Below are 46,080 nucleotides of genomic sequence, written 5' to 3' on the forward strand. Positions count from 1 at the left end.
GTCGGCCAGAATCTTGCCGGGAAATCTCAGCGGTGTTGGGTCCTGACTGTAAGCCAATAGGTCGAACTGAATTGGCTTTTCGTCCAGCGAACCGTTTTCGCGATAGTAGGCCATCGCGTCGTTCAGAACCTGGCGAATATCGTCGGCTTTGAATTCTCCGCGACGCAGATAGACGACGTTCCCTTCCGGATCGATCAAGTACATCGTCGGCCAGCTATTCACCGAAAAGCTGTTCCAGATCTTCATCTGATCGTCGTTCACGACCGGGTGTTCGATCTCGTAGCGCAGAATGGCCTCGCCGATGTTCTGGGCCTCTTTTTCCGTATCAAACTTCGCTGAGTGGACCCCGATCACCACCAATTGATTGGGGAATTCCTGCTCCAGCTTTTTCAGCTCCGGGAGGATGTGAATGCAGTTGATACAGCAGTACGTCCAGAAATCGAGCAGCACGAACTTGCCACGCAGGTCCTTCAGTTCCAGCGGCCCCTTGGTGTTCATCCACTCCATATCTTTGGGGAACTCAGGCGCTGGAATCTTCACGCGGAAAGGATGCTCGGCAGCCTTCGCGGCAGGCTGCTCGGCTGCGTCACCGCTAGCAGGCTTTTCGGTCGTTTGCGGCTGTTGTTCTTCCGCCATCGCGAATGGATGCGAAGAGGAGCTACCACAACCAACCAGCAGTAAGACAGCAACAACGAGAGCTAGCTTGCGCAGGAACGGCAAGGCAGGGATTTGCATGCAATTCATTGATAAGACCTTCCATTTGCGAGGGCAGGATTCCAATAAATTGGAACGTTTTCAGGAGAGAAAGGCTGTGGTTTTTCGTACAATACGGCCAAGTCTATCCGAAAGGGTTGATCCCGAATTGTACCCCTTTTCGGATTGGTTTTCTTGTGCCACCACCACCCCACAGAGGCAAGCTGGCGGCATCTTGAAAAAATTCCTGGGGTCAGCCCCAGATTTGGCCGACAAAGTATAACGATTATAGCGATTATTCCGGAGTCGCCCGGAAGCGATATTTTCGAACGTGCACCCATGAACGTGCTATCTTTGGTGGAATGGTCCCAATGCGGGGCGAGTAAGTACGACTCGCACGGCATCCTACCCTTTCCGACCAACCCACCAAATATCGGAGGATCATACTGTGTTTCGTAAGTTATGGCTTGCTGTCTGTCTCTTACCACTGCTGGCCTCGTTTGGAATGGGCCAGGACTGGGCGAACAAAATGTTCAAAGTTCGCACCCACGACTTTGGGACAGTAGCAAAGGGCGCGAAAGTATTCTATGAATTCGAGCTCCAGAACATCTATGAGGAAACGGTTCACATCGCCAGCGTTCGATCGAGCTGTGGCTGCACCAGCCCTTCGATCAAGACCGACACGCTGAATACCTGGGAAAAGGGCGCGATCGTCGCCAAGCTGAATACTGACAGCTTCCTGGGACACAAGAGTGCCACGGTGACCGTCACCATCGACAAACCATTCTACGCAGAAGTCCAACTCAACGTTTCGACCAACATCCGTGGCGACGTTGCTTTTGAACCAGGTTCGGTTCAGTTTGGCAACGTCGAGCAAGGCGAAGGAGCCGTTGCCAAGGTGCACGTCACCCAAGCGGGTCGCAGCGACTGGATGATCACCGACGTCCGTAGCAACGACGACTTCCTCGGCGTGGAAATGACCGAGACCAATCGTGGTGGCGGTCGCGTTGGGTATGACCTGACCGTTCGCCTTAAAGAGAATGCTCCGGTTGGCTTCATCTCCACCCAGTTGGCTTTGATCACCAACGACGGCCGCAGCCCATCGGTTTCGCTGCCTGTTGAAGGCAAAGTTGATTCGCCTCTGAACGTCAGCCCAAGTGCCTTGTCGCTGGGTGAACTGAAGCCAGGCGAAAAGAAAGAAGCCAAGCTGATTGTGCGAGCGAAGAAGCCTTTCAAGATCACCGGCGTGACCTGTGACAATGAAGCCTTCCAATTCGCCGCCGTCCCGGAAGAAGCCAAGAAGCTGCACTTTATCCCACTGACTTTCACCGCGGGTGAAAAGGGTGGCACGATCGTTCAGAAGATCACCATCGAAACCGACCTGCCGGGCGACGTCAGTGGTGAATCGGTTGCGACCGTGGTCGTGGCTGGTGGTAACTCCGAAACCTAGTTTCGGATCGCCAATTCAAACGAAAAGAGCCCGGTTCGCAATCGAACCGGGCTCTTTTTTGTTCTTGCGGTAGCCTGGCCACTAGGCCTTGGCGTATTTCGGCTCGGAGTTCGCCGCGTTCTTCTCGGGTAGCGGTGGGAGGGCTTCTTCCAGCACGCCCTTTACCCGTGGCCACATCAAGATGGCCTCGAACAGCATCCAGACTTGCAGGATCAGCACGCTGATCCCCAAGATCGACAGCAGAACCTTGCGTTCCGCCAGATAGCCGTTCTCAGAGAATAAGTTGTAATACATCGCCAACGCAGGCAGGATCAACATTGCCACCATCGGAATCGCAATGAACCAGATCGGCTTGCTGCGCCGCCAGAGATAGAACGCGGTTACCATCATCGCCAGACCTGCCAGCAACTGATTCATCGCACCGAAGAGCGGCCAAAGCATGGTTCCCCCCTTCCCTGGCACCGGACCGGCGAAGATCGCAATTGCCAGGGCTGAAGCCACCGCCACACCGGTCGCGGCATACTTCCCGGCGAGGGGACGAGTCACTGGGGTCGAATCGAACAATTCTTGTAGCACGTAACGCTGCAAACGAGTCGCGGTGTCCAAAGTCGTTGCCGCAAAGTTCGCTACCAACACGGCAATAATGCTGATCCCGATTTCCAGGGGAATACCGATCGCCGAAAGGAAGTTCGCTCCCCCTTCGACGAACGCGGCCACCAGTTCTCGCAGACCGAAACCGTTCCAACCTTTAGCCATGCTGTAACGCATTTCCCAGGCCGCTTGCCCCACCAACGGAGCGCCCGTTGCGTCAGTCACGGCCGTGTACGTGAAGCCACCATTGGCGGTTGGTTCCCCTTGATAAATGCCCATCCCAACCCCAGCACAGCAAGCCAGGATCACGATCACCGCCAGACCGCCTTCCAACAGCATGGCTCCGTAGCCGATGTACTGGGCGTCCGATTCTTTCTCGACCTGTTTGCTGGAAGTCCCGCTGCTCACCAGGCAATGAAAGCCACTACAAGCACCGCACGCGATGGTAATGAACAGAAACGGGAAGATCGGCGGAGCCCCAGCCGGCAGTTCTTGCGCGACCGCAGGGGTCGAATTCCAGAGATCAGCCTGACCGGTGATACTCGCGACCATCAAACCGACAAACAGCAACGCCAACGCCACAAGCAACTGATGGCTATTCACGTAGTCGCGTGGCTGCAGCAATAACCAGACTGGCAACACCGAAGCGACAAAACAGTAAATCAGCAGAATGACCGTCCAGATCACCAGCGAGCTGAGATAAGGATTCGCCGCCAGGTCTGGCCCCAGCATACTCTGCAAGATCGCGGTCAGGTCGACCGGAAGGTAATAGACACCGACATAGATCGAAACATAGACAATCACCAAAGCCACCAGCGAAGGAAACAGCAGGTGGGCATCTTTCTTCCGGGTATAAATCCCGAGAGCGATCGCGATCGGCATGCTGATCCACACCGGCAGCACCGTTTGAGGATAGAACGCAAAGATACTGGCCACCACCAGGCCGAAGATTGCGAGCACTACCATCAAGGCCGAGGCCAGCACCAGCAGGAACAAGTACTTTGCTCGCTTGTTGATCACGCGACCGGCGATCTCGCCGACGGTCTGACCACGGTTGCGAAGCGAAACGATCAACGAACCCAAGTCGTGCACCGCTCCGACAAAGATCGAACCAAACACAACCCACAGCAAAGCCGGCAGCCACCCCCAAAACACCGCAATGGCAGGACCGACAATCGGGCCAGTTCCAGCGATGCTGGTGAAGTGATGCCCAAAGACCACCTGGCGATCCGTTGGACAGAAATCGATGTCGTCCTGCAACTGCTTGCTGGGGACCTCGCGATTGTCGTCCAGGTCGAAGATCTTCTTCGATAGCCAGCGCCCATAGGTGTTATAGGCAACAATAAAGCCGACAAATGACAGAACGGCGACAATCAGCGTGGACATAAGCGTAAAATACGTGCGACGGTGTGAGGCACCGTGCATCCAAGGAGAGAGAACAGAGGGTGGGACGTGCGGGGATAGTGGGCTCCCCTGCCGCTCTCTATAATGATGAATACTTCAAACGACGTGAATAGCTCACAATCGAACTGAGATAAAATTTTTTTGCGGCTTGGCGCCTTCACAAGGAATTGATCGATCGTGTCGGACAAGATTGAAAACGTTGTTATCGTCGGTAGTGGCCCTGCAGGATGGACTGCTGCAATCTATGCAGCCCGGGCCAATCTGAACCCTCTGCTGTACGAAGGTGCGGCTCTGCAAGAGCATTACGACCTGGGCCGCGGTCCCCTGGGACAGCTGGCCATGACGACGGAAGTCGAGAACTTCCCTGGGTTTCCATCGGGCGACTTGAGTGGTTATCTCGACAATGCCATCGATGAAAGCCTCCGCCAGTACATGGCTCCACACCAGAAGCATGGTGTGAGCGGCCCGGAACTGATGGAGCTGATGCGTCAGCAAGCCAAAAACTTCGGCACACGCGTGGTAACCGACGATATCGTCGAAGTTGATTTCTCGGTGCGACCTTTCAAATTAAAGCCCCGCGAAGGGGAAGAATGGCTCCAGGCCCGCTCGGTGATCATCGCCACCGGCGCTCGCGCCAACTACCTGGGTCTGGAATCGGAAGCCACGTTCAAGAATCGCGGTGTTAGCGCATGTGCGGTCTGCGATGGTGCTTTGCCACGTTTCCGCAACAAGCCATGTATCGTGGTGGGTGGTGGTGACTCGGCGATCGAAGAAGCAGACTACATGAGCAAGTACAGCTCGGTGGTCTACCTGGTTCACCGTCGCGATCAGTTCCGGGCCTCGCAGGCAATGGTCGACCGTGTCATGGCCAACGAAAAGGTCGAAGTGGTCTGGAACCATGTCGTCACCGAAGTGCTGGGCGACGATCAGAACGGCGTGACCGGCGCCAAGCTGGCCAGCACCGTTGATGACTCGACCAAAGACCTGGAAGCTTCCGGCTTCTTCCTGGCGATCGGGCATACGCCGAATACCGATTTCCTGAAGGGCAAGCTGGAAATGAACAATGCCGGCTACCTGAAGTGGACGGTACCGTTCCGCACCAATACCAGTGTCGAAGGTGTTTTTGCCGCTGGTGACGTGGCGGACGACCACTATCGTCAGGCAATTACCGCCGCTGGTACCGGCTGTATGTCGGCTCTCGATGCCGAACGCTGGCTTGCCTCGCAGGGCTTGCATTAAGCTCAAAAGGCAACCATCATTAGAGGCACTGAGAACCCTATCGGTTCCTTGTGTCTAGTGAAAAACCATGGCAAGGGGAACGAAGATCGTTCCCCTTTTGCTTTATTCCCCCATCACCCCGCCATCCCTTATCTACGCCAAATCTGGGCGAAGGACTCGCAATGTCTGATACCGTGAGCAAAGTCGAAACAGACCGAGAGATTCTGCAGGAAGCGCAATCCCAGGGTCCCGCCGCTACGCTGCGTGCATGGGTTCGCTTGTCAGGCCCAGGCTGGCTGCAAAGTGCGATCACGCTCGGCGGCGGTTCGTTGTCGGGTGCTTTGTTCATGGGGATCTTGGGTGGCTACAGCTTGTTGTGGCTGCAATTGGTAGCGATCATCTGTGGTGTGGTGATGCTCTCGGCCATCAGCTACGTGACCCTTTCGACCGGCAAACGCCCATTCCGCCAGATCAATGCCCACATCAACCCGGTGTTGGGTTGGGGCTGGATCATCGCAACGGTTGCGGCGAACATGATCTTCCTAATGCCACAGTTCGGCCTTTGCTACGCCGCGTTGAATAAAAACCTGGCCCCAGGCCTGGTCGGCGATTCGCTTACCGACAAAGCGGTGGTTTCTCTGCTACTGCTGATCGCGGGCGGCGTTCTCGTTTACATGAACTCTCGTCCTGGTTTAGCGACGAAGATCTTTGACTGGTTGCTCAAGGGCATGATCGGCGTCATCGTGATCTGCTTTTTCGGCGTGGTCGTGAAGCTTGGTCTTTCGGGCGAAGCGTTTTCGTGGTCGGAAGTCTTCTCGGGCTTCATTCCTGATTTCTCGGCGGCGACGACGCCAACGGGCGATCTGGACGAAATCGCCAGCACCGTCGAAGAACCTTACCGTTCGTTCTGGACCACTCGCATCGTATCCGACCAACGCGCTGCCATGATTGGTGCCGCTGCCACGGCGGTTGGTATCAACATGACCTTCCTGTTGCCATACTCGATGCTGGCTCGTGGCTGGGACAAAACGTTCCGCGGTCTGGCTCGTTTCGACTTGTCGACCGGTATGGCGATTCCTTACATCCTGGTGACAAGCTGCGTGGTGATTGCCTCGGCGGCGGCTTTCCACGGCAAAGTGGACGAAGCCTTCCTCTCGAACTCGCCAGCTACCATGAAGACCAGCCCGGTCTACGGCGGCGCCGAAAAACTGCTGGCGGCTCGGGTGCTGATGAACGAAGACTCGCTCCAGGTTCCCGAAGAATACCTGAAGGAAGCCACCAACGAAGCGGGCGAAGTCAACAAGGCTGAACTGGCCTCGATGCTGCTGAAGGCTCAGTACGAACCGCTGCTGCAAGGGATGGCCGATCTGCCTGAGAACGAAAAACGTCTGGCTGCCTCGCTGGTCAAGCGAAGCGAATTCCTGCTTTCGGAATCGCTGGCCCCGCTGCTGGGCGACAACATGGCTCGCTGGGTCTTCGGTGTCGGGATCTTCGGCATGGGTTTCTCGACGATCATCATTCTGATGATGATCAACGGTTACGCCTTTACCGAAATGCTGAACACCAAGCCCAATGGCGTCGCTCACGTCATCGGCTGTTTGGTTGCCGGTTTGTCGGGTGCTTCGTGGTTTATCGTCTGGGACGGGCCGGCCAAGACCTGGCTGGCGATCCTGGTTTCAAGCTTCGCCGTCATGTTCCTGCCGATCGCCTACGTCACGTTCTTTATGATGATGAACAGCAAGAAGATCCTTGGCGAAAACAAGCCGACCGGCACGAGTTGGCTGGTCTGGAACGTGCTTATGGTCATTGCGGTGGTCGGTGCAATCGCCGCTGCGGTGGTTTCGATCACCGATAAGGTGACTTCTGCCGGAACTCCGTTCGCACAGAAGGCTGTCGTCTTGACCGTGGTCATTGGTTATCTGATCCTGTTTGTAGGCGGATTCTTCTTCCGGTCGGGCGTCGACGACGATCCTGTCGACGCTTAGCCCTCGAATTCCGCCTTACGCGACAACACTCGCCTAGGCTCCCTCTTTTGGAAAGCAGCCGGTCGCCTGGCGAGGCTTAACCAATACAGGGACCCCAGCGATGGAAAAGCGATCGGTCTTACAGGCCCGCAGCGCGGATACGATTGGCCAGCAGGTATGTCTCGAAGGGTGGGTACGCACCCGACGAGACTCGAAAGGTGGTTTCAGCTTCATCGAGCTGAACGACGGTAGCTGCCTGGCTAATATTCAAGTCGTGGCCGACAACCAGTTGGCCAACTACGAAACCGAAGTGAAGCACCTCACGCCAGGTTCTTCGATTCGAGTGGTCGGCGAAGTCTTGCAATCCCAAGGCAAAGGTCAGTCGACTGAGGTAAAGGCGAGCGAAGTTTACCTCTACGGTACCGCCGACGCCGAGACCTATCCGCTGCAGAAGAAGCGTCATACCTTCGAGAAGCTGCGAGAATGGGCCCATCTGCGAACCCGCTCGAATACCTTCGGCAGCGTCTTCCGCGTTCGCAACCGCGTTTCGTACTCGATCCATCAGTTCTTTCAGGAACGAGGATTTCTGTACGTCCACACGCCGATCATCACGGCTTCCGACTGCGAAGGGGCAGGCGAGATGTTCCGCGTGACGACGCTCGATGTCGAGAAGCCGCCGAAGGTGAATGGTAAGGTCGACTTCAGCAAAGACTTCTTCTCGCGGCCTGCCTACCTGACGGTGAGCGGTCAGCTGGAAGGGGAAATCTTCGCAACATCGCTCGGCAAGGTTTACACCTTCGGTCCCACCTTCCGTGCCGAGAACTCCAACACAAGCCGTCACCTGGCCGAGTTCTGGATGGTTGAACCCGAGATCGCATTCGCCGATTTGGAAGAAAACATGGAGGTCGCCGAGGCCTTCCTCAAGCGAATCTTCACCGACGTGATGAACGACTGCGCCGAGGACATGGCGTTCTTCAACGAACGGATCGAACCAGGCATCCTCGATACGCTGAAGGGAATCGTTGAAAGCGAATTCCTCCGCTGCAGCTATACCGACGCGATCGAGATCCTGCAGAAGTCAGGCCACACGTTCGAGTATCCGGTGAGCTGGGGCATGGACCTCCAGTCGGAACATGAACGCTACCTGACCGAACAGCATTTCAAGCGACCGGTCATCCTGCACGACTATCCACGGACGATCAAACCGTTCTATATGCGTTGCAACGACGACGAGAAAACGGTCCGCGCGATGGACGTTCTGGTCCCGAAGGTGGGCGAGATTATCGGTGGAAGTCAGCGTGAAGAACGCCTGGATGTGCTCGAAAGCCGCATGAAAGAGCAGGGGCTCAATGCCGAAGAGTACTGGTGGTATCTAGACTTACGACGATATGGCACGGTTCCGCACTCTGGTTTTGGCCTTGGTCTGGAACGCGTCCTACAGTTTATTACGGGCATGGGGAATATCCGGGACGTGATCCCGTTCCCACGCACCCCCGGCTGGGCCGAGTTTTAAACCGGCCGGTGAACTGTCGAATATCGCCGTAAGGACCCTCGATATGCTACGTCGAACCTTGCCGATCGCCCTTTGTGTGCTGGGCATCGGCACCCTGGTCAGTGTGGCCCAGGCCATCGACCTGAAAGAGCTGAAGAAGAACGTCGAGGAAGGCAAAGCGATTTTGCTGGACGTTCGCGAAGAAGTCGAATGGAAACGGGCTCACCTGGTCGATTCCGAATCGGTTCCCTTTTCAACGATTTCCACCGACTCCATGGCTCGCCGCGCTGCAGTTCGGTTTCCGTCTGATCCCGATGTGAAGTTGTACGCTCTGTCGACCGATGGCCGTGTCTCGACGCTCGCCTCGGACATGTTCAAACGGGTGAACGTCGAGGTGATTGCGTTGAAGGACTCGTACCGCTCGCTGGTGAATGCCGGATTTAAAGAAGTCCGCGGCAACGATCCCAACTGGCAACCGCCGATCCCAGTGCTGCCTCCATAAGGTGCCAGTCCTGCGATCACAATGTTCAAAACTTCGGCCGAAGCAGTCATGCCTCGGCCGAAGTTGTTTCTTGATGTGGGTTTATTGCCTGCGAGAAATTCGGCACACATCCGGCTATAATGAAACGCAATCGAATCACCCTTCCCTCGCCGAACTTCCGATAGGATTCGTCCCGATGAAATATGCATTCCGCCATCTGCTGCTGGGCCTACTGACGATTTTTGCCTGTGCGTCGAGTGCCCTGGCCGCAGACTTGAAAGAGATCCAGCAGGAAATCGAGCAGGGCAAAGCGATCCTGATCGACGTTCGCGAAGAAGAAGAATGGAAAGAGACACACCTCGAAAAGGCGATCCTGGTGCCCGGTTCTGAAATCGCATCTGGCGACCAGAACGAGAAGATTCTGGCCAAGCTCAAGGCGGAAGCGAAGCCAGAGCAGAAGATCTATTGCCACTGTAAGTCAGGCGGGCGAGCCAAGCTGACGGCCCGCCTTCTCGGCAAACTGGGTGTGGAAGTGATTCCGATCACCGACACCTACCAAGAGATGCTCCAGGCTGGCTTCAAGCCGGCGGAACCGAAGTAGGTTCCGCCATTCCTCGCGGCAACCATTACTGGCCGCGACAAAACTCGAAGTAATAAAGCAACCCGGCGATCGTCTTACCATCGGCGATGCGACCATCGCGAACCATCGCCTTCGCCTCCTCAAGCGAAACAATGTGGTTCTCGATCTCTTCTCCTTCTTCGCGAGCCGGGGCATGCATCGTTAGCCCGGTCGCCAGGTAGGTATACATTTTCTCGTCCATCACACCAGGGGATGGGAAATAGACGGCCAGCAGTTCAACCTTCTCGGCTCGGTAGCCGGTTTCTTCTTCCAACTCGCGACCGGCGGTGATCTCGGGCGGCTCGTTCGGCTCGAGCGTTCCGGCCGGGAGTTCGTAAAGCGTTTGATCCACCGCGATGCGATAGTTCTTAATCAGGCAGACATGGTCGTCGTCGACCAGCGGCAAGATCACCGCGGCGCCGGGATGACGCATGACGTCGCGCGGGCGTTCTCCTTGCCAGACGCGTTCGATATTGAATCGGACTCCCTCGAATACCGTCTCAGGCTTCTTCATCAGACAACTCCTTCTCTGCGGGTGGCGCGGCGGACGAACAGAACCTTCATTGTGCCGTACGATTCCGGCCGTTCGAAGGTGGGTCCGTCAAGAATCAAGTTCGTCGGTTGCCAGTTCCAACGGGTTACCAGAGATCAGGGCGTTTCCTTTTCCTAAGGTATACAGCCCATGGAACAGCAGATTGAAAAGCACCACGCCCACGAGCGCCCCGATCAACGGCCAGCCAGTGACATGTTCGTGCACCAGCGTCCAGACGTATTGACCAATACATAAGACCGACACCACAACCAGCGTCGGGGTTCGACTTATCAGGTTCACGACCAAAGCCCCGAATGGCGCCCCCAACGCGACAATCGGTGCGGCCGCCAACCAGTTGGCAAAGACCTCTGGCGCAATGTGGTAGATCTCGGGCCGGAATGTCGCCAGCAATCCGTTCGAGGCAATACCGACTACCGAAGTGAACGCCATTAGAATCACCGAGGTCGGGATAGCGACTTTCAGGTCGGTCCGGTACAGCAGAACCAGCGTGGCGTAGATCATCATGTCGATCCCCACGCCGGTGATCGAAGAAGCGATACCGCCAGTGACACCGATGGCCAACCCGATCCACAAATCGAGCCGATGCCATTGCCGCGATGACTGATGGGCCGAGACCAATTCGCGCAGCTTCACCAGGTGCAAGATACCAAAGCTCGCCCAGATAACGCCGAAGATCAGCTTCACCCACAAGTCCGGCACCCACGGGGCCACCCATGCCGCTCCCAGCGGAGTGCCGATCAGTGCCCCCACCAACGCAGGCCGAAGCAGTCCCCAGTCGACGCTTCGCCCCGAAGAGAGGATGTAGATCGTCGCCGAAGTCATCCCGATCGACTGGATCGCCAGGCCGAAGTTGCGCCCCAGTGCCCCAGGAAAATCGAACAGCAGCACCAAAACGGGGAAGGCTACCGTGCCGCCTCCCATGGGAGTCGAGCCTGCCACGTACGATCCTACCGACATCGTTAGCGCGATCGGCCAGTGGTGGAGAACCGTCGAGACATGTCCCCCCACCAATACCAGCGTCAGCCAGGCTGAATAGAAAATCGTCAGCCACAACCAGAACGGCCACATGCGAGGCCACGAGCCGAAACGAAGAAACCCCATCGAGGGCAATTCCCGGAAAGCAGTTACTGGGAACAAACAGCCTTGATTGTTCGCGTTGCAACAACACTTGTCAAGACAATCGTTTGATTTGATTCGCCTGGTGGAATTCTCGATGGCGAAACCAGGTTCCCCCTGTTAGACTCGACAGCGTAAGGATTTCCATCCAGCAAATCCGATGACGTGCTGGTTCGGGAATGCCTTTCTGGTTGTGATTCGCTTGGCGGATGAGTGACAATCAGGAGGAGTCCGTACGTCTAAACATTAGGCCAACGTGGTCACGCAACACCTCGATCCCGATCATCCGCCACCCAAACGCAAAGCACCGCTGACAGGCCCTATTCGTAAGATGGCCACTGGTGGTGCTCTCTTTGTTGCGATTTGTGTCGTGGCGGTCGCTGGCTACATGTCGCATGGATGGCGAATGGACGACGCCATCTACATGGTCATCATCACCATCTTCGGCGTCGGTTATGGAGAAGTCCAACCGGTCGAGTCCCCTGCCCTGCGAGCCCTGACCATCATGGTGATCATCGCAGGCTACGGCGCAGTCATTTACACCATCGGCGGCTTCATGCAGATGCTGGTCGACGGTGAACTTCAGAAGGCACTAGGAGCGAGACGCATGTCGCTGGAAATCGATCGCCTCGAAAAACACACCATTATCTGTGGCGTCGGCCGCATGGGATCGATCCTGGCCCGCGAACTAAACGCCGCTGGCAAGCCGTTTGTCGTGATCGACACCGACGAGCGTCGTTTGAACGCCGCCCAGGAACTGGGCTATCTGTTGATCAGTGGTGACGCGACCGACGAACATGTGTTGGAACTGGCCGGAATCAAACGTGCCTCGGTCTTGGCGACCGTTCTGTCAGAAGACGCCACGAACGTGTTTGTCGCCGTCACGGCCCGGGGCATGAATCCCGACATCATGATCATTGCCCGAGGTGAAAATCCCAAGACCGAGAAAAAGCTGATCGGCTGCGGGGCGAACAAGGTCGTGCTTCCCACCGCGATCGGTGCCAAGAAACTCGCCCAGATGATCATTCGCCCCTCGGCAGAAAACATGCTAGAACAAGTCACCACGCAGGGTGACATGAACGACGAACTGGGCCGCATTGGCCTGCGGTTCGATGAGTTGATCGTGGCGGCGGGCTCGTCGCTGGTCGACAAAACGATCAGCAGCATCGAACTTCGCAGTAACCATGGTTTTCTGATCGTCGGTCTGCGGCGGAAAGATGGCTCGACGCTCCTCAATCCGCCCGCCGAGACGGTGTTGGCCACCGGTGATATCGTGATCGTTTTAGGGCACACCAACGATATCCCACAACTCGCCGAACGTTTCTGTGCGACACGCGGCAAAGTGACCTACCGCGGCGTCACCGTCGACCACTAGCCCTGACCATCAAGAGCATGGAAGTTCGCAACGCTTTGCCGGAAGAGTATCCTCAACTCTGGCAGTTGTTCTACGAGACGATTCACACCGTCAATGCCCGTGATTATTCGCCTCAGCAACTCGACGCGTGGGCTCCTGCGGAAATTGAAATGTCCCGCTGGGAAGCTCGAATGGCGAGCATCCATCCGTTTGTCGCCATCGAAGGAAACGAGATCGCTGGCTTCTGCGATGTTCAGCCGGACGGCCTGATCGACATGTTCTTCGTCCATCATCAATGGCAACGCCGCGGCGTCGGCCGAATGCTCTTCGCCGAGATCGAGCGACGCGCCGCAGCGATGAAGCTGAAATCGCTACACTCGCATGTCAGCCTTACCGCGCGTCCTTTCTTCGAGGCTCACGGCTTCTCCGTTGAGGAGCCGCAGCAAGTGACTATCAATGGCCAGACGCTGAGCAACTTCCTGATGCGACGCTCGCTTAATTCATGCTCTTAAGATACGTGCTCAGGTCGACCAGGTTCTCGGCGAAAGTCTCGCTCGAGATGAACTGATCGCCCGGCTTGAACCGCTGATCCCCGACCAGGCGTTCATTCTTGAAGGTTGTGATCCAGCGTCCTTCGCTGTCGAGCGAACGGAGGATACGATTCGCGTCGCTGGCCGACACGCTCCTTCGGCTCCCATATTGACGGGCCAGTTTAAGCACGCGATTGGTGCGTTCTTTCAGGTATGCCACCTTCGAGTTGGTCTTCCAGCCGTAGTGATCTGGCAGGTTCGAGTCGTCGTAAGTCAGCACGTAACTCTTCCCCTCGCGGTTCATGTAGAGGGGGCGATTGGTCTTCAACTCGTAGTATCGCGCCAGTTGTCCATTGGGAAGCTTTGAAGACTCCAGGTAAGCGATTCCCTTCCCGCACGGATCCAAGTATTTTCGATCACGGGTAACCTGAAAGATGCTCAACAACGCATCCATCGCATCTACTGACTCGCGGCCGGCGATCGCTGGTGGCTCGAACTTGCGAGCCCAGATCGGTTTCATGTCGTAACTATACTGTTGGGCCCAGCCTGGCTGTGGATCGGGCATCTGGGCGAGAATCAGAAAGTCGCCTAGCTTCTTCGCAGCCTCCAAGTAGCGGGGGTCTTTGTAGATCTCGCTCGCGTCAAGCAGCACTTCCGTGACACTGCCTGCCAGGCCGTCGTTGAGCGTATACATGTCCCAATAGTTCTTGACGCGACCTTCGGTCTTCCAGTCGTAGTCGGGATACGATGCCTTAACGATGGGAAGCGAGGAATCGGCCGGTCCGGTCCATACCTGAGGAAACGCTCCGTTGGGACACTGAGCCTCCAACAAGGCATCAAGCCCGGTCTTCGCGGCGGTGTGGATCGCTTCGTTTTCAAAGTTGTAGGTCTTGTCCAACCGCATGAGAAACCGCAGGGCCGATTGCGTCTGATCGTCGTCGAGCGATGAATTGTTCTTTCCCTTGCCGTGACCATTACGATAGAGCGCGACCCGCTCTCCTTGCGGATTGAAGTCGATGCAGTTTGTCCATCCGCCTGACTGCAGTTGCCCGTAGATCAGCGCCGTGGCCGCTTCGGTCGCGGCATCCAAGTAGAACGAATCGCTGGTGGCCTCATACGCATCCAGGAATGCCATACCGACGGTCGGCGTCCCAGGCGGCTGCACCCAGATCTGCTCGGGCGATGCCACCCCTTCGCCATATCGCTGCTTCAAGTCGGGACTGTAGAAGTAAACATAGCCGCCCCGAACGGCGACCTGCGACCGGTAAAACGTCGCTGCCTTCTTCATTTGTGCCAACACTCTGCTGGCGTTCGGTGACTGTTCGGTCGTTGCCGCAGCGACGGGCAGCACCCATCCAATCAGACAGAATGTAAACACGAGCAGACGGACAGCGCTAGGCATGGCAGAGGCCTTCCGGAGGGAAGTCGAGAGGGGGGTGGAAAAGTTCTCTCGAATATACCGGCCGCAGATGCGCGAAGAAAGCAACTTCTTCAGGAGGGCCAACGCAGAAGAATAGGAATGATCCCCAGCGTGAGCATCACCAACCAAACCACGATCTGCAAGATGATCCCTGGCGTCGGCTCGCCGCCGGAATGCGAAAAGCCATCGGATGATTGGCGATGCATTCGGTCTGCTTCTTCCGGCCAAAAGAGCATCCCCAGCAAAACAAGAAAACCGAAAGCAATCGCCGCCGTGCGATTCAGTTCGCCGGTCGTCACCAGGCAATCCAGCACCACAGCCGCCGAGAAAATGCAGCCAGCGATGCGATTCCAGGTCCACTCGATCCCCTCCACCGATTTGCCTCCGTAAATGAAAATGACCCTGGTTGGTTTACCCAGGGTCATTCGTTCGATCTGCAGAAATCTTGCGGCACTGGCACGCCGAAAGCTATTTTCCCTCGGCCATCTGCTGGACCGCCGCTTTGATTTCCTCCGGCGATACTTGCCGCTGCGGCGTGGCCAACGACCAATTATGGCCGAACGGATCGACCACGACGCCATACCGATCTCCCCAGAACATATCGGTAGCAGGCATGCGAACCGTCGCGCCGGCATCTTCCGCCACCTTCATAGCGGCGTCGACATCTTCGACGTAACGATGGATCGTTACCGGCGAACCACCAAGTGCCTTCGGCGACTGCAGCTTGCCATCGCAATACTCTGGAAAATCGTCCGCGATGAAGAAGTGAGCGTCACCAATGACCAGTTCACAGTGCATGATCTTTTCGCCATCGGCCGCGTGCAGACGAAACATCTCGGTCGCACCGAAGGCCTTCTTATAGAACTCGATCGCTTCCGGACAAGGATCACACACCAGATGAGGAATGAAACCAGGGCGACCAGCAGGAACAGGGGTAGACATATTGTTGTCCTTCCAAGGGAGTAGTTTTAACGTCAGGAAATTGCCCCATCAAAACGCGTGGGCATTAGGCGTCGTTATAGGCAGTTTGCAGGGCATGCAGATCGAGCTTTTCCATTTGCATCATCGCGGCCATCACCATTTGCGACTTGGCAGGGTCAGGATCGCCAAGCAAAGTTTTGAGCTTTGTCGGGACAACCTGCCACGAAACTCCGAACTTGTCTTTCAACCATCCGCAGCGGGAAGGCTCGCCACCTTCGGTAAGCTTGTCCCAGTAGTAGTCGATCTCTTCCGCCGATTCGCAGTTGACGACTAACGAGATCGCCTCGGTGAAGGTGAAGACCGGTCCGCCGTTCAAGGCGACAAAGCGTTGGCCTTGAATTTCGAACTCGATCGTCATGATCGAACCCTCTGGGCCTGGACCGACCTCGCTGTAGCGGGTTTCGGAAAGGATCTTGGCATCGTCGAAGACCGACACGTAGAACCGAGCCGCTTCTTCCGCTTGATTGTTGAACCAGAGAAATGGCGTAATGCCTTGCATGGATTTGTCTCCCGAGGTTGGAACGAATCGCCTGTTTACCAAGTAGTCGTTCTCGCATTTCCTCATTCGACAATCAGGGAAAAGATTTTTCTCCTTAGATCACGGCCGCTTTGACGCAGTTGATCGGCGGCAGCGATTCAAAGAGGCAGGTCCAGCCATCACCACCATCGTTGCCCATCCACAACTGACCGGTCGTCGTTCCGAAATAGACCGCTGGTGAATCGCACGAATCGATTGTCATGGCGTCTCGTAAGACCGTGAAGAAACCATCTTTCTTCGGCAGCCCCTTGGTGAGCTTCTTCCATTTGCGCCCGCCATTGGTGCTTCGCCAGACGGCAGGCTTCCCTTCAGGGCAGGTCCGCGTCGAGGGTTCGAGCGGTACCACGTAGATCGTTTCAGGATCGTGAGGATGCACCACGATCGGGAAACCAAAGTCTGAAGGCAAACCATCCGCGATCGATTCCCAGGTATGCCCGTAATCGTCGCTCCGCAGCACACCGATGCCGGGCCTATCGGGCCAGCCGCCATGGTTTTGCATATAAAGCCGACCTGGTGCGGCAGGATGCCGGGCAATTTTATGGACGCACTGCCCGAACTCTGGATAGGGATTCGGGAAGAAGCCAGCGCCGACGCCATCATTCGCCGCATCGAATGTCTTGCCACCATCTTCGCTCAGGTAATGACCGCCTGTCGAAATCCCTAAATGCATCCGGTCGCCATCCCGGACAATCGTATGCAGACAAAGCCCGCCTGCCCCAGGATGCCAATCTTTGGAATGTTTATGGTTGCTGATGCCCGAGATCATCTCCCACGAGTTGCCGCCGTCTTCGCTGTGAAACAACGCCGCTGGCTCAACACCGGCATACAAGTCTTTGCTGCCAGGTCCCGCTTCAAGCGCCCAGATGTTGGCGAGCGAGCGACCATCTTTCCCAGGGAAGGCTGGGGCCGACTTGGTCTCTTTGAACTTCTTTCCCAGATCGGTGGAGGTCAGCAGCTTCATCCCGAACCAGGCATTGCAGCTCGAAGCAAACAGCCGAGGCGACTTGCGGGTATCGATCAACGCCGAATAGACCGCCACCCCCGAGCCGAACGGGCCGCGAAGTTCAAAACGCCCCCGCGACTTGCTGGCCTCGGCGACAAACAGCCCCTTCTTCGTTCCTATGCACAAAACAACGCGATCGGCCATGGGTTAGCCTCCTGAAACGGCGGTCATGATGAAAAGAACATCGTCTGGCGTCAGCGGCGTGGCGAGCCCGTCAGTCCGGTGAAGCAGGTCGTCATTCAAAAACAAATGGATATGCTTGCGGACCGCCCCGGTCTCGTCGCAGACGCTACGAAAGAGATTGGGGCGTACTTGCTGAAGCTGATCGAGGGCCTGCTGAACGGTGGCCGCTTCGACCTGCACCTGGGAAGCCCCCTGGCATTCCGATCGCAACATCGAAGGTATCTGAATCGTGATAGGCATCGGACTACGGCCCCGGAAATAACAGAACGCCAATCTAACGGGGGCTCGGTACCGAGGTTCCCCTGCTATCTGGTCGATTGAACGAGACATGCTTCGACAAGCGGCTGAAAAAATTTTTAAGGGGCTGAAATTGACGATAAACGGCCATTTCGCCCTTATCTGCACTTTCTACCCCAGGGGATGCCAGCACCGCGAACCATTTCCAGCAAGATTCCTCTAAGAAATTAGCAACTCGACACCAGATATGGCATTGGCCCACATTGTCAGGTCTGGGAAGGGACGCTATTATTTCAAGTCCACGGGGTGTAGCGCAGTCTGGCTAGCGCATCTGCTTTGGGAGCAGAGGGTCGTAGGTTCGAATCCTATCACCCCGACTTTTAATCAGCATCAAATCCCGCCGATGGTCGAACAACGACTGTCGGCGGGATTTTTTGTTGGCCTTTTGCCTTGCAGAGGTTTCCCTGGGCGAACGTTGGCCCCATCGATGGGTCATGTTACCGTGTGCGTTGTCGCACTTCTGGCCCTCCTTCTCTTCTCTGCCTTGGGTTGCCATGCTCGCCATTATCCAAGCCACCATCAACGACCTGCCGCGGATCCGTTCCGAGCGAAAAGAGTGGCGCCGTTTTCAGTTCCTGGAATCGGAAACCGAAACCGGCGAGTTCTACGACGCCAACGAATCTGCCCGGTATTTGATCCTGACGGCACTTCAATTTGCGGCGACCGATGAAGACGAATCGCTCGTGCGTTACTTGCTGCAGCAAGAACTCCAACTGCTGGAGAACGATCCGTACCAAGGCTGTGGCGATAAGGTTCGCCTGGCGAGCTACCTTTTGATGCGGTGGCATCGTCTGGATGACTTCTGGCTTTATGCGGACGCCAAGTCAGCGAACTTCGACACAGCGTGCGGGTATGATTCGCAATTCCTTGCAATCCACGGCCCTGAGGCCGCCACCGCCCAACTGGCTTCGCGCGAGCATCACGCTGGGGAATGGCTGAAAGAAGTCCTCTTCGACGAGGAAGGCACTTTTCGCTGGAACGCCGTGGAAATGGAAGAATGGCAGGCCGACCTTGCCGACTACTTTCCACGCCATCCAGAGGCGGTTTCGATCAGGGCCTGGATCGAATTGGCAATCGACTTACAGCAACTAGCCGAGGCCAAAGTCCTTCTCGAGCGTTTCCGGAACGAAACCGAAGAGATCGACTTCTACTGGTTGGTCTATACCCAAAAGCAACTAGGCGACCTGCCTGGGACGCTCAGCACCTACCGGCAAATGCTGGCTGCTGCCGACACCGACTGGGATCGCGTTTCTAAGAGCCACTCCGTTGCCGATGTTCTCTACCAACTTGGTGACGTCCAAGAGGCCTGGGGGACGATTGTTTCCTGCGACTGGATGCTCGATCAGATCGAGGGCTGGCACGAGGTCGGGCTTGGACGCTCGCTGGTCGAGACCGCTTTCAAGATTGCTGCGGTCGCTCCGGAGCCCACCGCGATGGAAGCATTTCGCTGGGCCTGTCATCGGCAGAGCCAACTGGAAACGAACAGCCAGGTGATCTTCGAGGCCGCCGTTGCTGCCGCCCAAAAGTTGAATCAGCCCGAGCAACTCACTTTTTACAAGGCGGAGCTTGCTAAAGAGAAAGCATCCATTCACTCTCAGCTTGAAGGCCTGGAAGACTCGGCGGAAGAATAAAGCGAACTTCCGCATGTAACGGTCGTGTCAATTGTGTGGCCCAAGCGTTCATCTTCGTCGCGAGACGAAGTCGGCGCCATGAATCACGACCTAAGCTTGCGCAATTGCCAGCGGACTGGTCGTCTGACTGGAATGTATTCATGCGGAAACTTTACTCGACGCCTCCAACTGAAGAGTTCGTCCCATGTGGACCTGGCTAGTTCGTGATTGGCATTGGCCGGCTGCGGCACTATTCACTTCGCTGTTTCTGCTGGCACTCACGCCCATGATTGCCATTTCGGCCGGGCTGGCACTGACACTGATTTTCCTGCAGTTGCCGCTCTACATGATTCATCAATTCGAAGAGCACACCGGCGACCGATTCCGGCTCTATATCAATCGCACGATTGGTGGCGGCCGCGAAGCATTGACTCCCGCAGCGACCTTCTGGATTAACTCGTTGGGAGTCTGGGCGGTCGATCTGGTGGCGCTGTACCTCGCCTGGTTTATTGGACCGGCCTGGGGACTCGCGGCTGGTTACCTGGCCGTGGTGAATGCCTTACCTCACATCGGCATGACGATCAAGCGTCGCGAATACAATCCCGGCGTCATCACTGCGGCACTATTGTTTCTTCCGCTGGGCGGCTGGTGTATCTTGCAGGCAGGTGCCAGTGCTAGCTGGACGTTTCATCTGTCAGCCTTGGCCGTCGCGATTGGCGTGCACGTGGCCATCGTGATCCATGTGGCTCGCCGACTGGCAAAGCTTTCCAAAACAGGTTCGTCCGCTGACCTTCCGCGCGGAGCGCACGCCTAAGCGATCTCCGATGAAATTGGCACGCGACGGCCATAGACTCTTCCGTGCCGATGGAGTCGAAAGTGCTGCGATATCTGATCCCGAAATTTGATCGAGCCGATTTGCTGCCAATGCTTCAAGCGGCAGCGATCGGAGCGGTAATCGCTGGGTCATATGGCATTCTCCACGATCAGATCACCTACTCCATTTCGCCGGAGTACTTCACCCGATTTAAGTTCGATCAGTTTGCCTACGCCAACTTCGGAGTCGGCGATCGCGTTTTTGTTGCCGCGATCGGATTTCTGGCGACATGGTGGGTTGGCATGTTTGCCGGGTGGTTTCTCGCGCGATACTACTTCCCAGGCTGCTCGCACGAGACGGCCTGGCGAAATGTCTTTCGCGCGATAGGCTGCATGTTTCTAGTGACCTTCTTGTTCGGAGCCGCGGTCTATGGGTATGGATTGAGCCTTGGACCAGGCACCGATCTTTCGACTTGGCAACCAATGCTACATAGCCTTCGCGTTGAAGATGGTACGGCATTCGTTCGCGTCGGCATGATCCACAACGCCGGTTATCTTGGCGCATTGGTTGGCTTGGTTCTGGCAATCTTGCTGGTGCGGCGATCGCCGGTTGCTTGATTGCCATACTCTGGCCAACTACACTTCCCTCCGAATCAGGTGGATCGATTTAGAAGGAAGCTGCCATGCTGGAAGTCCGAGCTGAATTTGAAAAAGAGTTGACTGCGCGCGGCCTCGCTTTCGAGTTCGATGCCGAGTCGGATCGGTACCGTGTTCAAATCGAGGACTTCGAGATGATGGTCAACTTGGACAACGTGGCCCGCGATGTCGAAGCGAATGGAGACCTACAACGGGTCAGCCGGTTCGTCGATGCGATCATCGAAACGGCCCAGCATCCCGACGACGCGATCGTTGCCGAAAACCTCTACTGGTCGCTCGAACCGAACGACTACGATCCCCCTGCCGATATCCGTGTTTCCTTGAGCAAGTGTGTCGACCGAGTCCTAGTACACATCTCCCCCGGGGGTCGCACGATTCGCTGGGTTACGCCTGAGATGCTGGCGAAGATTGAACTTTCACCGGACGAGGCCGGGGCGATTGCTTTCGCGAATCTCGATCGAGCTCTGGCCGCCGCCACCTTCGAAGCACAGTCGGTCGAAGAAGCAAAGCTGGGCTACTTCGTGACCGACTTCCCTTTCAAAGCAGCGTTACTTCTAGCGCCGACGTTGCGAGAAATCGTCGAGCCCACGATCGGCTGGCCATTGATGGCCGTCGCGCCGGATCGTGATTTCCTTTACCTCTGGGCGGCCCAGTTCGACGAACTGGCAGGTCGTGTCGGCCCGGTGGCCGTTCGCGAGTTCACCAACGCGTCGTATCCAATTTCAACGGAAGTCTGGAAGATCGACGAAGACAAAATCAAAGCGATTGGCGCTTTCCCGACCGACTCTTAGCGGGCGTCCTCGAATCGAGGTTGAGCTCTCCTAATTAATTTCCGCTTCGCGTGGTTATGCTGGTATCGCCCTCTAGGCTACCCCTTCTGCGGCAACCCACACGTCGCCGATTGCTAGCACGACCCTTAGTTCCTTCCCATATTTTCCGCAGCGAAGGCACCTTGCTCTCATCAATCCATGAGGCAATTGCCAGTTGCGGCATGGTATCGCAGAGTGAAAACTGCTGAGCTTGTGGGGCAAGGGCTATGACCAGAACAACCATCACACCGACCGGGCGGGAACGTACCTTCGGACTCGACGAGATCATCGTCAGCAAGACCGATCCGAAGGGCATCATTACCTACGCCAACCACACCTTCCTGAAGGTCTCTGGCTATACGGAAGAAGAGATGCTCGGCGCTCCGCACAATATCATTCGCCATCCCGATATGCCGCGATGCGTGTTCAAGCTGTTATGGGATACCATCTCGAACGGGCAGGAGATCTTTGCCTACGTGGTCAACCTCTGCAAGAACGGCGATCACTACTGGGTCTTGGCCCACGTCACCCCAACCTTCAACTTGAAGGGGGAGATCATTGGGTATCACTCCAGTCGCCGAGTCCCCGACCAAGAGGCGATTGAGACGATCGTCCCGATTTACGCCAAGCTGAAGAACATCGAAGACTCAGCCTCGGACTGGCGAGCGGGCATGGCGGAAGCGGAACAATCGCTCGGCACCCTGTTGGCAGATTCCGGTATGACCTACGACCAGTTCGCATTCTCGCTGGTCAAGTGTGTTTAGGAGCCAGACACCGATGCTACAAACTGCCGAACAGCTCTCGACCGAAGTAAGCCGCGAACAACTCGAAGCTCGCGTAGCTGAACTAGAAGCCAAGATTGCCCAGTACGAACACTGGATGGAAAAGGCGACCATCGTTTGCGAACACGCCGCCCATGGTGACCTGGAAGCCCGGCTCCTCCATATCGATGCCGACGGCGATATGCAGCGGATGTTGGTCAGCATCAACTCACTGCTCGACTATACCGACGCCTTCGTTCGCGAGGCCAAAGCTTCGCTGAGCTATGCCGCCCAAGGCAAATTCTTCCGCCGTGTCATCCTCCGTGGGATGGTCGGCACCTTCAAACATGCCTCGCTGCTGATCAACGATTCAATCTCCGAAATGCGACGTTCTTCGGAAGAGTTGGCCAACGCCGAAGTCCGCCGACTAGCCATCGCCGATGAGTTCGAGACGACCGTCAAAGAAATCGCCAACTCGGTCGAATCGGCCGCCACCGACATCTTTGACGCCAGCGAACAACTTGCATCGGTTGCCAATCAAACCGCCCAACAAGCCGCCAATGCCTCGCAGGCCGCCAACCGTACCAAGGAAAGTGTCTCGCAAGTAGCTGACTCTTCAGAGCAACTTGCCAACAGCATTGGCCAGGTCAAACAGCACGTAGGCGAAGCGAACAACGTCGTCGAACGTGCGGTCAACGAATCGGAACAAGCGACCTCGATCGTAGTTGGCCTGGAGCAGTCATCCTCGCGGATTGGAACCGTCGTCGATACGATCGCTCAGATCGCTAAGCAGACAAACCTGCTCTCGTTAAACGCCGCGATCGAAGCAGCCCGGGCAGGTGAAGCAGGTCTCGGCTTCGCCGTCGTCGCGGCGGAAGTTCGCAAACTAGCCGAGAAGACTCGCGACGCAACGGAGCGAGCCAAGGCAGAGATCGGCAGCGTGCAAGACTCGTCCGGGAAAGCGGCCGAAGCCATTACGTCCTGTGGAAACCTGATTGCCGAGATCCATGATGTGAGCGAGACCATCTCGCACCTGGTCGATCAACAAACGACAGCCACCACGGAGATCCGCGAACATGCCGTCGACGCGGCGGACGAAACCACGAGCGTATTTGAGAACATCAACCAGACGACCGAAGCCGCCAGCGAAACACGCCACTCGACCGAGACCCTGGTTAGTGCCGCGACCGAACTGCGACACTTCTCGAGCAAACTCTCGCAGAGCGTCGACCATCTGCTAAAGTCGATCCGCAATCCTCGCGACTAGCGCATAAAAAAGGCGGAAGCTAATTTGCTTCCGCCTTGGCTCTGGAATCGTCGATCGAAATCGTATGCTACGCGGCGCGGCGTTGCTCTTCCATTTCCGCTAATAGGTATTCGTTCAAGCGATCGAATTCGTCGGCATTCTTGAAGTGGATCACAATCTTGCCACCCTTGGTTCCTTGTTTGATGTCGACCTTGGTGCCGAGTGCCATCCGCAGGTCTTCTTCCAGCGAAACCACCTGCTGCGACTTGGTTCGGGCACCCTTCTTGGCTGCCGGAGCCGGAGCGGCTCCCTCTTCGCCATTCAGGAAATCTTGAACGGCCTGTTCGGTCGCCCGAACACTCCAACCTTCGCGAGCAATCCGCGTGGCGAACTCACACTGGATTTGTTCATCGCCCAGTGGCAACAACGCCCGGGCATGTCCCTGGGAAATCTCGCCGCTGTGAACGGCCGACTTCACGGCATCGGGCAGATCCAACAGACGTACCAGGTTGGCGATCGTGCTGCGATCGACCTTGATACGATCGGCCAGCTCGCTTTGGGTCGCGTTGTGCTGTTCGAGGTACCGCTGGAAGCTGATTGCCTTTTCCAGCGGGTTGAGGTCTTGCCGCTGCAGGTTCTCGACAATGGCCAGTTCGGCAACCAGGCGATCGTCCGCTTCACGGATCAATGCCGGGATGGCGTCCCAACCAGCGATGCCCGCGGCACGCAATCGGCGTTCACCGCTGATCAACTGATAACGATCGCCCACCTGGCGGACGACGATCGGCTGCAGGATGTCATGCTCTTTGAGGCTCTCGGCCAGCGACGCGATCTCGGCGTCGTCGAAGTTGTGACGAGGCTGGAACGGGTTCCTATCGATTTCACTCAGGGCGATCCGCAGCGCATCCGACTTCTGCGAAGCTTCCTCGGTGATGTCCGATTCCGCCAGGCGAGGACGGAAAGGAAGCGTTTCGGATGATTCTTCCGGCATCACGATGTCCGATGCGGCTTCGTCGGTCGGGTCTCCCAACAAGGCGGCCAATCCACGTCCCAATCGCTTTTGTCTAGTCACGATCCAAAACCTCCATGCACAATTCCATATGAGCGCGAGCCCCGCGACTGCGAGGTGCGTGGGTGATTACTGATTGCCCGAAGCTGGGTGCTTCGGAAACCCAGTGATCCCGGGGGACCACCGTATCGAAAACAATGTCGCCGAAGAAGTCGCGAACTTCCTGCTCGACTTCGTGCGTCAGCTCTAAGGTTGGGTCGTACATCGTCAGGACGATGCCGCCGAACTCAAGCTTGCCAGGCGGCCGCCGCATGACGTCACGGATGACCTTGATCATCTGCGTCAAACCTTCCATGGCGAAGTACTCGGCCTGGATCGGCATCACGACTTCGGTGGAAGCGGCCAACGCGGTCTGCGTGATCGCGCCCACCGAAGGAGGACAATCGATCAGCACATAGTCGAACTGGTTCATGCCAGACTCGAGGTGATTGGTCAGGACCGCGGAAGTCGACTTCTCGCCCCCGGCCAATCGCTCGACGTCTTCAAAGCTGCGGCTTCCGGGAACCAGCGAAAGGTTCTCGATCTTGGTCTGGATAATCGAATCGCCCAGCGGCTGATCCGAGACCAACGGATGACGTTCAGTCGGCTGATGGCCGATGCCGGTCGTCGCGTTGCACTGAGGATCGAGATCGACCAGCAGCGTGCGCATGTCAGCCATCGCCAACCCAGCGGCCAGATTGATGGCCGTGGTCGTCTTACCGACGCCTCCCTTTTGGTTGGCAATGCACAGGATGCGAGCCATGGTCCCTCAGCATGATGGTGATCGAAAATCCGTTTTCGAGGAGCGGATTTTAGACACCAACCCAAAAACGAGGAAACGGCACTTTGCGTTTCAGGAGTCATGTTTCACGTGAAACAGTTTCTGTGATCCTCACTGTTTCACGTGAAACACCCATTTTGACACCCTGGCATGGGTATCCGAAAAGCGAGCGACTCGACCAACGATAGCGAAAGGTGGAAAGCCGGACCGGCAGAATGGTACGGCATGGCACTCAGAGCTGCTCCTCGGACCTGCCAGGGATGTCGGTCCGAGGGAATTGTTCCACGTGAAACGGTAGCGGTCAGGCAAGACGATTGATCACCAGCCCGCATGCCGGAGCCGGGTCGGTTTCAATCTTGTGGAAAAAGCTGACCTGTCGCTCCAGAAACGATTGATACTGGGTCATGCTCACTGGGCGGATCATGGCGGCCAGCGAGATCTCGGCCTCATTGTCCCCTTGCAGGACTCCGACCAGGTTCTCGACCGACCGGGCATAGGTCTGCTTGGCGTCGGCCGTTTCCAGAAGCTCGGTCAGAACCAGCCACTCCCAGAGGTTCTCGTCAAGGTCACGCCAGGCTTCGTCTCTCTCTGGAGTCGCCTCTTCCATGCGGACCTGACCATCGGCGGTCAGCATGACCGAGACCCAGGTGTGGTCCGCCGCGCAGTAGATTCCGAAGTGCCCCAGGTCACTGCTGGTCTGCATCTCTTCCCACAGCTCGGCGGCTGCCTCCGGACCTTTGCCGAAGACCTGGCACTCGAAATGAACACCAAGCTTCTCGACCAGTTCGCTGCTGGTCAGCGGTGGTGCGGCATGTGCCAGGGGAAAACGGAGCTTCGGCTCGAAGCCTGGTTCGGTCAGCTCGAAGAAGGCGGTTAACATGAAGTTCGCTGGGTGCATCGGGGTCAGTTCGCCCCGCTGGGCCAACTCGAACCGGTTGAGGGTTGCCGGCAGGAAGTCGTCCATGGCGTTGCGGAACATCTGACGATGGGCCATCTTCTCTCGGATCTGGCCAATCACCTGGTGATCGGTGACTGGCCACAGTCGATGCACGACCCCAGCTTCATCCTTGGCGATAAGTGGCGTGGCAGTCGCAATCTGGTTCTCCAGAACCTGCTGCACCGAAATACTTGGGTCGGCATACAAGGCGATGCCAGGACGAACGTTTGTCTGCGTTGCCCGGAGCATCTCCAGAGCTTCCTGGGCAGGTTGGTTCAGCAAGAGCAGCAGGGCTTCGTATTGCTGCTGGTCGATCTCCTCCAGAGTCAGCCCAGCCAGAAACCCTCGCCGGGTAACCCGCTGGCCGTTCCAGTCGAACTCCTGGTGATAGACATAGATCGCCGGATCTGGCTCGCGCTGCAAAACCCCTTGTCGCTGCCAGTCGGTCAGAAAGCGACGGGCTCGCGAAAATCGGTTGTTGAGCTGGTCGTCGCCAGGCTCTTCCCGGTTGGCCAAGATCCGGATGACGTTGGCCGGATGACGCTCGAACAACGAGTCGACCAGGGTCGGATCGGAAGTGACTTCAGCCGGCGAGATAACCTCGGCCAGGGAACCAATGTGGCCCAGATCGTATCGAAGACCGTGCAAAGCGCGGATGTCAGGCATGGATTTCATTTCTTTCGCAAGCGTCATGTTTCACGTGAAACAACCTACCTGTTGCAATTGGAAAAGTCCAAGGGGGCATCGCCAAGGCCCCAGTTGCCCGTCGATAGACCCCCATGGGTGGATGTGAGATAATCAAATGAACGCCTGTTTTCCCTGCCCTGCCCTCGGAACCGATTTGTAGATTGCCTTGCTGATGAATTGGTCTTTCAAGACAGGCCTGATAATCGCTGTCCTGATCGTGGTCTTTTTGCTCACGACAGTCGGGATCGTGGTCCACCGGAACTTTATGGCCAAGGCTCGCTTTCAGCGTTGGTTGGCTTATCCGTCGCTTGCCAAGCTGGATCGAGAAGATCTGGAAGAACACAACTTCCGGGCCCCGGACGACCTGGAGGATGCCGAGATCGAGGCAATGGTCGAGCAGCTCTTTCAGGAAGAAGACGACAACTGGAATGTGATGCGGCTGTCGGTGGTGGGCGAGCGGGCCGTTCCTTTTCTGGTGAAGGCCTTGGACGATCCCCGTATCCGGTCACAATCTTTCGAGGAGGTCACCACTGGGTATGGCCATTCTCCGCTGGATCGAATCGTGTATCTCCTTGCCCCGCTCGGTCCGCAAGAGGCGATCGCGCCACTGACGAAGCTGGTCGATCTGCCCGATCCGATGCTGCGTCAGGAAGTCGCCTATGGGCTGGGAGCGATCGGCAAGAGCGATTGTGTCGAACCATTGCAGAAGCTACTTGCCGACCAAGATGTGGCTGTGGTCGTGCATGGCCTCAATGGAATTCAGGATTCCATCACCGAACAAGTGGCGTCGAAGAAGTTCCTCCGCGAGATCTTCCCCGCTGTGGATGCGGTCCGAGGAAAGGACCTGGACGTCTACGACTTTGAGGTTTCGGCCGAAGAGCTAATGCTGCAAATCGACGCCGATCGTGCCGTTGCCACGCTGGTGACCAAAGACAATCTTCAGCCAGACAATCTGACCACGGCGGATGCGTTGGGCGCACTCAACGATCACGAAATCAAGATCCCCCACGAGATCTTGTTGCCACTGATCGAAGAGGCCAAAGCCTCGATCGACGAAGAAAGAATGTACTGGGTCTACCTGGCGGCGGTTCAAGCCTATGCCAACAACCCAGATAAGAACACGGAACAATTCCTGATTGAGGAGCTCACCAATCCCGTCATCGAATTCCCGGAACACATCGGCGAGATCTTGCTGGAGATGAAGGGAATTGAAGATCCTACCTATCACGTTATGGATCGTGTCTTCGAGTTCGAATTCGACCAGCTCTCGGACTCGCATCAGAAATATTGGGCCGTCTGGAGCTATATGACGGACGTAACCGACAGCGGCCACGAGGAATACTTCTTGACGACTCCCGTTGTCGAACAAAAGGTTGCCTTGAACGCCCTAAAAGAAATGGGGGCGACCAAGATCGCCGGAATCTTCGAGGCGGCTTCGATTCAAACCGGGACCATCGAGGCCAACCAGGACGAAGACCTGGCAACCACCTATGAAGAGATCGCCCGGCACGATCTTCCTGGGCGTGATCCGTTTGAGAAGTTCGACGCCGCCTTCGCGCAGTCGGGTGAAAACCTGGAGACGATCTTGATCCTATTCGTTTTGAAGCACCCGGGCGCATTCCAGTAGTCGATTTGGTTGCCCCGCCAATGCTGGGCAATCCGACATGCACAAAAAAAAGGCCTCGTCACCGGGACGAGGCCTTTTTCGTAGCTTGTCAAAAGAGCCGCTTGGGCTCGGGTCCGCTTAGTAGCGGTAGTGATCTGGCTTGAAAGGACCGTTGACTGGCACACCGATGTAGTCGGCTTGAGCCTGCGACATCTTGGTCATCTTCACGCCCAGTTTGTCGAGGTGCAAGCGAGCGACTTCTTCGTCCAGCGACTTCGGCAGAACGTGAACACCCAGTGGGTACTTTTCCGCGTTCTTCCACAGTTCGAGCTGAGCGATCACCTGGTTGGTGAACGAAGCCGACATGACGAACGATGGGTGACCGGTTGCACAGCCCAGGTTCACCAGGCGGCCTTCGGCCAGGATCAGGATGCTGTGACCATCGGCGAACGTGTAACGATCGACTGGGCCACCTTCCTGCGAGCTTGGCTTGATGCACTCGCGGGTGACGTCCTTCTGACCGTTGATCCAAGCCATGTCGATTTCGAGGTCGAAGTGGCCGATGTTGCAGACGATGGCGTCGTTCTTCATCCGGCTCATGTGTTCGCCAGTGATGATGTCCCGGTTGCCGGTCGTAGTGACGAAGATGTCGGCACGATCGCAGCATTCTTCCATCGTGGTGACTTCGTAACCTTCCATCGCGGCCTGCAGGGCGATGATTGGATCGATTTCGGTGATGATCACGCGAGCACCGAAGCCACGCATCGACTGGGCACACCCCTTACCGACGTCACCGTAACCAGCGACGACGACGATCTTGCCTGCAACCATCACGTCGGTCGCACGCTTGATACCGTCGGCCAGCGATTCGCGGCAGCCGTACAGGTTGTCGAACTTGCTCTTGGTAACCGAGTCGTTGACGTTAATGGCTGGGGTCTTCAGGTCACCCTTCTGGTGCATCTGGTACAGACGATGAACGCCCGTGGTGGTTTCTTCCGACAGACCCTTGATACCGTCCAGCAGTTCAGGGAACTTGTTGTGGACCATAGCGGTCAAGTCACCACCGTCGTCCAGGATCAGGTTCAGCGGCTTGCCATCGGGGAAGAAGATGGTCTGTTCGATGCACCAATCGAATTCTTCTTCGGTCATGCCCTTCCAGGCGTAGACAGGGATACCAGCTTCGGCCATGGCGGCAGCAGCGTGATCCTGGGTCGAGAAGATGTTACAGCTGCTCCAGGTGACTTCAGCACCCAGCTCGACCAGCGTTTCGATCAGCACGGCGGTCTGGATCGTCATGTGCAGACAGCCAGCGATACGAGCTCCGGCCAGTGGCTTTTCGTCGCGATACTTTTCACGCAGCGCCATCAAGCCGGGCATTTCGACTTCGGCCAGGTTGATTTCCTGACGGCCGCGCTTCGCGAGGGAGATGTCCTTAACCTTGTACGGAAGCTTTTCGACTTGCGACACTGTGAACTGTACCTTGTGTTGAAAGGGACGGGGGAGTGAGCCTTCTGCGGTCCGTGATTCCCGGCGGTCTCGCAAGGCTCAAATACGCACAAATTTGCGCCGTAACTAAACTGCTATGATAAAGTGCTGGCACTCTTTAGCAACCCGGGATGAAGGGGCCAGCTTAACGGGAAACCGTTGGTATCAGCTTCAAATTCAGGCAACTTTTTGCCCGAAATCCCTTCGCATGCGGCACCTATCGAAGTCGCCCGTTACGTGATCGCGTCAAACGCCCGATGTGCGGCGGAGACAAATTGCTCGACTTTGACCATATCTTTCAGCCCTGGTTGGCCTGCAATTTCGACGCCCCCCGCCACATCGACTGCGGAAGGCCTCACCACGGAGATCGCTTCCGTCACGTTCTCGGGGGTCAATCCTCCCGCTAGCACGAAACGCTGAAGTTGCTCGTCCGACCGCCAGGTTGCCGCCAATTCCCAGTCGGAAAGATGCCCGGTCCCGCCATACGCCCCGTCGACGGCGGCGTCCATCAATTGGGCGTGCGGTTGAAAGCCATCGGGAAGCTTCTCCCAGCGATGAAGTCTTCCGCGACTGGCCGCCATGATGGGGACGTTTGTTTCCTTATATATAGAGAGCGCCAACTCGGCCGTTTCATCCCCGTGCAGTTGGATCCAGTCGAGGCCTAACTTCTGGTGGGTCTCGGTGATCTCTTCGAGCGAAGCGTTCACGAACAATCCGACGATCTGCACTTCGCCGCGGACGAAGTTGGCGATCCGCTCGGCGGTCGTCAGGTCGATTCGCCGTTTGCTCTTCGGAAAGAAATTGAGCCCGATCGCATCGGCGCCGCTATGCGCGACCGCGATCGCGTTCTCGAAATCGTTCAGTCCGCAGATCTTAATGCGGAACATCTCAGGGACAGGCATGATCGACTTGGTCCGTATATTCGTTAACCGCCAATGCAGACGGAATATTCAGCTGCGTGAAACCGATGCAATGTGGATAGCGGCGATGTCAGGAGGACACCCCGTTCAGCTCTTAGTTCAGTTTACAGCATCCTTTGCTTTGGGTGACCCATCTGGTGTCTATGACTCAACCAAGATACACCCCACCGAAGTCCCGACATGGAGGTCTTTGGATTTGGTATCGAGCGATCGTCGTGGTCGTTGCCGTCCTGGTGGTTGGGCTGCCATGGTGCCGCACCGGGCAATCCGGTTTCATCGGCGACGGCCAGGCAACTATTGTCTCGGACTCGCGAGAGTCGGAAGCCCATGCCCACCTGGATCCGCTCGTTCAGGAAATCCTTCAATCCACGACCACCGATCAGCAGCTTGGCGACTACCTGACACAAGATCCGCAGCTCCGCCGAGAACTGGGTGTCGAGGAAGAAGCCACCGCAATTGAAATCCTCCGCCGTCGAATGGAAATCAACCATCAACGTGTTGGCGGCGAGATCACCATCGGCATTCACTTCTACGCAAGTAACCGCGAAAGTTGTTCGCAACTGATCGCCAACGTGCTCGAAGATTTCCAGCGTGAGTTCAACGATTGGAAACGCGATAAGGTCTCGAACATCGAAGGAGCCTATTCCACTCAACTCGAAGAAGCTAAGACGCGTGTCGTTGCGATCGATGCCGAACTGCGTGGATTGAAGGAAGTCGTCCCAGCGGCCCCGACCCCCGTAGCAACCATCAAGCCACCAGCCCTCCAGGTGAATCCGGAATGGTCGGCCGCGATGGCGGCGGTCTCCCAGGCCGAAGAGGAACTGCGGAATATGCTCGAGACCCGGACCGACAGTCACCCAGTGGTGATCAATCAGCGCCGGAAGGTGGAACAGGTTCGTCAATCTCTGGCGGTTGTTCCTCAATATGCCGGAAGTGAACCGAAGCTACTTCCCAAGCCGCAGCTCGACCCCACCCCCAACAACAACCTCCATCGCATTGCCGATCTGAAGCAGCAGCGGCAGCAGGCAACGGCCCGTCTCGATTCGATCAACGGTATGAAGAAAGACGCCGACAAGGCTCTTGGTTTCCTCAATGGAATTGTCATGCATGTGCCAGGCGACCAATTTCGTGTCGCCTCGATCGGGGGATCTTGGAAGTCGACTGCATTGCTCGTCCTGGGCGGCTGGGCGATCTTCGCCGGGCTGATCTCGTTCCAGTTCGCATCGAGTGCCGCCCAACCGAATGTCGTGACAACCTCGGGCAAGCTGGCTGCGGTTTCACCAATTCCGGTTCTGGCAACCGTGACGATCGATGCCGCGATTGGCCCTCCACCGGCAAAACCTTGGCCGCTGCGACGTGTTTCGTTTTGGATGACTCGCCTGGCGGAATCCACCATTCTGGGTGTGGTTGCCCTGGTGGTGCTAGCAACACAAACGCAGCCTGAGTACAGCCAGCTCCTTAAAGATGATCCCCTGGCAGCAGTTCGCGAAGTGTTGCGCGTTCTGCCAGGAAGAGTGACTTAGCATCGGATGAACGCTCCTCCGTTTGGAGAAGAGCCGTAAGAAATGCCGATGCAATGAATGACCCTTTGCTTCAATTGAAAGTTCGATCACCCGCATGGACGCGGAACTGATAGCCTTCCCCGGGACACGGATGACCATGTACGAAGAATTCTTTGGTTTCTCGCATCGCCCTTTTCCAAGCGTTCCGTCGCTCGCCGGATACGTGGAATCGGATTCGCATGCCGAAGCGATCGACACCATCTTGCGATGCGTTCGCCGCGACGAAGGTATCGCTACGCTGGTCGCTGCCCCTGGTCTGGGTAAGTCGACCATCGCCCTCCGCCTGAAAGACGAACTGGATGGTCAGTTTGAAGTGGTGCACTTGAACAGCGGACATTGCGGTTCGCGTCGTGCATTGCTGCAAGCACTGGCCTACGAGTTGGGGCTGCCTCATCGCGGTATGGAAGAAGGGGAACTGCGCATCCAGTTCGCCGAGCATGTCGAACGTGTCGACAGCCGCCGCTTGATGGGGATTGTCATTCTGGCCGACGAAGCCGATCTGCTGCCGATTCGTCTGCTGGAAGAATTGCGTCTGCTGACGAACTTTGCTCACAACGAACGATCGCGGGTCTCGGTCGTGTTGATGGGCAATCTGAGCCTGGAAGAACGACTGGCCAGCCCGTACCTGGTTTCGTTCAACCAACGCATCGGAGCTCGGGCCTACCTTCAGCCCTTGAGCAATGCGGAAGTCTCTCTTTATGTTCGTCAGCAGATCAAGCAGGCAGGTGCCAAGCGAACGATCTTCGATGACTCGGCTATCGAAGCGATCGCTCGCCTGACCACGGGCGTGCCACGTCTGATCAACCAGATCTGCGATCACTCGCTGTTGCTGGCATCGCTGGGCGATATGCGAACGCTGGATGGCGAAGGGGTCGAAGAGGCCTGGGCCGATCTGCAGCGTTTGCCAGCACCGAAGCGTCAGATTCGTCACGACGCTGCCCACTCGACCGATTCGTTGATCGAATTTGGTTCGCTGGAAGAACCAACCGAACCGGTTGCCGAATTCCCATCGGTCGTCCGGTTCCAGGATCGCGACCTGGCCACCGAGGAACAAGTGTTCGAACCGGTCGCCATGGAAGAACCCGAAGTGGAACTCACCTTCCAAAACGCAACCAACCCATTCGAGGAGCGGTTCGCCCAGGAAGAAGTGATTATCGATCGCTTCGCCTCGCTCGGCGATGCCGAGGTGAAGGGTATCCGCCGGGTGCTAAGCCCGAGGAACTCGGAGATCGCCGCGTTTTTGATTGGCACGGAAGAAAATCCTTCCGAAGTCGACGTGGTCCAACCAGAATACGTCAACGCCGACTCGATGGTGGTTTCGCGAGACTACTCGACCGACTCGACCAGCTTCAGCAACCTGGACGATCGCGACATCATCGTGATCGAATCGCCAGTCGGCAAGGAAGCACCTGTTCATCCGAAGATGCCCGCTCCACGCCGTCGTACCTATCGCCAACTGTTCTCGCAATTGCGTCGCGAACACGCATAGGCTTCCACCATGGCACGATTCCTGAAAGCACTGCAGGGCCTGCAATCTCAGGAGCCTGAGCCGACTTCCCCGCAGAAGTCGGCCTCGGCACCTCCCGAGGCTTCGCCACCGGTGTCGAAGGAATCTCAGCCGGAAGCCGTCCAGGCCAAAATCGCCGAGCCAAAGTCGCCGGCCAACCAGACCATCGTTCTGGAAGAACCGGTCGAAAAGCCTGCGAAGAAGCAGCCGAAGGTCAAAGCAAAAGCCCAGCCTGAGTCTGCTCCGGTGGAAGTTGCCTCGGCGCCGCCCAAGGAATCTCCCAAATCGGCCGAACAGCAGCAGCTGATCGCAAAGCTGACTGAGCAGCTTTCGATTGTCTTGAAGCAGCGCGATACGATTGCCCGCGAAGTGCTTCAGGTTCGGGAAACGCTACAATCGCACGATCAGAGGCACGAAGCCGAAATCGTCCGCCTTCGCGACACGCTGGAAGAGCATGATCGTTCCGCCAAGACGATCGAAACCGATTTGAAGTCGATCGAATCGGAACTTCGCAAGCAACTACAACTTCAGGAAGAAGCGTTCGCCCAGAAACTTCGCGAAGTCGAAGATCGCGTCCAAAAGCAAGCCCAGGCACAGCTTGCTGCCGCTGAGGCCGCCAAGGCAGCCGCGGTTAAAGCAACGCCGCCTGCTCCGGTAGCTCCACCGAAGGCGGCGGCACCATCCATCTCGGCAACACCGGCCCCGACCGAAAACGTCTCTACCTTTCGAGCCCCTGCCCACAAAGCGGCTCCACAGAAGCAGATTCCGCACGTCGAACCGATTCGCAAGGCAATCGCCGATCTGGACCAGCCCCACCTCGAGCAGGAATTTGCTGATCTGAGCGAGAAGATCTTTGGTCCGCTCGACTTCCTGCTCTTAAGCGATCCACAAGTGATCTTTGTTGGAACCTGCGTGCCCGGGCAATCTTCGGGGACAGCGATCTTGCAGTTGGCGGCGTGGCTTAGCCAACAATCGTGCGACGTGCTGGTAATCGACGGTGCGATGCGTTCCAAAACGCTTTCCGAGCAGCTCGGTCTTCGCCACAGCCCAGGTCTGTTTGAAGCAGTTCGCCGCGAGACATATCGTCAGGATGGCACCTACGTTGACAGTGCCTCCGGAATCGCCTTCATCCCGGCGGGCAAGTCGTCGTTCATGCTGACGACGAACGAGCAGGACCTGTCATCACTGCGGGATCAGATTCGCGAGATCTTAAAGAGCTATCCCGTCGTGCTGATCGCTGGCGAAGGTCCCGACGTGGCCGCTTCGTCGTTGATGGCTCAAGTCGCCACGCGAACTTATCTTCAAGCCACGCTGGGATATCTGTCGGCAGAAGATGTCGATGCCGCGGTCGATACGTATCGCTATGCCGGAATCGAACTCAGCGGGCTGATTGCCACGAAAGTGATGAAATAGGTGCTATACTTACGTGCCGTTTGTCACTTGTTGAGATCTCGCACGACGCACCCTTCTTTCCCGATTTGAAATCCATGGCCAAGTATCTTGTCACCGGTGGTGCCGGTTTTATTGGTTCGCACATTGTCGATGGCCTGCTGGCTCGAGGTGATGAAGTGGTCATCTACGACAATCTCAGCACCGGTAGCCGCGACAACCTGCCGGACCATGCCAAGGCCACCTTCGTTGAGGGGTGCATCACCAACGCCGACCAACTGGCCGACGCCTTGGACGGGGTCGAATATGTCTTCCATGAAGCTGCCCTGGCTTCCGTTCCGCTGAGTGTCGAACGTCCGCTCGATACCAACTTGCACTGCGTGACCGGTACGGTGAACGTTTTGAACGAAGCTCGCAAGGCAGGCGTGAAACGTGTCGTCTATGCCGCGTCGAGCAGTGCCTACGGCGATCAGCCTTTCCTGGCGAAGCGTGAGAGTGACTTGCCTGCTCCGCTTTCTCCATACGCGGTTGCCAAGCTGGCGGGCGAATACTACTGCCAGGCCTTTTTCCATACCTACGGCCTCGAAACCGTTGGCCTGCGTTACTTCAACGTCTTCGGGCCACGCCAAGATCCTGACAGCCCCTACTCGGCCGTGATCCCGATCTTCCTGACCTTGCTGCTGCAAGGCAAGCAGCCTGTTGTTTACGGTGACGGGCAACAGTCGCGAGACTTCACCTACGTGAAGAACATCGTCAACGCTAACCTGAATGCAATGGCCGCCCCGAATGTCGCCGGTCGGACGATCAATGTTGCCAATGGCAAAAGCACTTCGCTGCTGACCCTGCTTCGTCTGTTGAACGAATATCTGGGAACCGATATTCAAGCCAAACACGATCCGCCTCGCGCAGGCGACGTGCGAGACAGCATGGCCGATAACACACTGGCTACCCAATTGCTGAACTACGAGATCGAAGTCGACTTCGACGAAGGCCTGCGGAAGTCGATCGCCTATTACCGTGAATTGGCCACGCAGCGAGCCTAAGGCAATCGAGCCTGGCTTCACTTACAACGATTCGTTCACACACATCGCCCGGTCTTCCAGATCGGGCGAGTCTTCTTCCCGAGCCACCACAGGCTTCGCGAAGCGTTGATTCAGCAGGGCGATCGTCGCCAACAACAAGCCGATCGCCACGAATGTAATCGGATACGCAGGTAAGTCCATCTTGCGACTTCCAGCGATCAATGCCCCAATCACCGGTTGCCCCACTAGCCCGCCAGAGTCGAGCATCACGAGCATCAAGTTCGTGCCGGTCCCTCGATACTTCTTCGGAAATGCCACGCTCCCGCCGCCGATGATCGCCGGAAAGATCAACGCGTGCGCCATCCCGCCAATGAATGCAGGGATCGGCAGCAGCCAGGGATTGCGAACGAAAAGATATAACACCAAGCTCGTCGCCAGGATCAGAATCCCGATGGTGGCCGCATTCTTTACGCCGATCCGTTCCGGCAGCTTGCGTGTCATCAAGCGGAAAGAGAAGGCAGTGATCGCGTAGACCAGGAAGAACGAACTGAGGTTCGTGATCCCGACTTCTTTGGCGTAGCTTCGCAGGAAGATCTGCGGAAACAACACGCCGACTCCCATCGCAAACGACATCACCAACATCCAGCCGGGATGGTACTCACGAATCAACTTCCAAAGGGAAGGGTGGTTCCGCGAGACCTGCGGGCGATCGCCTCGGGTGGCGAGAAACGTGAGGGCGATCGAAACACAACTCGCGAAAAGCGCCACGACAAACATCATTTGAATCTTCGACTCGATCGTTCCGGAACCGGCAAAGATGATATCCCCGACGAGCGGTCCAATTCCCAAACCAATGAACCCGGACGAACCAAGCACACCGATCAGTTCCGTCGCGCGACCTTTCGGAGCCTTCAAAGAAATGGCCGTGATCGACGAGCCAAATGCCCCGGCCAGGCCGACCATGTAACAAAGTCGAAGGCCATAGATTTCCGGGCCATCGATGCGACCGACAGCGAAGTGTCCCAACAGGGCACAGATTAGTAGCCCTAAAGATCCCAGCCAGACGACGCGGGTTCCGAAGCGATCGATCATCGCTCCCTGAACGAAACGCATCAGAACTGCTCCGGCCATGCCGAAACCGGTGATCAAACCGAGGTTATATTCGTCACCACCCAGAAAACTGACAAAGTCGAAATAACGGAACAGAGAGCTGTTGCAGACGATGAGTGCGGTATTGGCAAAATAGGCCAGCCAAAATTCGCGGCCGTATGCAATTTGCGGGACGGTCGACCTCTCTTCTGCCGTGACCACGGCGGAATTCATGAATCCTCATCTCGGTTTTGCGGGTAGCGTGGTTAGAATACCAGTATACGCACTCCCCGCCTGGAATTCCTCGGGACCTGCTACCTAGCAGAGCCCACCACTTTTTTTCAGAAACGAATGAGCGAAATCGCTGACGAAATCTCGACCACTCCGCATAAGCTTCCCGCTAAGGGGACCGATCGTTCCCCGAAGTCCGCGAGAATCTTGATCGCGGTTGCGACCTACAACGAGATCGAGAACCTGCCGATCTTCGTCGAGCGATTGGTGGACACTTTGCCCGAGGTCGATTTGCTCGTTATCGATGATGGTTCCCCCGATGGCACCGGTGACTGGTGCGAAGATCAGGGGCAGATCAATCCGAGAATTCGCTGCCTCCATCGGAAGGGCAAACCGGGTCTCGGCTCGGCGATTATCGCTGCCATGCAGTATGCCGTCGAAAACGATTACGACGTGATGGTCAACCTGGATGCCGACCTGAGCCATCCTCCGGAAAAGATCCCGGAACTGCTGGAAGCATGGTCTGGGAGCGAAGGGGAACATACCGTTGTCATTGGCTCGCGTTACGTCTCAGGAGGTGGCATCACCGGTTGGCCGCTCAAGCGGCACTTCATGAGCCGAGCCATCAACCTCTACACGCGGCTGCTGTTGGGCCTGCCGATGAAAGACTGCAGCGGCAGCTTTCGGGCTTATCCGGTCGCCCTCTTGCGACAGATCGACTTCGACTCGTTCCTAAGCTATGGCTACTCCTTCTTCGAGGAGATCCTTTTTCACTTGCGCACCAATGGGGCTCGATTCGTCGAAGTTCCGTTCGTTTTCGTCGAGCGGCAATATGGCAGCTCAAAGATCAATATGCGGAAGGCCATGATCGCCGTCGCGACGATTTTCCGGCTGGGCCTTGGTCGCGTGCTCCCCTTTTAAAAGGAGCAATCAGCACCAATTGCCAGAATACCATCCATTAATTGCCGTTTTGCGCGGCTTCAGGGGCCTCAGGTAGGGTTGCCGCGCGGTTGGTGTCTGGCCAACAATATTCTGCTGGAGCGATCAGGCTGGTTCCCACCTGTGAAGACTTGCTGAGTCCGATCGCCCTCGTTGCCAATCCCTGCCAACGGCAACGTCTCCGCCATCCCTTGGCCCCATCGATTTGTCTGGCGTTGCCCCGTCTCGATCAGCCAACCCCCTTCCAACGCGTGGTGGCGGACACTTTGTGTCCAGTTCGTAGCCCACAAGTACTCAATAGTGGTTTGCGATTGGTTACGCGTTTATCATAGAAGATTGAGAATTTCCTATTTGCCATGCTGAAAGGACGCCGCTTGATGTTTGCCCCCGGTCACATCATCCGCTCATTACTGTTCGCCGCACTCTGCGCTTCGCCCGTATTTGCGGCCGATTCCTTTCACGTGAAAGTCGCTGCCCAAGGCGATGCCAAACGGCCGCTCCCCTTGCAGGTCGATGTCTCCGTTCCGCAAAGCTTCGCCGACGTGCATGTCGTGGAACTGACCGGCAATGGAATCGATCCGATCGTCGCTCAGTTGACCAAACCAGGTCTGGGCAACGAAAACCCTGATCCGCTGGCTCGTGAACTGCACTTCGTACTGCCCGCATCGCTGATCGGCCCCGAGCGTGATTTGAAGGTCGAGATCTCGAAGAAGTTCGATGACCTGACCAGCTTCCGCTTTCAGGACGAAGCAGGCAAATACAAAGACCTGCTCTACGGCGATCGCCCGGTGATGCGTTACATGTACGAAGCGGTCGACAGCTCGAATGAAGATCGCCGTCACGAGACGATGAAGGTCTATCATCACCTGTACGATCCGCAAGGCGAACACCTGCTGACCAAAGGTCCCGGCGGATTGTTCCAGCATCACCGCGGTATTTTCTACGGCTTCAATCGCATCAGCTACGAACAGGACGGCGAGAAGAAGACTGCCGACGTCTGGCACTGCAACCGCAAGGAAAGCCAGACCCACGAGAAGTTCGCCCGGGAAGAAGTGGGGCCCGTGGTCGCTCGCCAGGTGCTGAAGATCAATTGGAACGGCGTCGACGGCAAGACCTTTGCCACGGAACTTCGCCAGATGACGGTCTATCACGTTGAAGGTGACCAGGTCATCGACTTCACTTCCGAGCTGATCGCCAAGTCCGACAACCTGAAGTTGGATGGCGACCCACAGCATGCAGGATTCCAGTTCCGTGCCACGCAGCATGTGCCTGACAACACCGCCAAGCAGACGTACTACATTCGTCCCGATGGCAAAGGCGAGCCAGGCAAGTTCCGCAATTGGCCCGGCAACAAAGAACACATCGACCTCGAGTTCAACGCGTTGAGCTTCGTGGCATTCGATCAGCGGTATACCTGCTGCTATCTCGATTCCCCAGAAAACCCCAAACCGGCTCGCTTCAGCGAACGTGACTATGGACGTTTCGGTTCCTATTTCGCAACCGATGTCTCGAAGGAAGAGCCCCTTCAGTTGCACTATCGTTTGTGGCTTCAGCCAGGTGAGATGGACGTCGCTCAGGTTCAACAACTTCGTGACGACTTCGTCGATCCTCCCAAAGTTACTGTCGAAGTCGAAGACAATTCCTAGGGCCTTTGGTCCGGTTGGCTGTTCGTTGACACCCACTTGGACCCTCCCTAAAATCGCCTCGAACTTTCCGCGGTAGAACCTCCATCATTAACGCACTTTTAGGATGTAACTTTCATGTCGGATGGAAAAACCGGGCAGATTGATAACGTGATGCACGAATCGCGGCTCTTTCCGCCCAGTGAAGAGTTCGCATCGAAGGCCCAGATCAAGTCGATCGACGACTACGAAAAGATCTGGAACGAAGCCAAAGCGGACCTGCCAGCTTTCTGGGATAAGTTTGCCAAGGAAGAACTCCATTGGTTTGAACCTTACACCGAAGTGCTTCAGTGGAACTGCCCCGACGCCAAGTGGTTTGTCGGTGGAAAGACCAACGTCAGCTACAACTGCCTCGATCGCCACCTCGGCACACCAACCGCCGACAAGACGGCCATCATCTGGGAAGGTGAACCAGGCGATCAGCGCACGCTGACTTACAAAGAGCTGCATTCCGAAGTCTGCAAGTTCGCCAACGTGCTCAAAGGTTTGGGCGTTGGGGAAGGGGACCGCGTTTCGCTTTACATGCCGATGGTTCCGGAACTGGCGATCGCCATGTTGGCATGTGCCCGCATCGGTGCGATTCACTCGGTGATCTTCGCTGGCTTCTCGGCCGAATCGATCGCCGAGCGTAACAACGACGCCCAGGCCAAAGTGATCGTCACCGCCGATGCCGGTTGGCGTCGTGGCAAAGAGTTGCCACTGAAGGCAATCGTGGAAGAAGCACTCGAGAAGTCGACTTCGATCGAACACTGCGTCGTGCTGAAACGTGTCGGCAACGACATTGAAATGAAGGCCGATCGAGACGTCTGGTGGCACGAGCAAATGGACGCCGTTTCCAGTGACTGCGAAGCCGCCCAGCTCGACAGCGAAACCCCGCTATTCATCCTTTACACCAGTGGTTCGACCGGCAAACCGAAGGGCATTCTGCACACGACGGCAGGGTACAACTTATATGCCAAGAAGACCTTTGAATGGGTCTTCGATCATCGCGACGACGACATCTATTGGTGCACCGCCGACTGCGGCTGGATCACTGGTCACAGCTACGTCGTATACGGACCGTTCAGTGCCGGGGCGACCTGCGTGATGTACGAAGGTGCTCCCAACTTCCCGGACGAGGGCCGCTTCTGGGATATCATCGAGAAGTACAAGGTCACCATCCTGTACACCGCTCCGACCGCAATTCGTGCCTTCATCAAATGGGGCGACGAATGGGTCGACAAGCACGACATCTCGAGCCTTCGTTTGCTCGGCACCGTGGGCGAAGGGATAAACCCAGAAGCCTGGATGTGGTACCACAAGAAGATCGGTGCGGAACGTTGCCCGATTGTCGATACCTGGTGGCAAACCGAAACGGGCGGCCTGATGATGTCGCCACTGCCAGGTGCCACAGCAACTAAGCCAGGCAGTTGCACCCGGCCGCTGTTTGGCATCGTGCCGAAGATCTACGACGAATCGCTCGAAGAATGTGGCACCAACCAGGGTGGCATGCTCACGATTACCGAACCTTGGCCAGGCATGCTGCGAGGTATCTGGGGCGACGAAGAACGCTTCAAGGAAGTCTATTGGTCGAAGGTTCCTGGCAAGTATTTGGCCGGTGACAATGCTCGCCGTGACGAAGATGGCTACTACTGGATCATGGGCCGTATCGACGACGTCATCAACGTTGCAGGCCATCGCCTGAGCACCATCGAAGTCGAAAGTGCTTTGGTTTCGCATCCGCTGGTTGCCGAAGCCGCCGTTGTAGGTCGTCCACACGAACTGAAGGGGGAAGCCATTGCGGCCTTCGTGACCCTGAAGAATACCGATGACCAAGACGAAGCCCGCGAGATATTGAAGCTTCATGTCCGCAAGGAAATCGGTGCTTTGGCCGTACCCGACGACATTCGCTTCACGGCTTCGTTGCCAAAGACTCGCAGCGGCAAAATCATGCGTCGTCTGCTGAAAGACATCGCCGCTGGCCGAGAAGTGGTTCAGGACACAACGACCCTGGAAGACTACTCGATCTTGGCAAAGCTTCGCGAAGAAGAATAATCGCGAACTACAAGTTGCGTTCAATTCCGAAAGCTCGGTGCAACCCACCGAGCTTTTCTATTTCTTGATCGATCCGCGCGATCGTCTCACGCGTCTCGCGAATGGCCTGGATCATTCTTAAGTAGTGGCAAATATCTTCAGCGCTCAGCATCTGATGCCTACGATCCTTCAGCCACTTCTTCAGCACCTGATGGCTTCCGACATGATAGGCCCAGTCAGCGGCATGCACTTCCGCCAAGGGTGTTCGTCGATCGATCCAAACCTGGCCGTCGTGATACTTGGGATAGCCAGCGGCAACCGGTCCCAGTTCCGCCATGGCCGTCTCGCGTTCCCAAGTCGCTTTTCCCAAATGTAGCGTAATCAACTTCTGGCCAAGCGTTGCCAGGCATTCGAAGTTCATTTTCTCGACGGGGAAAAACAACCTGGGGAATTCTATCTGCAGCATCGACGCAAAATGGGTGCGATACTCGCTGCTATGAAACAACGCGTAAATCATCGCGACGATCGCTTCGCCACCGACCGAACCCCGCAGATATTCGGGCAACAGGTCCCGATTGATGTTCTCGTTTCCCAGAAAAGATAGGGGCAAAAGCGTTTCGTTGCCTCGATTGTCACTTCGAACGATACCGTCGACCGTCAACGCATCGGCAATCCAAAAGTAGTTGGCAGGCCGATCCGCGGGCATTTGCCGTCGCACGATCAACGCCAAGGCCTCCGGCTTCTGCATTTCATCCATGACGTCACCGCGTGGCCAATCGATCATTTCCGTCGACCAATAGATCCAGCGCTGATCGAACGGGCGATACGCACAGCGTGCCAGGCGACTTCTCCACTCCGGATCTTCGCGCAAAGAACTTCGGGCACCCGACAGCTTCCAGCCGCGAGTATCCCCGGGCGGATACTTTCCACTTCGGGGACGGGGAAAATACTTCGTTCGGATCTCTTCGTCGGTCAGAGCTGCGTCGCGAAATTCTTCAAGCCGAGCCAAAAGACGTTCCTCAGACGTATCAATGACCAAAGAATCCCGGGCCGTTACTACCGTTGAGGTCGACTCACGAAACAATTCGGTAATCGAAATCCCCTGGGAATACTCTGCTGAAACATCCTTCGGACGCGGAACGAGAAAGAAATGGGGCGACTGCGGACGCAGAGTTTGATCGACAAGTTCGTTCCATCCTTGCTGGGACAAGGTCTGTAACTTGTCTTCGCGGTTCCCCCAAAGCTGCCCGAACTGAACTTCGGCGGCTTCGCTGACCTGGGACCGCGAACAAATCGAAATCGCGACTCCCTGACCGATATCGAAAACACTTTCATCCCGAGAAAGAAAGGCCGCCGTTCCTCGCTTCTTCGAGTTTCCGTTCAAATCGAGCAGTTCCAGCCGGTCGAACTGCCGCAGCAACTGATACCGCAGCCCTCGAAACGTGACGTTGTCGAGAAAACCGTGATTCACCACCAGGCCGATAACGCCCAGCCCGGCCCGTTCCAGATGCCACTGCGAAACCCTCAGAAACTTGACGTAGTCGTCGTGCAGCCACAACTTCTTTTCCTGCAGCGGTACGCCTTCCGCCTCGAAGTAGCTGCAATAGGTCTCTTCCTTGCCAACTTTTCCGCGAAGAAGTTCTTTGATCCACAACCCGTTGTTTGCGGATGCCGCCGCGTAGGGGGGATTTCCGAGAATGACCGTCGCTGGCGAACCTAATTCTTGGTGAACTTCTAGCTCGAGCGTGTTTCCGCAGTGGATTGGAACCCAGGCTGGATCGTATTTCGAGATTCCCGTTGCCTGGAAGAACTGCGAAACCGTCTGATGGGCCTCATCGATCGCACCGGGCATCAACTCGATGGCAGCAATTCGCTGCGGGAGTTGCTCCTCGACAAATCTTTGCCAACACAAATTGGCCTGACTTTGCGACAGCCCTTCCTGCTTTCCCTGAGCCAAGACGTTTTCTGCCATCTGCTGAAGAGCAGCGACTAGAAAAATGCCGGTACCACAGGAAGGCTCGAGAATCTGGACGAAAGGCTGCTCTGGATTGCACTCACTTGGAATGGAAAGCTTCGCTCGACTGGCGACATGCTGGAACGAACTTGAATCGGCCAGCCCGAGAGGTAACGCGAACTGCTGCTTTAACGTCTGATCGACCTGGCGAACAACCGCCTGGGCAACTTCCCAAGGCGTATAGAAAACACCACGTTCGCGGCGTTGGCGAGGAGAAAGCTGGGCCAGCTCCGATTCAAATCGATAAGCGGATGGGCTGACGCTCAATGCTTGCTACCTAACTGGCTATAAACTTCAGTTGCTACAACTGAAGATCCTCGTCATTGATTCGCAAAAATCCCTCATCACCAACCAGAGAACCATCTTCCCCCTGCATGATAACGAGTTGGCCCTCCCCTTCTGAGCCGTAGACGTCGTAGACGACGTAGTTAGGGTGACCAAATTGATCGGCAACCTCTTGGCTTGCCTCGGCATTGATCCATGCTCGATAGATCTCCCCGATGTTGTCTTTCACGGCTGGCCGCTCGCCAAACTTGTTCTTGATCTCGGTCGTGACCTGAGAGTTCACGCCGAAATAAACGAGCCCACTACAAACCAGACAGCTCACCAGGATTAACCCAGCCACAGCGGCGATTGCGAGGATGAGTGGAGAAGTGGCACCGCGGCGATCGCGACGTTTGATTCGAGGAAAGACGAGCGAGTCAACCAAAGCAATTGCCTGAAAACATGGGGCGAAAAGATAGGTGCCCCTGTTTTACCCCGGAACCCCATAGCAAGAAAGGCCTACTGCAATCGATAGAACGGATCTATTCCAATTGAAATGTTCCCGCAGGAACAATCAACTCGCAGGTATCAATCAAACCCTCTTTGACCAAGACAACCACCTGGCCTTCGCCTTTCGTACCGACCACGTAAAAACTCAAGTAGTCAGGATCACCCCGCTCTTCTTTAACTTCAGCCATATCAGCAAAATCAACCGACATCGTTTTGACTTCGCCGATGTGCTCCTGCACCATTGGATGATCACGATAGTTGGCGTTGAAGGTCTCATGAAAACTACCCTCCGCCCAATTCAGGGCGAGATAGATGCCGCCGCCACAAAGAAAGCAGCTTAAAAGCAGAACGCCACCGACCCCGGCCAAAATGTAGACAACGGTGCGTCTCGCAGCGCCGGTACGTTGACCAGGCGAATCGAACCTTCGCATCTTTACCCCTCTCACCGACTATGCACTGAACCAGCTAGAGGCCTAGTTCTAAGAAAGTCTCATTGAGAAGTAAAGCAGTGCGAAGTCAACAACTTCGGATCAGGGCAACAAAAAAGCCCCGTTCGTTAGAACGGGGCTTTGAAGTGTAAATGAATCCGGCGATACCTACTTTCGCACTGG

Annotated in this window: 41 protein-coding genes and 1 tRNA gene (1 of these 42 running past the window's edge); 23 read left to right on the top strand and 19 right to left on the bottom strand. The window is 56.5% G+C overall.

Going from position 1 to position 46,080, the window contains the following annotated elements; all coding sequences use genetic code 11:
- Window positions 1-744 carry the start of a thioredoxin-like domain-containing protein gene (locus tag ABD890_RS00525; RefSeq protein ID WP_345084334.1) on the bottom strand. Its footprint begins 1,062 nt before the window's first position, so 744 of the gene's 1,806 nt are visible here — the first part of the coding sequence; it begins with the start codon at window positions 742-744; its stop codon lies off the left edge, out of view.
- Between the two features lie 397 nt (window positions 745-1,141).
- On the opposite strand from ABD890_RS00525, the gene ABD890_RS00530 reads away from it, so the two are divergent.
- A complete protein-coding gene (locus tag ABD890_RS00530) occupies window positions 1,142-2,143 on the top strand; it encodes a DUF1573 domain-containing protein (protein ID WP_345084337.1) in 1,002 nt (333 codons plus the stop codon).
- A gap of 81 nt (window positions 2,144-2,224) precedes the next feature.
- Here the strand turns inward: ABD890_RS00530 and ABD890_RS00535 are convergent, their stop codons facing one another.
- Window positions 2,225-4,120: a carbon starvation CstA family protein gene (locus tag ABD890_RS00535; RefSeq protein WP_345084340.1), complete on the bottom strand. Its 1,896-nt coding sequence runs from the start codon at window positions 4,118-4,120 to the stop codon at window positions 2,225-2,227.
- A 195-nt stretch (window positions 4,121-4,315) separates the two neighbouring features.
- On the opposite strand from ABD890_RS00535, the gene ABD890_RS00540 reads away from it, so the two are divergent.
- The 5 genes from ABD890_RS00540 to ABD890_RS00560 all read left to right on the top strand — a co-directional run bounded on the left by ABD890_RS00540 (window position 4,316) and on the right by ABD890_RS00560 (window position 9,894).
- A complete protein-coding gene (locus ABD890_RS00540) occupies window positions 4,316-5,377 on the top strand; it encodes a thioredoxin-disulfide reductase (protein WP_345084343.1) in 1,062 nt (353 codons plus the stop codon).
- A gap of 161 nt (window positions 5,378-5,538) precedes the next feature.
- On the top strand, window positions 5,539-7,341 hold the full coding sequence (locus ABD890_RS00545) for a divalent metal cation transporter (protein ID WP_345084346.1): 1,803 nt from the start codon (window positions 5,539-5,541) through the stop codon (window positions 7,339-7,341).
- Window positions 7,342-7,441: 100 nt separating this feature from the next.
- Window positions 7,442-8,833 carry an asparagine--tRNA ligase gene (asnS, locus tag ABD890_RS00550; protein ID WP_345084349.1) on the top strand — a complete coding sequence of 464 codons (1,392 nt, stop codon included), beginning with the start codon at window positions 7,442-7,444 and terminating at the stop codon, window positions 8,831-8,833.
- 43 nt (window positions 8,834-8,876) lie between these two features.
- Window positions 8,877-9,314 carry a rhodanese-like domain-containing protein gene (locus tag ABD890_RS00555; protein WP_345084352.1) on the top strand — a complete coding sequence of 146 codons (438 nt, stop codon included), beginning with the start codon at window positions 8,877-8,879 and terminating at the stop codon, window positions 9,312-9,314.
- Window positions 9,315-9,489: 175 nt separating this feature from the next.
- Window positions 9,490-9,894 (top strand): rhodanese-like domain-containing protein, encoded by a 405-nt coding sequence (locus ABD890_RS00560; protein WP_345084354.1) that lies wholly within the window; start codon window positions 9,490-9,492, stop codon window positions 9,892-9,894.
- A 25-nt stretch (window positions 9,895-9,919) separates the two neighbouring features.
- Here ABD890_RS00560 and ABD890_RS00565 read toward each other — a convergent pair whose 3' ends face one another.
- A complete protein-coding gene (locus ABD890_RS00565) occupies window positions 9,920-10,426 on the bottom strand; it encodes an NUDIX hydrolase (protein WP_345084358.1) in 507 nt (168 codons plus the stop codon).
- Window positions 10,427-10,513: 87 nt separating this feature from the next.
- A complete protein-coding gene (locus ABD890_RS00570; protein WP_345084361.1) occupies window positions 10,514-11,566 on the bottom strand; it encodes a sulfite exporter TauE/SafE family protein in 1,053 nt (350 codons plus the stop codon).
- 271 nt (window positions 11,567-11,837) lie between these two features.
- On the opposite strand from ABD890_RS00570, the gene ABD890_RS00575 reads away from it, so the two are divergent.
- Complete coding sequence (locus tag ABD890_RS00575) at window positions 11,838-12,956, top strand: potassium channel family protein (RefSeq protein WP_345084364.1); 1,119 nt, start codon at window positions 11,838-11,840, stop codon at window positions 12,954-12,956.
- Between the two features lie 17 nt (window positions 12,957-12,973).
- Window positions 12,974-13,447, top strand: coding sequence for a GNAT family N-acetyltransferase (locus ABD890_RS00580; protein ID WP_345084367.1), 474 nt, complete (start codon window positions 12,974-12,976; stop codon window positions 13,445-13,447).
- Here ABD890_RS00580 and ABD890_RS00585 read toward each other — a convergent pair.
- The 6 genes from ABD890_RS00585 to ABD890_RS00610 all read right to left on the bottom strand — a co-directional run bounded on the left by ABD890_RS00585 (window position 13,431) and on the right by ABD890_RS00610 (window position 17,803).
- Complete coding sequence (locus ABD890_RS00585; RefSeq protein WP_345084370.1) at window positions 13,431-14,867, bottom strand: pectate lyase; 1,437 nt, start codon at window positions 14,865-14,867, stop codon at window positions 13,431-13,433. The genes ABD890_RS00580 and ABD890_RS00585 overlap by 17 nt on opposite strands.
- 89 nt (window positions 14,868-14,956) lie before the next feature.
- Complete coding sequence (locus tag ABD890_RS00590; protein ID WP_345084373.1) at window positions 14,957-15,310, bottom strand: hypothetical protein; 354 nt, start codon at window positions 15,308-15,310, stop codon at window positions 14,957-14,959.
- Window positions 15,311-15,353: 43 nt separating this feature from the next.
- Entirely contained in the window at window positions 15,354-15,827 is a 474-nt protein-coding gene (locus ABD890_RS00595; RefSeq protein ID WP_345084376.1) for a VOC family protein, read from the bottom strand.
- Window positions 15,828-15,891: 64 nt separating this feature from the next.
- On the bottom strand, window positions 15,892-16,365 hold the full coding sequence (locus tag ABD890_RS00600) for a VOC family protein (protein ID WP_345084379.1): 474 nt from the start codon (window positions 16,363-16,365) through the stop codon (window positions 15,892-15,894).
- 94 nt (window positions 16,366-16,459) lie between these two features.
- On the bottom strand, window positions 16,460-17,551 hold the full coding sequence (locus tag ABD890_RS00605) for a WD40/YVTN/BNR-like repeat-containing protein (RefSeq protein ID WP_345084382.1): 1,092 nt from the start codon (window positions 17,549-17,551) through the stop codon (window positions 16,460-16,462).
- 3 nt (window positions 17,552-17,554) lie between these two features.
- Complete coding sequence (locus ABD890_RS00610) at window positions 17,555-17,803, bottom strand: MoaD/ThiS family protein (RefSeq protein WP_345084385.1); 249 nt, start codon at window positions 17,801-17,803, stop codon at window positions 17,555-17,557.
- A gap of 326 nt (window positions 17,804-18,129) precedes the next feature.
- Here ABD890_RS00610 and ABD890_RS00615 point away from each other — a divergent pair.
- The 7 genes from ABD890_RS00615 (at window position 18,130) to ABD890_RS00645 (ending at window position 23,804) form a co-directional block, all read left to right on the top strand.
- Window positions 18,130-18,204, top strand: a tRNA-Pro gene (locus ABD890_RS00615).
- Between the two features lie 177 nt (window positions 18,205-18,381).
- Window positions 18,382-19,518: a hypothetical protein gene (locus ABD890_RS00620; RefSeq protein ID WP_345084388.1), complete on the top strand. Its 1,137-nt coding sequence runs from the start codon at window positions 18,382-18,384 to the stop codon at window positions 19,516-19,518.
- 184 nt (window positions 19,519-19,702) lie between these two features.
- Entirely contained in the window at window positions 19,703-20,311 is a 609-nt protein-coding gene (locus ABD890_RS00625; RefSeq protein WP_345084391.1) for an HXXEE domain-containing protein, read from the top strand.
- Between the two features lie 62 nt (window positions 20,312-20,373).
- On the top strand, window positions 20,374-20,928 hold the full coding sequence (locus tag ABD890_RS00630; protein ID WP_345084394.1) for a hypothetical protein: 555 nt from the start codon (window positions 20,374-20,376) through the stop codon (window positions 20,926-20,928).
- 65 nt (window positions 20,929-20,993) lie between these two features.
- Window positions 20,994-21,758 (top strand): DUF1444 domain-containing protein, encoded by a 765-nt coding sequence (locus ABD890_RS00635; protein WP_345084397.1) that lies wholly within the window; start codon window positions 20,994-20,996, stop codon window positions 21,756-21,758.
- A 245-nt stretch (window positions 21,759-22,003) separates the two neighbouring features.
- Window positions 22,004-22,540 (top strand): PAS domain-containing protein, encoded by a 537-nt coding sequence (locus tag ABD890_RS00640; protein ID WP_345084400.1) that lies wholly within the window; start codon window positions 22,004-22,006, stop codon window positions 22,538-22,540.
- Between the two features lie 13 nt (window positions 22,541-22,553).
- Window positions 22,554-23,804: a methyl-accepting chemotaxis protein gene (locus ABD890_RS00645; protein WP_345084404.1), complete on the top strand. Its 1,251-nt coding sequence runs from the start codon at window positions 22,554-22,556 to the stop codon at window positions 23,802-23,804.
- Between the two features lie 67 nt (window positions 23,805-23,871).
- Here the strand turns inward: ABD890_RS00645 and ABD890_RS00650 are convergent, their stop codons facing one another.
- From ABD890_RS00650 to ABD890_RS00660, 3 genes are all read right to left on the bottom strand, one after another.
- On the bottom strand, window positions 23,872-24,855 hold the full coding sequence (locus ABD890_RS00650; RefSeq protein ID WP_345084407.1) for a ParB/RepB/Spo0J family partition protein: 984 nt from the start codon (window positions 24,853-24,855) through the stop codon (window positions 23,872-23,874).
- Window positions 24,848-25,594: a ParA family protein gene (locus tag ABD890_RS00655; RefSeq protein WP_345084410.1), complete on the bottom strand. Its 747-nt coding sequence runs from the start codon at window positions 25,592-25,594 to the stop codon at window positions 24,848-24,850. The genes ABD890_RS00650 and ABD890_RS00655 overlap by 8 nt, the downstream gene beginning before the upstream one ends.
- A gap of 319 nt (window positions 25,595-25,913) precedes the next feature.
- Window positions 25,914-27,215: a DUF1015 family protein gene (locus ABD890_RS00660; protein WP_345084413.1), complete on the bottom strand. Its 1,302-nt coding sequence runs from the start codon at window positions 27,213-27,215 to the stop codon at window positions 25,914-25,916.
- A gap of 193 nt (window positions 27,216-27,408) precedes the next feature.
- On the opposite strand from ABD890_RS00660, the gene ABD890_RS00665 reads away from it, so the two are divergent.
- Window positions 27,409-28,863, top strand: coding sequence for a DMP19 family protein (locus ABD890_RS00665; RefSeq protein WP_345084415.1), 1,455 nt, complete (start codon window positions 27,409-27,411; stop codon window positions 28,861-28,863).
- A 117-nt stretch (window positions 28,864-28,980) separates the two neighbouring features.
- Here ABD890_RS00665 and ahcY read toward each other — a convergent pair whose 3' ends face one another.
- Together ahcY and ABD890_RS00675 are read right to left on the bottom strand one after the other, a co-directional pair.
- Window positions 28,981-30,309 (bottom strand): adenosylhomocysteinase, encoded by a 1,329-nt coding sequence (ahcY, locus tag ABD890_RS00670; RefSeq protein ID WP_345084418.1) that lies wholly within the window; start codon window positions 30,307-30,309, stop codon window positions 28,981-28,983.
- Between the two features lie 251 nt (window positions 30,310-30,560).
- On the bottom strand, window positions 30,561-31,229 hold the full coding sequence (locus tag ABD890_RS00675) for a phosphoribosylanthranilate isomerase (RefSeq protein WP_345084421.1): 669 nt from the start codon (window positions 31,227-31,229) through the stop codon (window positions 30,561-30,563).
- 233 nt (window positions 31,230-31,462) lie between these two features.
- Here ABD890_RS00675 and ABD890_RS00680 point away from each other — a divergent pair, with 233 nt between their 5' ends.
- The 4 genes from ABD890_RS00680 to ABD890_RS00695 all read left to right on the top strand — a co-directional run bounded on the left by ABD890_RS00680 (window position 31,463) and on the right by ABD890_RS00695 (window position 36,748).
- Complete coding sequence (locus tag ABD890_RS00680; RefSeq protein WP_345084424.1) at window positions 31,463-32,770, top strand: GumC domain-containing protein; 1,308 nt, start codon at window positions 31,463-31,465, stop codon at window positions 32,768-32,770.
- A gap of 94 nt (window positions 32,771-32,864) precedes the next feature.
- Complete coding sequence (locus ABD890_RS00685; protein WP_345084427.1) at window positions 32,865-34,298, top strand: ExeA family protein; 1,434 nt, start codon at window positions 32,865-32,867, stop codon at window positions 34,296-34,298.
- Window positions 34,299-34,307: 9 nt separating this feature from the next.
- Window positions 34,308-35,729, top strand: a complete 1,422-nt coding sequence (locus ABD890_RS00690; protein WP_345084430.1) for a hypothetical protein — start codon at window positions 34,308-34,310, stop codon at window positions 35,727-35,729.
- A gap of 74 nt (window positions 35,730-35,803) precedes the next feature.
- Window positions 35,804-36,748, top strand: a complete 945-nt coding sequence (locus tag ABD890_RS00695; protein ID WP_345084433.1) for an SDR family oxidoreductase — start codon at window positions 35,804-35,806, stop codon at window positions 36,746-36,748.
- 21 nt (window positions 36,749-36,769) lie between these two features.
- Here the strand turns inward: ABD890_RS00695 and ABD890_RS00700 are convergent, their stop codons facing one another.
- Window positions 36,770-38,050 carry an MFS transporter gene (locus ABD890_RS00700; protein WP_345084436.1) on the bottom strand — a complete coding sequence of 427 codons (1,281 nt, stop codon included), beginning with the start codon at window positions 38,048-38,050 and terminating at the stop codon, window positions 36,770-36,772.
- Between the two features lie 117 nt (window positions 38,051-38,167).
- Between ABD890_RS00700 and ABD890_RS00705 the strand changes: the two genes are divergently transcribed.
- The 3 genes from ABD890_RS00705 (at window position 38,168) to acs (ending at window position 42,702) form a co-directional block, all read left to right on the top strand.
- Window positions 38,168-38,968, top strand: coding sequence for a polyprenol monophosphomannose synthase (locus tag ABD890_RS00705; protein WP_345084439.1), 801 nt, complete (start codon window positions 38,168-38,170; stop codon window positions 38,966-38,968).
- A 374-nt stretch (window positions 38,969-39,342) separates the two neighbouring features.
- Window positions 39,343-40,632: a DUF6807 family protein gene (locus ABD890_RS00710; RefSeq protein ID WP_345084442.1), complete on the top strand. Its 1,290-nt coding sequence runs from the start codon at window positions 39,343-39,345 to the stop codon at window positions 40,630-40,632.
- Between the two features lie 114 nt (window positions 40,633-40,746).
- Entirely contained in the window at window positions 40,747-42,702 is a 1,956-nt protein-coding gene (gene acs, locus ABD890_RS00715) for an acetate--CoA ligase (RefSeq protein ID WP_345084445.1), read from the top strand.
- A gap of 7 nt (window positions 42,703-42,709) precedes the next feature.
- Here acs and ABD890_RS00720 read toward each other — a convergent pair whose 3' ends face one another.
- The 3 genes from ABD890_RS00720 to ABD890_RS00730 form a co-directional block, all read right to left on the bottom strand.
- Window positions 42,710-44,962, bottom strand: coding sequence for a type ISP restriction/modification enzyme (locus ABD890_RS00720; RefSeq protein ID WP_345084448.1), 2,253 nt, complete (start codon window positions 44,960-44,962; stop codon window positions 42,710-42,712).
- Window positions 44,963-44,996: 34 nt separating this feature from the next.
- Window positions 44,997-45,404 (bottom strand): thioredoxin domain-containing protein, encoded by a 408-nt coding sequence (locus ABD890_RS00725; protein ID WP_345084451.1) that lies wholly within the window; start codon window positions 45,402-45,404, stop codon window positions 44,997-44,999.
- A 97-nt stretch (window positions 45,405-45,501) separates the two neighbouring features.
- Window positions 45,502-45,900 (bottom strand): hypothetical protein, encoded by a 399-nt coding sequence (locus ABD890_RS00730; RefSeq protein ID WP_345084454.1) that lies wholly within the window; start codon window positions 45,898-45,900, stop codon window positions 45,502-45,504.
- Between the last annotated feature and the right edge of the window lie 180 nt (window positions 45,901-46,080).

Origin of the sequence: Bremerella cremea (assembly GCF_039541315.1) — a bacterium.
GTDB lineage: Bacteria > Planctomycetota > Planctomycetia > Pirellulales > Pirellulaceae > Bremerella > Bremerella cremea.

Bases quoted from the DNA above. Each gene is read 5' to 3' on its own strand.
- ABD890_RS00545 (WP_345084346.1), top strand. From the start codon at position 5,539: ATGTCTGATACCGTGAGCAAAGTCGAAACAGACCGAGAGATTCTGCAG.
- ABD890_RS00660 (WP_345084413.1), bottom strand. From the start codon at position 27,215: ATGCCTGACATCCGCGCTTTGCACGGTCTTCGATACGATCTGGGCCAC.
- ABD890_RS00655 (WP_345084410.1), bottom strand. From the start codon at position 25,594: ATGGCTCGCATCCTGTGCATTGCCAACCAAAAGGGAGGCGTCGGTAAG.
- ABD890_RS00690 (WP_345084430.1), top strand. From the start codon at position 34,308: ATGGCACGATTCCTGAAAGCACTGCAGGGCCTGCAATCTCAGGAGCCT.
- ABD890_RS00560 (WP_345084354.1), top strand. From the start codon at position 9,490: ATGAAATATGCATTCCGCCATCTGCTGCTGGGCCTACTGACGATTTTT.
- ABD890_RS00570 (WP_345084361.1), bottom strand. From the start codon at position 11,566: ATGGGGTTTCTTCGTTTCGGCTCGTGGCCTCGCATGTGGCCGTTCTGG.
- ABD890_RS00585 (WP_345084370.1), bottom strand. From the start codon at position 14,867: ATGCCTAGCGCTGTCCGTCTGCTCGTGTTTACATTCTGTCTGATTGGA.
- ABD890_RS00700 (WP_345084436.1), bottom strand. From the start codon at position 38,050: ATGAATTCCGCCGTGGTCACGGCAGAAGAGAGGTCGACCGTCCCGCAA.
- ABD890_RS00635 (WP_345084397.1), top strand. From the start codon at position 20,994: ATGCTGGAAGTCCGAGCTGAATTTGAAAAAGAGTTGACTGCGCGCGGC.
- acs (WP_345084445.1), top strand. From the start codon at position 40,747: ATGTCGGATGGAAAAACCGGGCAGATTGATAACGTGATGCACGAATCG.
- ABD890_RS00685 (WP_345084427.1), top strand. From the start codon at position 32,865: ATGGACGCGGAACTGATAGCCTTCCCCGGGACACGGATGACCATGTAC.
- ABD890_RS00665 (WP_345084415.1), top strand. From the start codon at position 27,409: ATGAATTGGTCTTTCAAGACAGGCCTGATAATCGCTGTCCTGATCGTG.
- ABD890_RS00580 (WP_345084367.1), top strand. From the start codon at position 12,974: ATGGAAGTTCGCAACGCTTTGCCGGAAGAGTATCCTCAACTCTGGCAG.
- ABD890_RS00640 (WP_345084400.1), top strand. From the start codon at position 22,004: ATGACCAGAACAACCATCACACCGACCGGGCGGGAACGTACCTTCGGA.
- ABD890_RS00590 (WP_345084373.1), bottom strand. From the start codon at position 15,310: ATGACCCTGGGTAAACCAACCAGGGTCATTTTCATTTACGGAGGCAAA.
- ABD890_RS00535 (WP_345084340.1), bottom strand. From the start codon at position 4,120: ATGTCCACGCTGATTGTCGCCGTTCTGTCATTTGTCGGCTTTATTGTT.
- ABD890_RS00645 (WP_345084404.1), top strand. From the start codon at position 22,554: ATGCTACAAACTGCCGAACAGCTCTCGACCGAAGTAAGCCGCGAACAA.
- ABD890_RS00555 (WP_345084352.1), top strand. From the start codon at position 8,877: ATGCTACGTCGAACCTTGCCGATCGCCCTTTGTGTGCTGGGCATCGGC.
- ABD890_RS00620 (WP_345084388.1), top strand. From the start codon at position 18,382: ATGCTCGCCATTATCCAAGCCACCATCAACGACCTGCCGCGGATCCGT.
- ABD890_RS00675 (WP_345084421.1), bottom strand. From the start codon at position 31,229: ATGCCTGTCCCTGAGATGTTCCGCATTAAGATCTGCGGACTGAACGAT.
- ABD890_RS00625 (WP_345084391.1), top strand. From the start codon at position 19,703: ATGTGGACCTGGCTAGTTCGTGATTGGCATTGGCCGGCTGCGGCACTA.
- ABD890_RS00730 (WP_345084454.1), bottom strand. From the start codon at position 45,900: ATGCGAAGGTTCGATTCGCCTGGTCAACGTACCGGCGCTGCGAGACGC.
- asnS (WP_345084349.1), top strand. From the start codon at position 7,442: ATGGAAAAGCGATCGGTCTTACAGGCCCGCAGCGCGGATACGATTGGC.
- ABD890_RS00600 (WP_345084379.1), bottom strand. From the start codon at position 16,365: ATGCAAGGCATTACGCCATTTCTCTGGTTCAACAATCAAGCGGAAGAA.
- ABD890_RS00595 (WP_345084376.1), bottom strand. From the start codon at position 15,827: ATGTCTACCCCTGTTCCTGCTGGTCGCCCTGGTTTCATTCCTCATCTG.
- ABD890_RS00705 (WP_345084439.1), top strand. From the start codon at position 38,168: ATGAGCGAAATCGCTGACGAAATCTCGACCACTCCGCATAAGCTTCCC.
- ABD890_RS00695 (WP_345084433.1), top strand. From the start codon at position 35,804: ATGGCCAAGTATCTTGTCACCGGTGGTGCCGGTTTTATTGGTTCGCAC.
- ABD890_RS00610 (WP_345084385.1), bottom strand. From the start codon at position 17,803: ATGTTGCGATCGGAATGCCAGGGGGCTTCCCAGGTGCAGGTCGAAGCG.
- ABD890_RS00605 (WP_345084382.1), bottom strand. From the start codon at position 17,551: ATGGCCGATCGCGTTGTTTTGTGCATAGGAACGAAGAAGGGGCTGTTT.
- ABD890_RS00710 (WP_345084442.1), top strand. From the start codon at position 39,343: ATGCTGAAAGGACGCCGCTTGATGTTTGCCCCCGGTCACATCATCCGC.
- ABD890_RS00565 (WP_345084358.1), bottom strand. From the start codon at position 10,426: ATGAAGAAGCCTGAGACGGTATTCGAGGGAGTCCGATTCAATATCGAA.